Consider the following 45,273-nt stretch of genomic DNA (forward strand, 5'->3'; position numbering starts at 1 on the left):
CCGTAAAGGCTGAACCTTTTTAAAAAAATTATTTGCAGAACTGGGAAATTAAATCTAATAAATCGCTTAAGTTACATGAGCTGAAGTCAAAAAACATGATACGTAACCTCCTTATTATTTTTCGCTTTCTTGAAACAACTTTATTGTAACACTTATGTAACAGAATTGTAATATATAAAAAGCGGAATGCAAAGAAGTAATTGGCAAAGACGGATCATAATGGTACCAAGTCTCCAGGCCCCGGGCCTATGGAATATGATCCGATTTTCACATCTTGTCTCTTTTTTTCCATAAGGTATAATATCATTGTTTGAAAGGAGGGTAATACATGTGCTGTTTTAACAGATGCTGCCGAAGAAATTGCAGATGCAACTTTTGTAATAACTGCTGGTTCTGTAATAATAGATGTAACTGGTGGTGGTAAAGACCGCTCCAGATGATAGCCGAAGAGTGTAGAATCCGGGGCTGTCAGCGCAAAGATAGAGGTGGGGATCCGGGATTCCGGTCCCACCTTTTTAATTATCATAACCCATTTACAGGCTTCCATATAAAAGATCAGCTTAAATCCTGTTTTCAGCCCCCAATGATTGCATCACATTGAAAATCCTTTGATGGGGTTCCGTCATAATTTTTGCTTTCTGACTGGGACCTGCCGGCATCTTTAAGTAAAATTTATAATATTTGAATATGGAAAGCATCAGCCAGATGCGGGAAAACCTCAGTTTGGATATCGGAATGAGTCACGTTTACTAATAAACCAGGGCGAAGCAAAAGAAAAGGAACCGGGTAGCCATCTTTACCGCGGACAGTAGCCATATTACTAACACTAAATTCTATTTGATTTTCTGGATTATCAGGATCATTAGTATAGAGAAGAAGATTATCGATATCTACTTTTGTGATACGAGCCGTAGTAGAGCTCAATGGCGGCTGGCCGTATTCTCTTACAACAATTAAATAAGCATTAGCTTGTGGCGGAATGCGCCTTTCCATAATTGGTGAAAATAAGGAGTCTGCCAGCATGCCTTCCTGGATGTCACATAAGCACATATGTTGACCGAATGAATTAATAATGTCAGTGTAAATGCCTGCATTAAGTCTTAAGGGTTCGGCTATAATTTCATTTCGTTCAGGCCTGGCGTAAATAATGTCAATATATCCGGTAGTTCTGCTGCGGGTAAAAACCTCTGTAACCACTGCATTATTAACCTGCAGTATTTGTCCCATTTGTGTGAGTGTACCTGAAACATTCCTGTGCATTTGTGGCCGCCTCTTAGAGATTTTATATAATCTCTATATTATATGTAGGAATTTGAGATATTGCCATGATTGTGCCCGGCAAATTAATTAACACAAGCCAGGCGAAAGCAGATGTAACGTGCTTATTGATGAGAAAATTCCGCTTATGGAAACAAGAATTCTCTCTTAGCTATGCGTTTGGTTTAATTATAGCATGATCAAATTTTCCGGACAGCCATTCCAGTGCGTATGTGGCATATAAGCGGCTTCCGTTTACCAGTACGGATTCATCCAGGTCAAAGCATTCATGATGAAGCGGCCATGAGGTTCGTTTAGTTCCATCACTTGTTCCTAAGAATACCACGACGCCAGGAACTGCGTTCAGGTAGCGTGAAAAGTCTTCGGAGGTCATGCTGGCAGGCCGCTCCATAAGATTCTCTTTTCCCCATACCCCTAGTGCTGCGGCCTTTGCAATGTTGCAGCAGTCTGGGGCGTTAACCGTTGGGAGCAGGGAAGGCCTATAGGTGACAGCGGAAGAACAACGGAACATGGTGGCCGTGTGATCGCTGTATCGTGTGATCGCTTCACAGAAATAACTGCTGAGCTCTTTTTTTGAAGAAACGGATATTTCCTGACAAAACTGCCTCCTGTGCCAGCAGGTTAATCTTTGTACCAGACTGAAAGATGCCAATGGTCAGCACGGCTGGTTCCTGGGGATCAATTTCCCGGCTGATGATCTGCTGGAGATTGACGGCCAGATGGGCACCGGCAAGAAGTGCATCCGATCCCAGCTGGGGTGTCGCTCCGTGGCTTCCTGTACCTGTAATTCGGATGGAAAAATCATCAACACCTGCCATGCAGGGGCCGGGCAGGATGCTGATTTTACCTGATGGAATATCAGGCGCCACATGAATGGCAAAAACCGTATTTACACCGTCTAACATACCGTTTTCAATCAGCCTTTGGGTCTCGCCGCCGGTTTCCTCGGCAGGCTGGAAAACGAGACGTATGGTACCGGAAAAGATATCATGGCACTCAGAAAGAAGCTTTGCCGCACCCAGCAGCATGGCCGTATGAGAATCGTGTCCGCAGGCATGCATGACACCGGGACACTCAGAGGCATACTCGGTGCTGTTTTTTTCCGTAAGAGGAAGGGCATCCATATCGGCACGAAGAAGAACTGTTTGATTAAGTCCATTTGTCTTGGTACCGGTAATCTCCGCAATGACGTCGGTCTCATGAAGTGTGCGGTAAGGAATCTTCATCTGTTCAAGCTCCTTTTTTTACAAGGGTTTGAGTCAGGAATTCTTTTCCGCTCAGTTCTGGGTGCTTGTGTATTGTTCGCCGTATGCGGATAATGTAGTCAGATAATGTTGAAAAATCTGCCATATTAAAAATCCTCCCGTTGTTGTATCTCTTCTTTATATTGAGCAGGTGTCATGTTGGTACATTTTTTTAAACAATTTTGAAAAGTAGTTTGGATCACTGATTCCGACCGCTTCTGCGATTTCATAAATCCGCATGCAGCTGTTTTGCAGCAGCCGTTTTGCTTTTTCAATTCGAATGGAAGTTAAATAATCTATAAAATTCATTTGTGTGACTTCTTTGAAAATCCGGCTTAAATAAGAGGGATTGACGTAATTCATTTCGGCGATCTTCTTGAGTGTCAGGGTTGACTGAGCTAAATTTTCATTGATATATTGCAGGATAGTATGAATGAGCTTGTTTCCTTTTGCATCGGTATATAAATTAATTTGGTGAAGAGTGAAACCTACCATTTGGATGACGTATTGCCTGATATCCTTTTCATCTGTCAGCTTCAGTATATGAGTATAAGGCAAATGATCTGTGTTATAGATCTCACTGTATGCAATTCCCTTATCTCTGAGTGTAGCGAGCACAATGTTGACAATGGAAAGAGACAGCACCATTACGTCGGAAAGGCCGTGGCCGGGAATGAATTCCAGCGAGTCATAGGCTTTTTTTACGCGTTGCAAGGCAGTATCTTCCTGAGGAATCTGCATGAACAAGGAGAGTTCCTCGGTAACCGTGTTAATAAGATTCTGCAGCGCCTGCTGGTTTCGTTCCAACGGTGGATTGGCGAGAAAAGATTTGTTATGGCTGTATTTGGCGACCTGGGCGTTTTGGTAGGCCTGGCGGTAGGAACTGGGGATGTCTTCCAGATGCTCCACGGGTGTTCCGACTCCTACATAAGAATTTATACCAAGCCGGTCTCTGATCAATGTAGAGAAATGAAACCCATAATTGTATAAGTTAATTTTTCGGTTCTCGATTAAAAGGATCAAATTCATGTGAATATCCTGAAAAACCAAAACGCCGCTGATGCGTGTGACAGCGGAAAGGATAATTTCCTTGCACTGGAATTGCTGCAAGATGCTTTCTTCGATATCCTGGCTGACATTCAGAGTTAAAAGAAGAACATTGAAAAAAACCTGAATCCTGGTGCAGCGGAATTTGATAATAGGCAAGGTTTTCCCATAGATAATCAGAGGGGAGGCTGCTTACCATCATGTTGCTGAGAAAGTTCTGTATAATAAAGCTGCGGTTTTCGTTTAGCTTTCTCTGCAGCAATTCATGCTGGTAAAGCTTTTTCTGTTCTTCTCTGATGGTACTCTGTATATCGGTCATAACCCGGATCAGTTCTTCTTTTTTTAATAGGCTTTAACAGGAAGTTTGATATTCCGATTTCTAAGCCCTGTTTGGCATAATCAAATTCATCATGAGCGGTCAGAGCAACGATCTTGATATGGGGATATTCCTCGAGAACCATTTCAGCAAAATCCAGACCATTAATAAAAGGCATTTCAATATCGGTGATGATGACATCCGGCTTATCACAGGCAATCAGTTCCAGTGCCTGATTTGCGCTGGACACATCATTCACGATTTCGTAATCCAGTTCTTCCCAAGGGATGAAGATTCGGAGCAGCCCTCTCATCTTATCCTCGTCATCTACGAACATCACTTTTATTGGCCGTGGCTGATACATGTCAGTACACCTCCTAAAACGGTATTTTTATCATGACAGAAGTTCCCATTCCCTTTTTGCTGCAGATTTCTACGGAACCTTTTTCCGGGTAGGAAATATAGACCCGCTCAATCGTACCAGCCAATCCAAAGCTTTCTTTTGCAGAAGGACTGGCAGAGGAAAGAAGACTTTTTATCAGATTCTCTTCCATGCCGATTCCATTGTCGGAGACTGTAATGCATATAAGATCAGACTGGCGTCTGACAGAAATATGGATTATGCCAGGTTCTCCAAGTGGTTTAATTCCGTGGTAGATGGAATTTTCGACCAGTGGTTGAAGGAGAAGTTTGATAATTTCATGTTGGTACAGAGCTTCGTCCACCTCATATGTGGCAGTGAAAAGCTCTTCGTAGCGCAGGGACAGCAGGGCGGTGTAATCTTTCACTATCTGTATTTCCTGCTCAATCGTGATAAATGGTCTTCCTTTACTCAGACTTTGACGATAAAAGCTCCCAAGAGCAGTGATGGCGCCATAGGCCTGATTCAAGTCTCCGGTAAGCATGATGTAACCAATGGTATCCAGGGTGTTATAAAGAAAATGAGGCTTCATTTGTTCCTGCAATGCGCGGAGTTCCATTTTCCTTTTCAGTTTTTGTTCCTTTATCAGCCGATCCATGAGAAACTGGATATGTTCTATTAAATGGTTGTAATGAATTTCCAGAAGCCCCAGCTCGCTGGCGGGATGGCGTACCGTGACTGGTTTAAAGTTACCGCTTTCCGCATGGCTCATGGCTTGAATCATTTGAGAGACCGGCGTCTGAATGGATTTGGCTAAGATAATGACGCAGATCAGCATAAGTACTATATTAATAAAGAAGATCCAAAAGGAAATACGGAGCAGAGAAGTACTGAGCGCAGTCTCATACTTTAAAGGAAACGTGGCGGTCAGTATCCAATCATATTCTGGTATATAGATTCCGGCCGATAGGTATTCCCTGCCGTTTGAACTGTAGTAAGGGGAATCAGGACCGACAAAATGGCGGATATTATGGTGGACGTCTCCCCCATTTATGGTGCCGTAAGTACTGATGATCTTTCCGGAATCATCATACAGGGTGATTTCTATATCAGATGGATTAAAAACATGCTCAAAAGTCTGATTAATGGAACGCGTCGGAATGTTCATAATAGAAAAGCCGATAGGTTTCTGGGTCTCCAGATCATTAATTACTCGGATTGCTGACAGGAAATCCTCCGAATAATCAGGAACAAAAATATTGCCGGCGCGAAGAGAGAGAATGCAGCTTCCTTTTGCAGCCATAGCCCTTTGATACCAGGGTGCTTCTGTGACAGAATCAATAACCAGTGTTTTTATGCTGAATTTGTCGACTCCATAGATTTGTCCTTTCAAATTTATGACATAAATGGAATCCAGATGATTATAGCTGTCAATGACTGTAAAAAGATAGTTGTCATAATACTTCCGTTCTGTTGGTGACAACGGAAGCTTTGTCAGATCGGATATACCGCTTTTTAACAGAAGATTGTAGCTATTGTTGGTGTTTTCTACCATTTCCACTATGTTTGAACGGATAGAGGTCAGAGTTTGTCTGGAGTGCTGTTCCATGTTAGACAGAACATACTCTCTGGACACATAACGGTATGAAAAGTAGGTCAGAATGATGCTGAGAAACAGAAACAGGAAAAAGACCGTGCTAATTTTTCTGGATATTTTACTGTGGAATGCCCAATTCCATAGATTTGAAATGATATGACTACGTTTCCCCATATATACCTTCCCTCCTACTTAGTCATCATATCATGGGACAATTTAAATGTAAATAAAGCGGAAAATAAGGTAAAAAATCTACTAAAAAAAGTAATCGATTTGCTATAAGGGAGAATGGTGAGGAGTAAAAAAAGTAAGAGAATCACCAGAAATAGTAAACTCTCTCTCTTTTATGAAACCACCGGAATGTGTACAATAGAATCACATTCATAAAGGCGCGCTTTTGAAACAGGCAGTAGCAAATCGTATTATAAAATTGGAGGAGCGGAAACATGAAGAAAAGAATAATGAAAACAATCATGGCATTGACACTTACGGGGACCATGGCCATGGGACTTGCAGCCTGCAATTCGGGTTCAGGAAGCAGCACGGCAGGAGAAGATACCACGGTGGCGGAGCAGGCGAAAGAGAGCAAAGATATGGCTAAGGACGTAGCAGAAGGCGTACCTGTAATAAAACTTTGGCATATATTTGGCGGAGACACTGATCCAAATAAGGCACTTATCGATCAGGTAGTAAAGGAGGCGGAAGAAAAGTTTCATGTAAAAATAGAGTCTGATACGGCTGAAAATGAAGCTTATAAGATGAAGCTGAAGGCGGCGATAGCGGCCAATGAAACACCGGACATCCTTTATACGTGGGGACATGGTTTTATGAAGCCATTTGTTGAGGCGGGGAAGATAATGGCATTGGATGATTATCTGACAGATGATTTTAAATCACATCTGGGATCCTCCACGCTGACTGGTTTCCAGTTTGATGGAAAAACCTATGGGCTGACCACGGATCAGTCGGTGGCATGTATGTTCTATAATAAAGAAATGTTCGAAAAACTAAATCTGAAGGTTCCGGAAACGTTTGATGATTTTCTGGATGTATGTCAGACCTTTATTGATAATGGAATCACTCCACTGACTGTGGGAGGAAAAGAACCGTGGACCATCGCCATGTATCATGACCTTCTGGCTTTGCGAGCCGTTGGAAGCGAGGGAGTGAAGGCCGCCACAGGAAAAGAAACGGGCTATGATGATCCGGGCTTTTTAGAAGCGGCAGAGTCTCTGAAAAAGTTGGTAGATATGGGAGCATTTCCAGAAGGCTCTGCAGGTATTTCCAGAGAGGAATCAGAGGTGTCATTCCTCCAGGGGCAGACTCCGATGTATTTGAACGGAAGCTGGACAGCAACGAGAGTGTATAAGGATTCTTCCCATGTACAGGGAAAAATCGGAGTATTCCCATTCCCGGTATTAAAAGATGGGAAATCTGGAGTAACCGATTTCACGGGTGGACCTGATACAGCATTTGCAGTCAGCGCTACGACGAATGATCCGGCACTTACGACTGAGGTTGCCCAGTATATTGCATATGAACTGGCAATTGGAAAGTATAAAATTGGTTCCAGTATTCTTCCATATGTAAACGTAGATGTGGACGAGTCAGAAATCAATCCTCTTTTAATGGAAATCTATGATTTCACGAAGGATGCTGCCAGCTACACGATCTGGTGGGATAACCTGCTGGAGGGCAAGGATGCCACGGTATATTTGAATAAGCTTCAGGAGCTTTTTGTTGGAGACATCACGCCGGAACAGTATGTGGCCGAGCTGCAGAAATTGAATCAGTAAATGCGCAGGAAGGGGGCTGGAGACAGCCCTCTTCATTAAAAAAAGAATGGAGGGATTTTGTGAACCGTGTGCTGTCAAATAAAAAAGCCGTACTGATTTTTCTGTTTCCGGTGCTGTTTTTGTTTTTTATAATCATTGTGGTGCCGATTTTCATGTCAGTATTTTACAGTCTTACAGAGTGGGATGGAATTGGAAAACAGATGTTTACAGGATTGGATAACTACAGGAAATTATTTCACAATAACGGCGATGGATTCTGGAGAGCAGTTAAAAATTCACTGATTTTTGCCGTGGGGTCTGTTTTTATACAGCTGCCGATTTCCCTTATACTGGCGTTGCTTCTGGCGCGGGGAGTAAAGGGAGAACAGTTTTATGTCAGGGTATATTTTATTCCGGTATTGATTTCGACAGTAGTCATAGGACAGCTCTGGCTGAAAATCTACAATCCACAGTATGGCCTGCTCAATACGATTTTGAACTCCATAGGACTGGGACGTTTTACTGGAAACTGGCTGGGTGATACAAAAAAAGTGATTTTTGCAGTTATCGTACCGGTACTGTGGCAGTATATCGGTTATCATATGCTGCTGATGTACGCTTCCGCCCGATCCATATCAGAGGAGGTTTTCGAGGCGGCCCGTATTGATGGAGCCAATGGAATTCAAATGGCCTTCCGGATAACTATTCCATTGATGAAACCGATCCTGAAAGTATGCGCTACTTTTGCAGTGGTCGGTTCTTTGAAAAATTTCGATCTCGTTTATGTTATGACGGGAGGCGGACCGGCCGGAGCCAGCCAGCTTCCAAGTACTTTGATGGTTGAAACCATTTTTTCCAGAAATATGTATGGGTATGGAAGTTCAATGGCTATCTTCATTATTTTGGAATGTTATATTTTTGCATGGTTGATCCGCAAGGCATTTCGTGACAATGATTGAGGGAGGGACTTATGAAAAAAAATAAAATTATCTCAGGTTGTGATTCAGGCGGGCCTGATATTTTGGGCAGTGCTTCAGATATTCCCCTTATTCTGGCTTCTGACCTTTTCTCTCAAAGACAATACAGATATTTTTCAGGGTAATATGATTGGTCTTCCCAAAATCTGGCATTTTGAAAACTATGCCCATGCTTTTATGGGCGGCAATGTGGGGAGGTATCTGGTGAACAGTATCATCGTCACAACGGCAACAATTATGATTGTATGCATGGCATCTCTAATGGCATCCTATGCGCTGATCAGAATGAAATGGAGGCTTCGGAAACTATTCCAGATGATGTTTATTATGGGGATTACGATTCCAATCCACGCGGCCCTTCTCCCTGTATTTATTATGATGCGGCAAGCTCATTTAATTAATACTTACTGGAGCCTGATCATTCCGTATTCAGCGTTTGCAGTGCCGATGGCTATCATGATCAGTTCAGGTTTTATCACCTCGATTCCGGTGGAATTGGAGGAGGCTGCGTGTATTGACGGCTGTAGCATCTACAAGATATTCATAAGGATTATTCTTCCGTTAATGAAGCCATCATTGTCTACGATTGCTATATTTACATTTCTCCAGTCATGGAACGAATTGATGTTTGCGGTTGTATTTATCAGCAAGCCGGTATACCGGACGCTGACGGTTGGGATTCAGTCGCTGGTGGGTCAGTATACCACAGACTGGGGGCCGATCGGAGCCGGGCTGGTGGTTGCAACGTTTCCGATTATTATTATTTATGTTATTTTGAGTAAGCAGGTTCAGCAGAGCCTGATTGCCGGATCTGTAAAAGGTTAGGTGATATATGATGGAGAGATTTTTTGATGAAGTAATAAGCCGGAGAGGAACGAACTGCGCAAAATACGATGAAATGGATGCAAAATATGGGGAAGATGTCCTTCACTGTGGTGTGGCTGATATGGATTTCCGGGCGCCGGAGCCTATAAGAGAGGCATGTAAAAAATTGGTGGAACACGGAATTTTTGGTTATACCAACCTTCCGTCCTGCTATCCTGGAGTTGTCGGAGAGTGGATTCGAAGGGAATACGGCTGTGAAGTTGAAGATGAATGGATTTTATTTTCGCCGAGAATCAACATAGGGCTTAACATGGCCGTAGAGACATTTACAAAGCCGGGGGATAAAATTATCGTTCATATGCCAGCGTATCCTGCACTTACGGAGGCGGTGGAAAAGCATAACAGAATCATATTGGAAAGCCCCCTGAAATGGGATGGAGTACGGTGGAACATGAACTTTAGCGAATTGGAAGGCCAGATGGATGGTTCGGTAAAAATGATGATTTTATGCAATCCCCAGAATCCAACGGGGCGGGTGTGGGAGGCGGGGGAGCTAAAGGTGGTAGAACGCTTTTGCATAGAATACGATCTGCTTTTACTTTCTGACGAAATACATGCCGATATTGTAAGAGAGGGAAAAAAAATTCAACAGTGTCCTTTCACTTTCAGAGCAGATGAAAAAGAGGATGGTTGTCTATCAATCCATTACAAAAACGTTTAATATTCCCGGAATTATTTTTTCCAATATGATCATACCGGATCGTGAAATGCGTCAGGCCATGAAGGCTGCTGTTGATTGTGAGGGATTTCACAATCCTAATGTTTTTGCGGCTGCAGTCATCGAACCTGCATACCGGGAATGCGGAGCGTGGAAGAGAGAGATGAATACATATCTGGATGAGAACCTAAGATATCTTGCCGGATATCTGAAGGAGAAAATGCCATTGTTTGAGCTGAAAGCGCCGGAAGGAACTTTTCTGGCATGGATCAGCTATGAGAAAACCGGGCTGACAGAAGAGGAGATATGCAATTTTTTTCTGAAGGAGGCGAAGGTTTCTGTTTACGAAGGCAGCCATTTTGGAGTACAGGGACGAGGGTATATACGGTTTAACGCGGCAGTTTCCAGAAGGGTACTGGAAGAAATTCTGGACAGGATAGAAAGGGCATATTGTAAGGTGTTTAAATAAGATAGAATATTCCTTTAACTATGTGCCTGCTTGATTATGCCATATCCAAGAGTTGCTTTCCCGATTATTATATTATATAATTAAATAAAGATTACATATAATGCAGATGGTATTTTGCAGCGCACTGCTTTAGTATACAAAAGAGTGAGAATACATCGTATGCAATATCCAACAGTGATGATGATCGGATGCCTATGTGGACATATAAGCTGGAAGATATAGAGTTAAATGAAGAAAATCCCTGAAGAATATGGCTTGTCAGGGATTTTTGTTTAACAGAAAAAAACGTTATGTAAACTAATATAAAATGAAAGCCCATAAAATAAAAAATCAGGAAGGTCTTGTTTATGGATAAAATTAAGCTCATAAAACCAGCGGCAGAATATGCAGATGATATTATGAAGTATCGCCAGGATTTTATCGATTCCGGTGACAGCATGGATGGCTGCGGAAATTTAAGAGAGTGTTCCTCAGCAGAAGAATGGATTCAGGGCATTGAAATGCTTAAGCATGAATAGACCTGTCCAAAAGACAAGGTTCCTTCCGACACCTGCCTTGCTGTCCGTCTGGCCGACAATAAAATTGTGGGAATCATTGATTTCAGGCATCACATCGATCACCCTGTCTTAAGTGTCTGGGGCGGCCATATCGGGTATTCTGTCCGGCCATCTGAAAGAAAACGGGGCTATGCGACAGCAATGCTTAAGCAAAACCTGGAAACCTGTAAAAGCTATGGGCTGGAAAAGGTGCTGATTACCTGCAGCCACGATAATCTGCCAAGTGAAAAGACAATTATTGCAAATGGCGGAATATTTGAAAAAGAAATAAGTGTGGATGATAAAAGAATAAAGCGGTACTGGATACAATTGTGATTTGATTCATTTTCAAAGAACAACCATGGGGTACTTACTACTAAGGAATTGGACCAAATAAGGATAAAAGGTTTGTACAGACGCTGATTTTCAGTCAGCGTGGTGTATGAGGAGGATCAATCGAGACTACTGGCTATGGTGTTTTAGCCGGTAGTTTTCTTATTTGTGAGATCAAATCAAGGGAAGCATTGGAACTATGGAAGCCGCCTTGTTAAAAAGGGTTTTAAATTGATATCTTTTATGATACTATAACTCTATAAAGATGCAGTATCGCTTCAGGGAGAAGGGGAGGTATTATGAGAAGTCTGGCGTATCTGAAACTGATGGCAAGGGAGTATCCGACAATTAAAGCTGCTTCCAGCGAGATCATCAACCTTACGGCCATTCAGGGCTTACCAAAGGGAACGGAATATTTTTTTCAGTGACCTGCATGGCGAGTACGAGGCATTTGTCCATTTGTTAAAAAGTGCCTCAGGCGTTATCCGTGAAAAAATCACGGAAACATTCAGCCACATCATACCAGAGAAAGAAGAAGTGGAGTTAGCGAACTTAATTTACTATCCGGAGCGGGTCATGAATCAGCTGGAGCTTAAGGGCCTGGCAGACGGTGACTGGCAGAGAGTGACCATTTACCGGCTGGTACAGATCTGTAAAATGGTTTCATCAAAGTACACCAGATCCAAGGTAAGGAAGAAAATGCCGCCGGAGTTTGCCTACATCATTGATGAGCTGATTCATGTGGATTATAATGATGACAATAAACGTGTATACTATAATGAAATCATACGATCCATCATTGACATCCGGGTCGGAGATAAGTTTATCATAGCCTTATGCGAGCTGATCCAGAATCTGACCATTGACAGCCTGCATATTATCGGGGATATTTTTGACCGTGGCCCAAGGGCGGATATCATTATGAATGAACTGCTGCAATTTCATGACGTTGATATACAGTGGGGCAATCATGACATCTCCTGGATGGGAGCAGCCACCGGGAATCTGGCATGTATCTGCAACGTACTGCGTATTGCCATCAGCTATAACAGCTTTGATGTGCTGGAGGACGGTTATGGCATAAACCTGCGTCCTTTATCCATGTTTGCAGCCAGGGTTTACCGGGAAGATCCCTGCGACCAGTTCATTCCCCAGATTCTTGATGAAAACATCTATGACGCGGTGGACCCGGGACTGGCGGCCAAGATGCATAAGGCCATTGCAATCATTCAGTTCAAGGTAGAAGGACAGATTATAAAACGCCATCCCGAATATGAAATGAGCGACCGGATCCTGATTGAGGCCATTGACTTTAAACGGGGCGTTGTGACCGTGGAGGGTAAAGAATATCCAATGCTTGATAAGTTCTTCCCAACGGTGGACCCCAAGGAACCGTTAAAGCTGAGCAAAGAGGAGGGAGAGCTTCTCCATACCCTTCAGCTTTCCTTCATGCATAACGAGCTTCTTCATAAGCATGTTCGTTTTCTGTATTCTCATGGAAGCATGTACAAATGCTACAATTCAAACCTTTTGTATCATGGCTGCATTCCTATGAGGGAGGATGGCTCCTTTGAAGAGATTGTGGTGGATCACCATGCTTATTCAGGAAAGGCACTGATGGATTACGTGGACCGGAAGGTTCAAAATGCATATTTTATGCCGGAAGGTTCCGCGGAAAGTGAGGATGCCAGGGATTTCATGTGGTATCTATGGTGCGGAGCCAAGTCCCCGGTCTACGGTAAGGGGAAGATGACGACCTTTGAGCATTATTTTATTGAAGATACTTCCGCCCGCAAGGAGCCTATGAACCCTTATTACAGGCTTAGCATGAAGGAAGAATACTGTGATAAGATATTGGAAGAGTTCGGTCTTCCTAAAAAAAGGGTCCCACATCATCAACGGCCATGTTCCGGTGAAGATAAAGGAAGGGGAATCTCCGGTAAAGGCGGGCGGCAAGCTGTTTCTCATAGATGGAGGGCTGTCAAAGGCTTACCAGTCCAAGACCGGAATCGCAGGCTATACGCTGATTTATAATTCCAACCATCTGGCTCTTGCGGAGCACAAGCCCTTTGATCCCAATAAGGAAAGCACGCCAAAGGTTTCGGTTGTCGAGAATATGAAGAACCGGGTCATGGTGGCGGATACGGATAAGGGTGCTGAGCTGGCGGAACGGATTGCGGACTTAAAGGAGCTGGTGGCGGCATACCGATGGTGTAATTAAGGAAAAGGTAGAGTAGTCCGGCCGCCTTTTATCAGAAATCAGAAAAAATGATTTCTAATAAGCTATATTATGAAAACAAAAAGGATGTTTTCATAATCGGATGGACGGCAGTAAAAGCACTGCCTTTTATCAGAAATCAGAAAAAGTGATTTCTGATAAGTTATATTATGAAATTTTAAGAATTTATTCAGAGAAGGTTTCTTTACGAAATCCCTGTCAGATGATACAATGATCAAAGCTATTTACTTAATTGAAGGAGGCTCAGATGAGCAGACAGGAGTTTTTACAGCGCTTAAGGGAGGCTTTATCAGGTGAAGTCCCTGGAAGTGTGATCGAAGAAAATATCAGGTACTATGAAGAATATATCAGCACGGAAGTGAGCAATGGATCTACGGAAGAGGCGGTGATAGCTTCCATCGGCGATCCAAGGCTGATTGCCAGGACAATTTTTGAGGCCAACGAGAATGCAAAGGGCAGCGGATCCGGAAGAACTTACTATGAATCCTATTCCGGCGCGGATCGGAATGTGTATGAGGAGCCGGGAAATTTCGGACGTCATATGCATTACATTGACTTGAGTAAATGGTACTGGAAGCTTTTGGGAGTTGTGGTGTTTATCCTGTTTTTCTTTCTGATTGCCAGCATTGTTACAGGGATTTTCAGCCTTCTGATGCCTATTATGGGCCCCTTGCTTTTGATATTTCTCATTGTCTGGTTTGTAAGAGGTTCGAAACGATAAAGTCAAATATATTTAATAAATTCAAATAAATATTACAAATGTATGACGGCAGTCATGACGCATAAAGCGCCATGACTGCCGTTTTTGCTTGACAAATACGAGGAATAAGTATATAATTCGAAATGTAACAATTATGTAACAACTTAAAGAAGTTTTGCGGAAACGACAGAAAAACGTAAAAACAGGAGATTTAATATGAAGAATAAAATGTGGAAGGCGATGGGGCTTTTAGGGCTTTTAGCAAGCTTAAGCGGAATTCCCCAGGTAGAGGCGAAAGCAGCGGAGATTGCTGTGGAAACCAGCACAACACTTTATGCGAAGATGGATATGCCTGTGTCTGTCAGAGAAGCTGCCGATACAGCGGGAACGGCTCTTTCCCTGGCTGGGGAAGGCCAGACTTATGAAGTGGTTGAATCCCCAAAGGATGGATGGCTTAAAATAAAAACTCCTGAAGGAGAAGGTTACATAGAAAGCGGTGCTGTGACCCTGATTGAGAAAACTCAGGAAAAGGTGGACAAGTCTGTTCTGCAGCGCCAGAAAATCGTAGATTATGCGCTTCAGTTTGTGGGTGGACGCTATGTCTACGGAGGAGTCAATCCCAAAACAGGAGTGGACTGTTCCGGGTTTACCAGCTATGTGTTAAGGAATGCGGCCGGAGTCAATTTAAGCCATAGCTCTAAGTCTCAGTCAAGGGAAGGACGCAGTGTCAGCTACGAGGAAGCCCGCGCAGGAGATTTGGTATTTTATGGAAAAAATGGTTCTATTAACCATGTGGCCTTATACATGGGAGACGGCCGGGTAGTCCATGCTTCCACAGAAAAGACCGGAATTATCGTAACAAACGTCATGTATCGCAAGCCTGTGAAATTTGTCAGGGTTTTAAACTAAAATATTTCGAAATTCGTGCACTTTTAAATAATACTTGACGAAAAGATAAAATAATTGTATAATAACCGTAATGAATTTAATATTTACGTAACATTTGAAAATCAAAAAGTAAAAATAGGAGCAGATTTCCCGATGATAAATAAAGCATGGAAAACGTTAGGACTTATGGCTTTTTGCGGAGCAATGGTAGTGGCAGTTCCTTCAGATGTAAGAGCAGATGAAATTTCCGGTCCAGGACTCACTTATGGGAATTATATGGTGACCGTTGATGCAGATAATGTAACGATCAGCAAGGATGAAGCTGGTCAGGAAGCGCTCATGACCGCTTCTAAAGGATCTTCCTTTGAAGTTATACAGGATATGGGCGATGGATACATGAAAGTTAAGATTAATGATACATATGGATATATGCCGGTAGAGGGCAATGCAACCGTATCCTCAACTGATGAGGAAACACTGGCTGCATTGGATGTAAAGGTTCAGGCAGAGGAAGCCGTTAATTTCAGACAGAGCATTGTTAATTACGCACTTCAGTTCGTAGGCGGACGTTACGCTTATGGCGGCAGCGATCCACGCACCGGAGTAGACTGTTCCGGATTTACCAGATATGTGATGCAGCACGCAGCCGGCCTTACCTTAAACCGTTCCTCAGGTGGACAGGCTTCCCAGGGAAGAGCAGTCAGCGTAGATCAGATGCGCCCAGGCGATTTGATTTTTTTATGGAAAAGGATCATCCATAAACCATGTTGCCATGTTTATCGGTAATGGACAGGTAGTACATTCATCAACTTATAGTACAGGTATTAAGACTTCTCCGTGGAATTATCGGACACCTGTAAAAATTGTCAATGTTCTTGGCGATTAATGAATTAGCGGACAACCGGATTTTGGAAAGGGATATAAGACCCTCGGCATTTTATGCGGGGGTCTTTTGATGGTGCCATCAGTTATGTATCCTGCTTTTACCATAGTCAAGTGGATATTCGCAATCCGCGGCCTTGCTTGCTCACAGCGTGCCCCGATTCACCGGGCATAACCGAATAGCAGCTATCGCTGCTTGATTCGGTTAAAAAAGAGAAACAGCCGGAATAGGGGAGCTATCTCGGCTGCTTCTGAGGGGAGTATAAATAATTAATAAGGATGAGGGGAAAACCCCTCATTTTGATTATAATATAGCTGTGATAAAAATGCAAAGTATTTTTACAAAATACAGCCGCATTTTCGAATAATATGCCATTTATTCTTTAATTTTAAAATAAAAAAACAATTGTATAATATTTTTGAATCACGCCATACTAACGATGTAACGAAAAACGCCGACAGGAGGTATTTATTATGTCCAAGAATAACTACAATGATATGGAAAATTCCAGAAACTCCCAGAACAACAATCAGAACAACAACCAGAACAACAACCAGAACAACAACCAGAACAACAATCAGAACAATAGCCGTAACTCCAGCAAGGATAACAGCCGTAACTCCAGCAAGGATTGCTGCCGCGATTCCAGCAGGGACAGCAGCCGTGATTCCAGCAGAGACAGCAGCCGTGATTCCAGCAAAGACAACAACCGCAACAGATTCAACTAATAACGGAAGCTGATCCAATTGTTCTTGAGAAAAGGCGTGGGAAAGTGACAAAGAGGTCCTTTCCCGCGTTTTTTTGTTGAAATCTTCCTGATTCTAAATGATTTTCGCAAACCTGAAAATATGGAATATATTATTACTAGAAAGGACAGGTGATAGTATGTTTAAGACCATACCGATTTGGGAAGTCGATCATTATATCAATTATTACAGTGATATTATGATTATAGATCTTCGCAGTCAATCGTCCTACAGGCAATCCCATATTCAGGGAGCGGTAAATCTGCCATATGAAGATATGGATCGTTGGGTGAGCAGCTTGCCAAAGGATAAACTTTTGATATTTTACTGTTCCCGGGGCGGACAAAGCATGATGGCCTGCAGGAAATTGGAGCAGTCCGGATATAATGTGGTCAATATAGCCAATGGAATCGCATATTACAGAGGAAAATATATGGTTCGCGGATAGGTAAATTCATTGACAGAAATACCCCGCTAGCCTTAAAATATACCTATTAAATACAAAAGGAGAAAATAACTTATGAAATATATGATTGCTTCCGACATTCATGGCTCTGCCTATTTTTGCAGGAAGCTGTTAGATGTATATAAAACTTCCGGAGCAGGCAGGCTGATCCTGTTAGGTGACATTCTTTACCATGGTCCCAGAAATGATCTTCCAAGGGAGTATGCTCCAAAAGAGGTGATTTCCATGTTAAATGGCTGCAAGGACCAGATCTATAGTGTACGGGGAAACTGTGACACAGAAGTGGATCAGATGGTGCTGGAATTTCCGATTCTCGGGGACTATGCCCTGCTTGCTGCCCCCGGCCTGACAATCTATGCCACTCACGGACACATTTATAATAAGGAAAACCTGCCTCCGCTACAGAAGGGAGATATTCTGCTTCATGGACACACTCATATCCTGACCGCAGAGCGTTTTGGCGATATTACCATATTAAATCCAGGCTCCGTGTCCATTCCAAAGAGCGGCAATCCTCCTACTTACGGAATGCTGGAGGATAAGGTGTTCCGTATCATGGATTTTGACGGGAATGTTATAAAAGAAATGAACTTAGGAGAATAAAGTGAAAAAAAACATTTGAACTGATCGCACCCTGTCATTTTGGCATGGAAGCGGTTTTAAAAAGAGAAATCACGGATCTGGGTTATGACATTGCATCAGTAGAAGACGGAAGAGTCACCTTTATTGGAGATGATGAGGCTATCTGCCGTGCCAATGTATTTCTGCGTACTGCAGAAAGAGTTTTACTAAAAGTGGGAAGCTTTCATGCGGAATCTTTTGAAGAGCTTTTTCAGGGGACCAGGGCAATTTGCTGGGAGGATTTTATTCCTCAGGAAGGTAAATTCTGGGTCGCTAAGGCTTCCTCTATTAAAAGTAAATTATTCAGCCCCTCAGATATCCAGTCCATCATGAAGAAAGCCATGGTGGAGCGGTTAAAGGGGGCTTATGGCGTTCAATGGTTTCCGGAGAGCGGAAGCAGCTACCCTCTGCGTGTATTCCTTCATAAGGATGAGGTGACCATTGGTATTGATACCACGGGAGATTCCCTCCATAGGAGGGGATACCGTACATTAACCAGCAAGGCTCCTATTACGGAGACCCTTGCTGCTGCCCTTATTATGCTGACTCCATGGAACAAGGACCGGATCCTGGTAGACCCTTTCTGCGGAAGCGGAACCTTTGTGATCGAAGCGGCCATGATGGCGGCCAACATGGCACCCGGCATGAACCGTTCCTTTCTTGCCGAGGACTGGAAAAACCTGATTCCAAGAAAATGCTGGTATGAGACAATGGATGAGGCAAACGACCTTTTTGATTCCGATGTCAAGGTGGATATACAGGGCTATGACATAGACGGTGAGATTGTAAAGGCTGCCAGAGCCAATGCAGAATCAGCCGGAGTGGACCATATGATTCACTTTCAGCAAAGACCTCTGGCTTCCTTAAGCCATCCAAAAAAATATGGTTTTATCATTACGAATCCGCCTTACGGGGAACGAATTGAGGAAAAAAAGAATTTACCGGAGCTGTACCGGCAGATCGGGGACCGGTATAAGGCTCTTGACGCCTGGTCCTTATACATGATCACTGCCTATGAGGATGCTGAGAAATACATCGGCAAAAAGGCGGATAAAAACCGGAAAATTTATAATGGTATGATGAAAACTTATTTCTATCAGTTTATGGGGCCAAAGCCCCCAAAAAGAAAAGTGGGAGATTCGGTTGAAGAATAAAAAAATGGTTTTTCCTCCTTCTGATGATCCTCTGTTTTTCCGCAGGCTTCCGGATCTCTGGTCCGGAGCCTGATCCTGCGGACAAAGCAGGCCGGGATTATTTAAAAGAGTCGGGAAGCGTAGAGGCATACAGCCGGATGCCGTCATCGAAAACGGAAGTTTTAAACGAACAGCTCCCGGCCTTCTATGATGGGAGAAAGGAAGGCCGGGTTCCCTCTGTGAAAAACCAGGGTACTATTGGAACCTGCTGGGCCTTTGCCTCGCTCCAGGCTTTGGAAGCAGCGCTGCTGCCAGATGAAAGCTATGATTTTTCGGAAGACCATATGTCTTTAAACAATGGATTTTGCATCCCCCAGGAAGAAGGCGGGGAATATACCATGTCAATGGCCTATCTGCTGTCATGGAGAGGGCCGGTATTGGAAGCAGATGACCCATACGGCGACGGCATTTCGCCTGACGGCTTAAAAGCGGAGAAACATGTCCAGGAGATCCAGATTCTTCCGGATAAGGATTATGAGAAGATCAAACGGGCTGTTCTTGCGTATGGCGGTGTCCAAAGCTCCCTTTACACTTCCATGGAGGCTGGGGACAGCCGGTTTGAATCCTACAATGATGAGCCTTCGCCTATTGCTATACAGGCCCTGAGCCGCCCAACCATGATTCTGTGATCATTGGCTGGGATGATGCTTATCCTAAGGAGAACTTTCAAGGGGAAGTCCAGGGAGACGGGGCATTTATCTGTATGAACAGCTGGGGGGATGGATTCGGAGACCAGGGATATTTTTATGTATCCTATTATGATTCCAATATTGGAATTAGTAACATTGTTTATACGGTTGTGGAAGACACGGATAATTATGATCATATTTATCAGACGGATCTCCGGGGCTGGGTCGGCCAGCTGGGATATGGGCAAGATACCGTGTGGTTTTCCAATGTATATGAAGCAGGAGCTTCCCAGCGCCTTGAAGCGGCAGGCTTCTATGCCACAGGTCCCGGCACCTCCTATGAGGTTTACGTGGTGCATCATGCGGGGAAAGAATCCGATATTTTGGAAGAACGGGATTTTAACCGGAAGGTTCTTCTTTCTAAGGGAAGCTTTGACTATGGGGGATATTATACGGTGCCTCTTAAGGGAAATCAGCCGGAAGGCTTAGAGCTTTCTGAAGGGGAGCGGTTTGCGGTAATCGTAAAAATCACCACGCCTGATGCAGTCCATCCTGCGGCCATTGAGTATGATGCGGGAGATGGACGTACCTTTGTCAACGTCTCAGACGGGGAAGGTTACATCAGTGCTGATGGCATAACGTGGGAACGGGCCGAAGAAAAGAACTGTAACCTGTGTTTAAAGGCGTACACAAAAGACCGGTGAAAATGTTTATGGAGGACGGAAGAGATGAGCGACAAAAAGATCGTATTTGCCACAGGGAATGAAGGGAAAATGAGAGAGATCAGGGAGATCCTAAAGGACCTGGGAATGGAGATTCTCTCCATGAAAGAGGCCGGTGCAAGCCTGGATATTGTGGAGAATGGAGCTACATTTGGGGAAAACGCTGAGATAAAGGCCAGGGAAGTGTGGAAAGTGACCGGAGGAATCGTGCTTGCAGATGATTCCGGCCTGGTGGTAGACTGCTTAAACGGAGAACCTGGAATCCTTTCTGCCAGATATATGGGAGAAGACACTTCCTATGAGATCAAAAACCAGAATATCCTTGACCGGGCTGCCCATGCAAAGGGCGGGGAACGAAGCGCCCGTTTTGTATGCAATATCGCCGCAGTACTGCCAGATGGACAGGTGATCCATACGGAAGAGTCCATGGAAGGTCTTCTTGCTGACCGGCCCGCCGGAGAAGGCGGCTTTGGCTATGATCCCATCCTCTATATACCGGAATTCGGAGTGACCAGTGCCCAGCTTACCCTGGAACAGAAGAATAAAATCAGCCATCGTGGAAAGGCCCTGGAAGCCATGAAAGGTCAGCTTATGGATGTTTTTACAGGAGGGGAGAATAATGAAGATACTGATTGTCAGTGATACGCACCGCAAAGATGAGAGTTTACATAAGATCATTACAGAAATCGGGCCGCTGGACATGCTGATCCACCTGGGGGATTCGGAAGGCAGCGAAGATAAAATAGCCGGCTGGATTCCCGCTGGCTGTGAGCTTCAGATGGTTCTTGGCAACAATGATTTTTTCTCAGATCTGGAACGGGAGAGGGAAGTGAAAATAGGAAAGTACCGGGCTTTGCTTACCCATGGTCATTATTATAACGTATCCCTTGGAGTTGAGCGCCTGGAGCAGGAGGCGGCGGAAAGAGGCCTTGATATCGCCATGTATGGTCATACCCACAGACCTTATTATGAGGTACATAATGGGATTACGATCTTAAATCCGGGCAGCCTTTCCTATCCTCGGCAGGAAGGGAGAAAGCCATCTTACATGATAATGGAGATTAATGAACAGGGGGAGGCACATTTTACCCTGAAATTTCTGGAGAAATAAACACTTAAGGAGCTACTGCAAAAAAAAGCCAATCCATACTTTTTGCAGTAACTCCATATTTTTTATAGTTCTATTTCCAGCCATCCGGCAGATAAGCCAGAGTGTTTTCGATCATGTCGTCTGCCAGTTTTTTGATTTCTTCTTCCCCGGCCCGGCCTTTTACCAGAGGATCGTTTAAGAAGGCCTCATACACCAGGGAGCGGTCATAAGTGAGAGCGGCTTCCAGAATGAGCTGATGGTTGGCAGCATGGGGCCTGATCAGTTCAAGGACATTTTCCGGTATGGAGCCAGCTGCCACCGGTTTAATGCTGTCCCGGCTGAACAGGGCGTTGGTTTCAACAACGGCTTCTGCCGGCAGGTTTGGAATCTGTAAGAAAGAATTGGGAATATTGACATTGCTCACGGTTTTTTTCAAGGCCGCACAGGGCTTTGATCAGAAGGATTCCTTCTTCTCCCGATGCTTTCAGTTCAATGTCCTCTTCTCCCCCTGCAAGGCGGTGGCTCTTGGCCAAACGGTTTTTTTAAATCCTCTTTTCTCCAGGCAACAGCAGTGAGTCCGAATTTCCAGCTCTTTACGGTTTCCGGATCCCTTAAGTAATTGCTTCCCGGCATGAATTCTGCAAGGTGGCGGTCACCGGCAGCAGCGATCAGGCCATAGCGGCGGAAGAGATCAAATTTCACTCTGTGAGCGCACTCAAAGCTGTTATTTGCCCAGTTCTTATCCGGCTCATTGTAGCCCTCCTCATAGTGGGCGTCAATATAATCACGGTAAACAGGGAATAAGTCGATTCCCTTGTAGGAGGCCTGGTCAAACCAGGTAAAATGATTGATTCCCAGAACGTTTACATTGATGTCCCGGCGGTCAATGTTTTCAAAGCCAAAGGTTTCTTCACAGATTCCCTTTAAAACCTTCTGGGTACCGAACACTTCATGGCAGCAGCCGAAAGCCTTGATCTGGGGAAATACGTGGTAAAGAGTCTTTACGCACAGGGACATTGGATTTGTGTAGTTGATGATCCAGGCATTTGGCGAATATTCTTTTACTGCCTCTGCAATGGTTACAAACATGGGGATGGTACGGAGAGCACGGACCATTCCTCCAGGGCCTGCGGTATCACCAACGGACTGGTAGATGCCAAGCCTTTCAGGAAGATGGACGTCAGAATCCATCTCATCAAAGGTTCCCGGGAGAATGGAGATGACTGCAAAGTCACATCCGGTCAGAGCTTCCTTTAAGGAGGCTGCTGTGACGTAATTCCATTTTCCGGTAGTATCCTTTCTGTTTGTCAGCTTGTTGCCGATTGTTTCATTATTTTTTGCGGCTGACTCATCGATGTCATATAAACGGATGGTTCCGCTTAAAGAGTCGTCCATGGAAAGATCCGTCATAAAGGTCCAGGCCCAGCCTCTGGAGCCGCCGCCGATATAGGCGATATTAATATCGCTTACTTTATTGTCTGCATATTTCATAAGGGTTTCCTCCTGTTAAAAGAATTCGTTTCATAATAGGTTTCTTACAAAGTGGTATTTCATTTTACTATTGGGCTGAAAAGCAGCCCTTTTTTTCTTCACTTGCGTTGCAAGTTCAGATAAGCTATATTATGAAAACAAAAGATGTTTTCATAATCGGATGGACGGGGCAAAGTACGCCCCTTTTATCCTCACTTGCGTTGCAAGTTCGGATAAACTATATTATAATGGATTATAGTATTATAAATCTTATATAATTGGGACCTTTTTTAATAAAATCATACTTTTGGCTACTATTTCGGAGGCTGGAATGGAAAAAACCATATTTTCGGAGAGCATGGAGGGACTCACCATTGATGAGGTGGTCCGGGACCAGGAATATTCCATGACCATGAAGCATTTTCATGATACCTATGAGCTTTATTTTCTTCTGGAAGGAGAACGTTACTATTTCATAGAAAAAGAGACCTATTATGTGAAAACAGGGGATGTAGTTTTGGTAAACCGGGAACAGGTACATAAGACAAGCCAGGCGGGAAGCAAGAGGCATGACAGGATTCTTCTCCAGCTAAGCGGGAGGGTTTTGGAACCATGGCTTAAGCTGGCAGGGGTATCTTCCCTTGAGAAGCTGTTCGGAGATTATTATGGAGTGGCCAGGCTGTCCCAGGGAGAATGGGAAGAAATGAAAGAACTCTTGCTTGGAATCTCCGAGGAACTGATCCACAGGAGAGAACGGTATGAGACAATGGTAAGGCTTAAGCTTTCCCAGATTTTAGTAATGGTCTACCGAAACAGGAAGAAAACCTTACTTAAGGAGATGCCACCGACAGTACAGACTGCAAAGCATGGAAAGGTGCATGAGGTGGCGGAATATTTAACACTTCACTGCGAGACAGGAGAGAGCTTAGAAGAGCTGGCAGAGGCTTTTTTTATCAGCAAATCCTATTTAAGCAGAATCTTCCGGGAGGTGACCGGATTTTCCGTAAATGAATACCGGAACTTAGCAAGAGTGAGAAAAGCCAAAGAGCTTCTGGCAAACAGCGGGTATTCCATTACGGAAATATCGGAAATTCTTGGATTTGAAAGTATTACCTATTTTGAACGGGTATTTAAAAAGCATACGGATGTGACGCCTTTAAAATACAGAAAGGCTGGGGGAGGGGCCTAGTGACATAAGAGGCAGCAGATAGGGGGTATGAGGCATAAAAGGAAGGAACATGGCAAGAGTACAGCCATGTTCCTTTTTTCCTTTCCAGCAGTATTGCCGGAAGGTTATTCCTTATCCAGGGCCTCGTACAAAGCGGTCAGGGTAAGGGCCTGCCCATAAGCCATGGGCATGAGTGCAATGTTCTTATAATGGCTGGAATCCATGCCGATTCCGGTTCCGGCCGATACGTTTAACACCGTTCCATCTTCAGAAATATTGGCGCAAATGGCTTCAATGGCCCGGTCAGCAGAAGCCTTGTAGGAATCGTCAAGGATTCCTGCCTTTACACCCCTTAAAAGCCCGGCGGCAATGGCTGCAGAGCCTGAGACTTCACCGTAGCTGGAATCGTCGGTGAGAACGGTGTTCCACAGTCCTGAGGTCGACTGAAGGCGTAAAAGGCAAAAGCCTGGGATTTGAAGGTGTCGGTCAGAAAAGCCTTCACTCCTTTGTCTAAGCCTTCCCCGCAGGTATCTAAGTATTCCATGATCCCGTAGGTAAACCAGGAGTTTCCTCTGCACCAGAAGATGCCCCCGAAATTATCCATGCGCTCAAAGCTGAAGCCGTGATGGAAGAGGCCGGTCTGTTTGTCAAAGAGATATTTGATATGGACCAGGAACTGATGAAGGGCTTCGTCTTTCCAAAGGGCGTTCCCGGATATGTATCCCATTCGATTTAAGAAAAGCACGGACATGAATAAAGTGTCCACCCAGATCTGTCCATCATTTAAACTTACGCCATCCCGGTTTCCGATGGCACTGGTCACATGCTGGAATCCGTTGTCAGGGGTCTTTGGCAGGTCATTGATGAGCCAGTCCGCCCTCTGAGCGCACAGGTTGTAAAATTCCTCCGGATTGCCAAGGCTTTCGTATAAAAAGGACAGGGGAAGAAATGGAGCGGTGGTATTGATGTTTTTGGAAGGAAGTCCCTTCTTTAGATGGCCTCTGTACCACTTTTCAAAGAATGGGAGATACCGGCCGTCTCCGTAAAATTCCTGGAGCTTGTATAAGCCATACAGTCCGACTCCCTGGGGCCAGTCCCATTCCTCTATGCCGAAATCTCTTTGGATGAGTCCTTTTTTTGTGTCAGTGCTGCTGACGTTTTTGTCCTTGTCATAGTCATATCCTCCAAGATTCATCAGTTTATCCACAACCAAATGGATTTTTTTCAAGCAGCTGCTCATTTGTCATCATTGTTCTTTCTCCTTTTCCGTGTTTGATTAAAGTTTGTTTTTCAGCTTTTCTATATATTCGGTCGGCGGAAAGCCGGTATACCGCTTAAATACCTGACTGAAGTATTGGGGATTGCTGCCGAATCCTACCTGGCGGGCAATGTGCTTTATGTTATCGCTGTGGTAATAAGTCATCAGCCGGATTGCTTCCTCCATCCGCTCTTTATTTAAGTAGTCGGAAAAATGCATCCCCTCTTCCTTTACGAACTGCTTGCTTAAGTAGCCTACGCTTACGAAAAGATAATTCTCAGCCAGCCACTTTAAAGAAAGATTTTCAGAATATAAATGTTCCCTGATGTAGGCTTTTAAAAGGGCGATGTTGGAGCTTGCCTTATGAGCTCCGCATACGGTGTCTTTCCGGACCAGCACCACACGAAGAAGCTCCCGGATTCCGGACACAGTATCACAGGAGTAGAGACGCCGGAAAAAGTCACAGGCAGCGTCCACAGGAAGCTTTTCCCGTTCCGGCCCTGTCTGAAGGAATAAACCTAATGCAAGGTTTCTTGCAGTGGATAAGGGGATGGAGTCCATAAAAACAGAATCAAGGAGTTCCCCGGCCTGTATGGTATCCACGGCAGAGGTTATGGAGTCCTCAAGCCGGCTGATCATCCAGGGGGAAGCAATGTGGTTTCTGATTTCATGGGCATCTTCGCCCTCGCCGATGAGAAGGATCCGTTCAAAGCGGGAAACCTTCTGAATGATTTCCTGAAAAAGCTTTTCGGCTGAATCCCTGTGAAGGAATTTCGCCTCAAAGGTGACGGACTGGCCGGGATACCGGAGACTGGTTATGGCACTTTCCATCCGTTCCTGGATTGCCAGGGTAAAGGCCGGGAATATAAGGATGGCAGTGTTTTTTTACATAAAGTATGGAAAACTGCAGGGGGACCTTGGAATCCTCTAAAAGCTTTCTGACGTCACAAATAAAGCTTTTTAAATAGCTTTCCTCCACAAAGGAACAGATGCAGGCATAAATGCAGTTCTTTGGAAGGGATAAAAGGCCCTGGTATTTACGGAATACGGCTGAAAAGGAATCCTGGTGCTCCAGTGCTTCCATAATAAAGCTCTGTTCCAGGGGAAAATGCAGGCCTATTAAAAAAATCCTGCTGCTGCATCTTCCTGCTTTCTTCTTCCTCATGGCGTTCCTTTCTTATAGAGACCAGAGATTCGACCAGCTCATTTTTATCTGTTGGTTTTAAAAGATAATACCGGACCCCGTATTTCATGGCCTGTTTGGCATATTCAAAATCATTGTAGCCGGAAAGAAGGATAAAGGTGATATGGGAATCTGATTTTATGGAACGTTCAATTAAGTCCAGGCCGTTTAGGATGGGCATCCGGATGTCCGTAATCACCACATCTGGATAATCGTCACAGATGATATCGTAGGCCTCCATCCCATTTTTCGCAGTGGCGATGAGCTTATAGCCGATGGACTCATAGTCGATCATTTGGGAAAGAGCCTCTCTTATAATCTGTTCATCATCTACAATCATCAGTCTCAGCATCTCAAATCTCTCCTTCCTTAGGAATGGACAGCATTACCACTGCCATTTCTTTTTCATTATAAAATTTCAGGCCATAATGTTCTCCATAAAGCAGCTTTAGCCGGGAATGAATGTTGGTCAGGCCTACACCGGAGCCTTGTGGCTTGATCTCCTTGTGCCGGATCTTTTCTAAAAGATCCGGTTCAAACCGGGAGCCGGTGTTGGATACCCGGATCTCATAGTCTTTCTCCATTTCCTCAATGACGACCCGTATCATGCACATCTCATCAGTATCCTCCATGGCGTGCTTTAAGGCATTTTCAACCAGGGGCTGAATACAGAGCTTGGGAATGAAAATATGGGAAATGTTTTCCGGTATCTTAAGCTCAAAGTGAAGCCTGTCCTTAAAACGTATTTCCTGAATGCGGATGTAATTATCCAGCACCTCCAGTTCATCTTCAAGAGGTATGATGTCTTTTTGTCCGGCAATGGAGGCCCGGAACAGGTTCCCAAGGGAACGTACCATAACAGAGATGTCTTCGGCCCCGTATTTCTGCGCCATCCAGTTGATGGTATCCAGAGTATTATATAAAAAGTGTGGATTGATCTGCTGCTGGAGCATCTTAATGGTGGAGTCCCTAAGAAGAAGCTGCTTGTCATAATTTTCATCCCGCAGGACCTTGACGCTGTGGGTCATTTCATCAAAGCTTCGGTGAAGCTGTCCGATTTCATCCTGGCGGTTTTCATAGTCATAGCATTCTACATTACAGGCAGGGGATTCCCCGCTTCCGAACTTCTGGATCTTTTCAATCAGATAATCCAGGTGGTGGAATATATGGCGGAAAATCAGGTTCACATAAGTTGCAGTTATGAAAATAATAAAGACAGTAAATACAAGGATCTGAAGGTTCATAAGCTGAATCCTGTAAAACAGGGGATCGTAATCCCTGAAATAGATATAGTTCCAGTTCACATAGGGAACATGGCCGATAATGATAAATTCCTTTTTATTGTCCAGTGTGGAAATGCGGTAGGTGTTCTCCTGCTGTTTGTTGCCTGCAATGATTTCCGCGCAGTATGCATCGTGAAAGGCAGCTGCGGGGTAAATCCTCTTTTCTCCTGACATCAGGATGAAATTGGAGTTTTCCACAAGGATGCCGGCACTTCTTAAGCCGTCCTCAATCATTCGTTCCATGTCCACCGTAATGTAGAGCCCGGCCAGCTTTTTTTAAGTTTAAATATTTAAGCTTTAATATCTGCCTGGCGCATACTGTATCGTCTCCCGGTTCCATGGCAGGAGCCCAGACTGCTTTTCCCTTTAGGATGCTGGTTATTTCGTTGAGCTCCTTTTGATTGAATTTAAGGATCTCGTCAGAACTTCCCATACAGATATTGGTTCCGTCAGCCAGGATAATGTTAATGGACTTTATATATTTGCTGCGGTAAACATAGGAGTAAAGCTGCTGGTAAATATCCCGGCGCGCCAGGGACCGGCGGTTGTTGTAAGGATTATCAGCTAAAAACACCAGATTATCCTGAAGAATGGGGTCCCCGATCATGCTGTATGATATGCTTTGGATCAACTGCATTTCCGATTCCAGATAAGTGGTTACATGATTTAAGGAATTGGCATTGGTGCGGTACAGCTCCTCATTATAGCGTAAGGTGAGAATCCTGATGCTTATAAGGAAGGTAATACAAAGCGCCAGCAGGGCCAGCAAGAAAATGGTCAGTATTTTTTTGTATAAGGACAGGTTGTTAAACCATACAGTACATCGTTTCATAATCACATATCCTTTCCCGAGTAATCGTATTATATAGTAAAAAAAAGTAAAAAAAGAAATTGTAAAACCGCTTAATATTACATAAAGCTGTTTTTTTAATCATAAAAAGCCGAATTTTAACTTTACCGTTGTGCATATTTGCCATAAAATATGGATAACACAAATAATTTAAAGGGAGGTTTTACAAGTGAGAAAGAGATTATTAGCAACATCACTTGCTGCATTGCTTGCAGCGACATCTTTGACCGCCTGTGGTTCCAAGACAGAAAACGTGGATACAGCAACGACTGAGGCAGCAGCAGGGGCGTCAACCACAAAGACAGATGACGGAACACAGACAGCATCAGGGGATAAGGTGACCTTAAACATTTGCTGGTGGGGCAATCAGACCAGAAATGACGTAACAAAAAAAAGCTGCGGATTTATACATGAGTAAAAATCCAAATGTGGAGATCAAGGTTGAGTTTACCGACTGGGGCGGTTACTGGGACAAGCTTTCTGCTATGGCAGCCGGCGGCAATTTACCGGATATCATCCAGATGGACTATTCCTACTTAAACCAGTACCAGAAGAGCGGACAGCTGGCTGATTTGTCCGAATTTATGTCCTCAGGCGTCATTGATACTTCAAAGATTCCGGCAAGCATCATTGAGAGCGGTTCAATCGATGGAAAATGCTATGCTTTAAGCCTTGGAAGCAATGCTCCTTTAATGGTTTATGATAAGGCCATTGTAGAAAAAGCCGGAGTGACCATTCCTGAGCAGATGACCTTTGATGAATTATATGATATTTCCAAAACCATTTACGAGAAAACAGGTGTTAAGACCGTTTATGACGGCTGGATCAACATGCTGCAGATGACGGCAAGAACCAATGGTTCCCATATCTTTGATGAGTTGATTGAGGGCAAAGAAGATTCTACGATGATACATTTCGCCAATGTGGAGAAATTCCAGAAAGCAGAATTTTCCATTGCACCAGATATTCTGGTTGAAAAGAACCCGGATAACATTGAAACAAAGCCGATTGTAGATGAAACCACATGGAATGACTTCCCATATTCCAATCAGTTTATCAGTCTTTCAAACGCAGCCGGAAGAGAGTTAGAAGTAACGATGAACCCGATTCTGACAAACGGTACACAGAATATGTATTTAAAGCCAAGCCAGTTCTTCTCCATTGCTGAAACTTCGGGGAACAAAGAGGAAGCTGCAAAATTCATTGACTGGTTCACCAACAGCGTGGAATGTAATGAAATCCTTATGGCAGAAAGAGGAATCCCGATTAATACTGAGGTAGCGGATGCGATTAAACCAAAGGTAGATGCTGTTGCGCAGAAGGTATTTGACTATGTTGCAAAGGTTTCAGAGATTGCGGTTCCCATCGATGCTCCAGATCCGGCCGGCAAGGGAGAGGTGGAGGCATTGACCAAGAGTGTGGTAGAAGCAATCCGCTATGGTGATACAACCGCTGAGGAAGCGGCAGCCAGTTTTGTGCCTGAAGCGAAAAAGATTTTGGAAGAAGCAGCGAAATAGTGACAGAAAAGTCTGGAGGGAATAAGATGAAGAACAATCAAATGATCCCCAAAAGAAAAAAATCATTTTCTCAGGTAATGAACACACCGAAGGTTGCAGGATATGTATTTATCCTGCCCTTCATCATAGGCTTTCTTGCCTTTCTGGCCGTTCCGATGATTTTTTCTTTAGGGTTTTCGTTTACCAGATACAATATTTTAAAATCACCGGTTTTTATAGGCCTGGAAAATTACAAAACCATGTTTACAGCGGATCAAAATTTTGGAAGGTATTTGGCGTGACCATGTACTATGTTCTGTTTTCGGTTCCCCTCCGGCTTCTCATGGCTTTACTTGTAGCCATGCTGCTTGTAAAAAGCACCAGATTGTCCGGTTTTTACAGGGCTGTTTATTATCTTCCTTCTATCATTGGCTCCAGCGTGGCTGTTGCCATTCTCTGGAAGCGGATGTTTGCCAGTGACGGTGTAATTAATGCAATTTTAAAGATCTTTGGACTGCCCTCTGACATTGCATGGCTGGGAAGAGCGGATACTGCGATCTGGACCCTGATTATTCTTGCTGTCTGGCAGTTCGGTTCTTCCATGCTCATATTTTTATCCGGTTTAAAGCAGATTCCCATAAGTCTTTATGAGGCGGCTACCGTAGATGGCGCAAACAGTATTCAGCGTTTTTTTTAAGATCACGATTCCAATGCTGACGCCGACGATATTCTTTAACCTCATTAACCAGCTGATCAACGGCTTTATGGCATTTACCCAAAGCTATATTATTACCCAGGGAAAACCCAAGGATACCACACTGTTTTATACAGTATATATGTACCAGAATTCCTTTACGTATAATAAGCTGGGCTACGGCTGTGCAATGGCATGGTTCATGGTGTTCGTTGTTGGGCTTTTGACCTTTATACTTTTCAAGACACAGAAGAAATGGGTATATTATGAATCAGAAGGGTGATAAGATATGAAAACAGGATATAAAGAAAGAAGAATAGCCACCACAGTGGTTTATCATATGTTCACCTTTTTGCTGGCATGTGTTATGATATATCCCCTTGTGTGGATGGTGATGAGTTCCTTTAAGAATTCCAATGAAATATTCCGGACTGCTGCCAAACTGCTGCCTGATAAATTTTCCTTTGAAAACTATCGCATAGGCTGGCAGGGGTTTGCCGGCTACCGCTTTGGTACATTTTTTTAAAAATTCCTTTATCATTGCAGGCCTTTCCACTGTTGGGGCGGTCGTTTCTTCCGCCATTGTAGGCTATGGATTTGCCCGTATTGATTTCAAGTTTAAAAATTTCTGGTTCGCATGTATGCTGCTTGCATGATGCTTCCGTTCCAGATCATTATGATTCCCCAGTATATCATTTTTAACAAAATGGGATGGGTGGGAAGCTATCTTCCCATCATTGTACCTCAGTTTTTTTGGCCAGGGCTTTTTCATTTTCTTAAATGTACAGTTTATAAAGGGAATCCCCATTGATTTAGATGAGGCTGCCAGAATGGATGGATGCACCATATACACCATATTCATAAGGATCATCCTTCCTCTCGTTAAGCCGTCTCTGGTGACCAGTGCCATTTTCTCCTTTATGTGGAGATGGGATGATTTCATGACGGCTCTCCTTTTCTTAAGCGACCCTCTGAAATATCCGGTCAGCTATGCGCTTAAAATGTTTTCCGACCCAACAGCCGGTTCTGACTGGGGCGCAATGTTTGCAATGGCAACCTTTTCCCTGGTTCCTATTTTTATAATTTTCTTAACCATGCAGAAATATCTGGTGGAAGGAATTGCTTCCACAGGAATTAAAGGTTAAAATTGATTTTCAGGCAGGAAAGCCCCTAAGCGTTTTCCTGCTTTTTTTAATGGTGATAAATTATCACTGGATATCAGTTGAAGATTTTTCTCGTTTAGCCGCTTGCCCAATGATTGGGAATATTTTATAATTCATTGGTTAGTCAAAACTAACCTCGATTATATGCAAGGAGGAATCTATGAGAAATAGAAATAAGGTTAAATTACTGGCGGCTCTGACTGCCATGAACCTGGTATTTACAATCCAGCCGTCTGCGGGGGAGTGGAGGCAAAATGAAGACCAGTGGCGCTATATTCTGGAAGATGGCCGGGAACAGAGGAATTCGTGGCTGAAAGCAGATGACGGCAAATGGTATCATTTTGATGAGAACGGAATCATGAGAACGGGTTGGTACCAGGACGCGGACCAGAAGTGGTATTATCTGGCGTCAGACGGTTCCATGGCTTCCGGCTGGAAGGAGATCAATGGGAAGTGGTATTATCTTGACAAACAGTCAGGAGAAGCTCTGGTAAATGGTTTCACGCCTGATGGATACTATGTGAACGCCAGCGGGGCCTGGAACGGAAAGTCATCCCGGAATTCCTACGATGACAGAAGCTCTGACGGCAAAACCTCCTGGAATAACAATACAGAGGAGAACGGAAACAATCAAACGGGGGGAGGAAACAATCAACCAGGAGGAGAAGACAGCGGAAATGGGAATTCGGGAAATAATGGAGCAGAGGGCGGTGAAAATCCCTGGAAAAATAAAAGTCCTGTTATCCTGGAACAAACCGGGATCGTATCTGTTCAGGGGCTTCCCTATGCCGTAATATCCTTCTCCGATCAGGCAGAGGGACTGGAGAAGTTCCGTTATTCCATAGCAGGAAAGGATGCCACATCGTCCGTTACCCCTGTGACGGCTTCCGGCAGAACGGTGAAAATACCTTTGCCGGATGAAAATACCCATACACTGGCCATAACCTCCGGGAAATGGACCGTATCCGTTGTTGCGCTGAGAGAACCGGGAAAGAGTACCGTGGCGGAGAAAGAGCTCATTGAGACGAATCTTTTCCTTCCATCGGATATTCCTATGTTGTGCTTACAAAGGCAACCATTCCCTTGACCCAGTATGTAAAATTTATCCGGCAGGGTGATTCCCTCTTCATAAAACCCACGGCAACCACAGTAGATACCGTGTCAACCCAAGGTCTGGAGGAGGTGCAGAGCCAAAGCACGGAAAAGGAAGACAGCTATATCCTGATAGAAGAAGATAACCGGACCGCGGCCGGTCTTAAGAGCTTTGCTTCGGATGCAGTCGCAAGTGCTACTGCTGCACCTCCTGCCAGCCTGGAGGGAAAGGAAGAGACGGCCGCAATTGCTGTATTGTTTGATCTGGCAGCTAATAATATCATTGCAGATCATCTGGGAATTAAAACTTCGTCTGTAGAGGCCTTTCTGTCCAAATGGGACCCCTCGGAGAAATTAACTGCGTTAAATGGGGATTTGACCCTGAGTACAGAGGCGAAAGACCTTAAAACCAGAGATTGGAAGAAAGCCGGGGAACTGCCCAGGTATGTGAAGTATTTAACTGACAAAGGCGGCTACGGAACAAAAGTAGAGCTTTTAACAGGAAAAACAGACAATACCAATCCGCCTGAGCTGACCATTGCTCCATCATTGAAAGGAAAAAGCGCAGTCATACAGCTCAGTGAGGAAAATGAATCGTGGTACCGTTCCATTACTGAAATTGAGATTCCTTACAGTGGAACCAAAACCCATTACTATCAGGAAAATAACACCTTGTCCGAAGATGGGAAAGCAATGACCCTGGGAGTAGAGGCGATCAGCGGCCCCATGAATTACACCGGGACTTATGAAGTTACGATTCATTCCTTTGGGTTCGACGATGTGAAAGGCACTCTTTCTGTGGTAGAACAGGCTCCAAGCTTTACGCCCACATGGGATGACAGCAACAGCCGGTTAAAATTAAAAGCAGAGTTTGCTTACTATGCAGATAGAGTAAAAGCAGTCACCGTTAATGGAAACCGGCTGGAATCCGGCAGTTTTTCACATGATATCAATAATCTTTATATTTCCTACCGCTATCTGGTAAACGGGAAAAATACCTTTGAAATCCAGGCAGACGGATATGTAAATACCAGCTTTGAGATCGAGTCTCCGGCAGCGTTTGTCACGCCTAAGAAAGCACCATCTGTTAAGGTGAAAGAAGTTATAGACGGCTCTTCCTCCATGGTATTTGATATCGGCTCCTGCCAGGAAGAAAGCGAAGAGATGGAATGGTTCCAGGCTTTGGAGGCCGGCCATCTTAAGCTGTCATATTCATCATATGGAAGCGTATCAGATCTTTCTATTACAAAAGAAGGAAGCAGCTTTACGGTTACTTCGAAAAAGACCGCAATGTCTTCCTACAACAATTATACCATGCAGATCAATGTACCGGGGTATGACATAGTAACGATAACCTTTACTCCTGTAAAAGCGCCGCCTGCTGTAACGCAGCAATGGAACTTGGAAAATTACAGCCTGAATCTTACCAGTTCTTCTGGTGCGGCTTACTTAAGTTCCTATGTGACAAAGGTGATTTTAAATGGAACGGAGTTAAAAAAAGGGAGACAGCGCCGATTATACGGTTTCCTATGACCAAGGGATTGAACTTTTTGCCCATAACTTTATTGCAGGAATGCCATATAAAATCCAACTTTATGCCTCCTCCTATGCTTTAAACGTATTGGAAGGAGCAGCTCCTGCAGATCTGGCAGCTCCTTTGGAAGCCCCCGCACTGAAGGCGGAACCAGTTCCAAAGGGAAGCGAGGTAAGAGTACAGGTATCAGGAGAAGCAGGCAAATGGCTGGAAAAGATCCGTTCAGTAACTGTGGCAAGCTCCTCAGGCTCTTCCGGAAGCGCGGCTAATTATACGAAGACCGCAAATGAACTAATTTTAAATTCCGCTAATTTTTCCTATACCGGAACTTATATGATCACGGTAAAAGCCGATGGCTACGGGACGGTTCAGGCGGAAGTGAAGATCCTGAATACAGCTGCGGTTATGGGAACGGTAAATTATGACGAGGGGCGCCTGGAACTGTCAGCCGGCGATTCCTATTTTTATGACAAGATAACTGTATCCTTAAATGGAACCGAACTGGCGAAAGGCACAGGATATACGGCAAGCGGAAGCAAAATGATTTATATTCCCGCTGTGTTGCTTACGGAGGAAGAAAACCGTCTGGTTTTGTATAATGAGGCATATCAAAAGGTGGAAATGAGCTTTGGCCGGTATATTGCCGCTAAAATGGCACCAAATCTGGAAATAGAAACAGGAAGTTCCTTAGATAAAGATAATGCGATTGTTCTGAATGTAACGGATGAAGACCAGGAGTGGTGGAATTCTCTGGACCAGTCCCACATAAGTGTAAAGCGTTCTTCCTCCGGTCAGACGATTACAGGATTTACCAGAAACTCTGCACATCAACTGACGATTAAGTTAAAGGATTCATTGTCATATTCCTATAGCTATACCGTAACAATTTCAGTACCGGGATACCGTTCCTGCAGCCTCATCTTCAGTCCATACCAGAAATCACCGGAAATAGAAGAAGAGTGGCTGGAAAATGGGGATCTGCAGCTTTCCACTGATACATTCGGCTATTTCTACAGCTCCTACAACACGGTTTATCTGGATGGCGAGAAGCTGGTCCGTGATACGGATTATAGTTTGAGTACGTATAGTTCGCCCTACAGCCTGACTATTTTAGCAAAGAAATTTACTTCAGGGGAACATTCGGTAAGGATACTCCATACAGGATATTCCAATTATGCGCCGTATGAAATCACTGTAACAGTTCCGGAAATTCCTGATCATATGGATATGGAAGCAATGGAATTAATCCTGGAAAAACCAGTTGCAGAAGCAGCAGAGAATCATGGGATAGAAGAAGGAAATAATCCTTCAGAAGAAAATGCGGAAAAAGAAAATATGACAGAGGAAAATGCGGAAAAAGAAAGCATGACAAAGGAAAATCCGGAAGAAGAAAACATGACAGAGGAAAACCCGGAAAAAGAAAACCCGGAAAGGGAAAACCCGGCAGAGGAAAGTCTGGAAGAGAGGGATCCGGAGAAAAGAGATCCAGAAGAAAGAGATCCGGAAGAAAGTTTGACAGAAGAAGCCCTGGAAGAGAAAACGGAGCCGAATGGTGACCGGGATCAAAATAGAGAGGAGGAATTCGAGGAAATTTTGACGGGAGGAGAAGACTACGGATCCTCGGAAGATGGCCAAAAGGAATCCGGTGGTTTAATAGAATAATCAGGTTTTATATATAGAAAAATGGAGGAAGCCGGCAGGAGGGGGGATCCTGCCGGCTAAGTATGAAAAAAATGTATATAAAAGGTCTCTCTGGCCTGTTTACAGGTATTAATATACGGTGGAAATGTGTTAAGAGTTTGATGGAAATGTGAAGAAAGTGTGAAAGAATAAAAAAATGGAGCACCGCAGGATTGGGGAAATACGGCACTCCTAAGAAGAGTTATATAAATTATAGCGCAAGTAATCGATTAAGTAAAGAGAAATAAGTAACTTTTTATAGATTATATGTTAATTTTTTTGTGAATATATCATAATTCACAATATAAAATATAAATACCCAGGTTAATTCTCTATTGCCATTTTATTCCCCGCATTGTGGCAGATTCTTCTGCTCATATTGGAAGCTCTTCTGCATAAAATATATCATATGCTTCATTTGAAACAGGCAGGAGGCCGCAAAATGGAAAAAAATACTGGATAATCGGTATTATGATCTGATCATAAGTAATGCCATGGTTCCAACCTATAATACTGGCGATAATATTACTATGCTGAATGAAATGAATTCCCTGCTGCATATAACAAAGGATCAGATGGATGCCTGTGATCTTGGTACAAATCCCTATCATACCTTTCCGGCTTTATATACCCTGGAATCATCAGTCAGCATTGAGAAATCCGGTGTTGGAGCGGTTCAGAGAACGCCTGGCCTTGGTCTGATTGGGCGAGGGGTAATCATCGGTATTGTGGATACCGGTATTGATTACCGCCATCCGGCATTTAAGTATAATGACAGAACAACCAGAATTCTATCCATATGGGATCAGACCCAGGTGGGAAGTACACCTCCAAGGGGATTCACCTTTGGAGCTGAATATACCAGAGAGCTGATTAATTTTGCATTGATATCTGAAAATCCTTATGCAATAGTTCCCACGGTTGATACTGTACGTCACGGAACCGCTATTGCAAGCATCATTGCCGGACGGCCTAATGATGCTTATAATTTCAGCGGTGTTGTTCCTGATGCGGATCTTTTAGTTGTAAAGCTAAAAACGGCAAAAGAAAACTTGAAAAATCTGTTCTTTGTCCCGGAAAATGCTTTGTGTTATCAGGAATCCGACATCATCCTTGGAATCCGGTATCTGGTTACTACCGCCCAAAGGCTGAACCGGCCTTTAGTCATATGCATTGCCCTTGGAAGCAGTCAGGGAGGGCACGACGGAAGGGGAGCCTCCAGCATCTATCTGGATTATTTGGTGCAGCAGCCTAAAATCGGAGTGACTGTTGCTGCCGGAAATGAAGGAGACAGCAGAAGGCACTATTTTAACAGTACGAAGTCGGCGCCTTATGTAAACGGATTCCGGTTAAACGTAGGAACCAATGATAAGGGACTTTCTATGGAAATATGGCCGTACATACCTTCCCGGCTTTTTATTGAGATTACCGCTCCCACCTGGGAGTCATCACAGATCATTTACCCGACCTTTGGAGAGTGCAGCAAAATTGATTTTCAATCCGTAGGAACCACTGTCTGGGTGAATAATATTATTTTTGAGGAGGAAACCGGAGATCAGCTGATCCTGGTGCGCTTTCAAAATATAGCCAGCGGAACCTGGTATTTTAGAGTTGGCAGCACTGAGAATGAAGCTTTTTCATTTCATGCCTGGCTGCCTTCTGGAAATCTAATATCAAATGAGACTTTTTTCCTGGATTCCAATCCGGATACGACCATAACCGCCCAGGGAGATGCCATACATCCTCTGACTGTTACGGCTTATAATTCTATGGATGAAAATATTCTTGATGAATCAAGCAGAGGATTTACCAGAATGGGACTGGTAAAACCTGATGTTGGGGCTCCCGGCTACCAACTTCCTTGTGCGCTTCCTGACTTTCAATATGGAACCGCTACCGGTACCGGAGCTGCGGCTGCCCATGCGGCGGGGATCGCGGCCATGGTAATGGAATGGTCTTACAATAAAGGAAACTATACGGCTGTTACCGGATATCAGGTCAATCGCCTGATGATACGCGGAGCAAAGCGGGATCCAACCTATACTTATCCCAACAATGTATGGGGGTACGGGCGGCTGGATGCGGAAAATATATTCAGGCAGCTGACAACAATTTAAGATCAGGACCTTCAGACTGGGCGGGGGATTTTCTCAGGCAGTCTGAAGGTCCTTTCTGTGATGGCTGGACATGTATCCGGTGGGAGAACAGGAACGTTTGAGGAAAAGAAAGCATCAATTAAATTAGGTGATTATCACCGGGCTAAAGGGGTCAGGCTGAATTTCTGAATGGGGAAAGGATTATTATGGAAGAAATTATAAAATATGTGAAACCAGAACTGGTTGTAGTAGCGGTGGTCCTTTACCTGCTGGGACAGTGGATCAAGCAAAGCCAGACGATTAAAGATAAATATATCCCGATGATTAACGGAGCAGTAGGCATTGTTTTATGCGGTGTTTACGTAATGTCCATGTGTGAGGTTCACACCATCCAGCAGATCGCTATGGCAGCATTTACAGCAATCACCCAGGGAATTCTGGCTGCGGGGCTGAGCACGTACGTTAATCAGCTGATTAAGCAATCTGGTAAAACAGAATAAGGAATGCCGCTTGTGACAGGGGGCTGGGATTTTCCTGGGCCCTTATCATATGACGCATAGATCAAAAATGGCGGGTTTTTGAAAAACGGCCCGCCTATTTCCTTTTTTTTCAGTTCTTTTCTGATCCTGGGTTCTATTCCTCTGCGTTCCATTTCGGCCATGATGTTCTCGAATTCACCGGGAGGAGCAGAAGGGGGGATTACCTCCCTGCTGGCAGCCTCTAACCGGTTGAATTCTTTCTCCAAGCTTTTTTTCGTATTTCTTATTCCAGTGTCTCATAGTATCACCTCCCAGAAAATTATATAACAGTTGTAAAGCTACTTTTATGTAATGTTCTGGATATATGGAAGAAGTTGGTTTTAGAGACAATTATAGCTTCCATTCCATTAAATACTGGTAAGCTGCCTGAATAAATCAGTCACATTCACCTGGCCGTATCCCCATATGTTATTGGGATAGGTGTATGAGCTGGCCCGTGTGGCTCCTCTCATCATCAGCCGGCTTACATCAAGCCATTTATCGTCGTATAATGTTCCCTGACAATGGCCCACTCAAAACCATGGCAATGATGCCGGCTGCATGGGCAGCAGCAGCACCTGTCCCTGTTACAGAACCGTATCCACCTCCGGGAACCGCACAAGTAAGCTGGTAACCGGGAGCAGCAATATCCGGTTTAACAAGGCCGATTCTTGTATAGCCCCTGCTTGATTCTCCAAGAATTGAATTATTAATCTGGTTATATGCAGTAACAGTCAGCTGGCGCCTGCCGTTTCCAGGTGCTGTGATGGTGGTATCCGGAGAGGAATTAAGAAAAAAAGGTCTGGTCGGATATGAGATTGTCTGCAGGAAGCCAGGCATGAAAGGACAAAGGTTCATTATCAACACTCCTTATCCGTATACGCCAGATTCCGGGAGTGGTGTTCTGAAAGCGCACCAGGATCATCTGGTCTCCGGTTTCCTCCTCAAACATATAATTGTTGACATAAAGTGTAGTAGGGGAGAATACAAAGTTGAATGTTCTGCAATCGCCGATCGCAGGATAAACCTGCTGGGTGGATTCCCTGTTTGGAGAGGAAATGTCAATAGAAAGCCGAGCAAGAGAATATGACCAGATTTCCAGGCCAAACATTTTATCATTTTCCCCTATTCTCAATTCGAAATCATTGTAATAAGGCTCTAATAGGGTGGAATTAAAATAATGTCTTTGGCTGTTTCCCTCGTTACCGGCAGAGACGGATATGCCGATACCGGGCTGCAGTGACAGGTCATTTAGGTATCCGCTTAAAGCGCCCCTCCCATCATGGCCTCCCTGGCTGCTGCCAACGGCAAAGCAGGTGACCACAGGACGGTTAAATCTTTCCTGAATGGTAAGAGAATATCGGAAGCCAAGCATAAGATCAGATTCCTGAAAGCATAAAGCATCATCAGGAATAAAATAAAATTTTTTTTAGATTCTGCTTTGCTTCTTTCAGCTTTACAATCACCAGATCAGATTGAGGGACTACTCCGCTAAAGGTTTCCAGTATATTGGGAGTACCGGCGATAACGCTTGCAATGGCCGTTCCATGTCCGTTGGTGTCTGTTGTTGGCACAATGGATAAGGGGTCTTCAGAATTCAATGCAGTATTGATTGTTTCCCGGCTGTATTCCGTACCAAAAGTAAACGTATCAGGTGGAGTTCCCTCCTGCTGAGTCTGGTCCCATATGGTGAGGATACGGGTCGAACCATGCTGTTGCGGAAAGCAGGATGCTGGTAATCAATCCCTGTGTCAATGACTACAACAATTACGCCTGTCCGAACAGGGCTAAGGCAGGATTTCGCTGCACCTCCCCAACACCGGTCTGTTCAAGACTGACCGTAGAAGTGAGGGTAAATATATCCGGAAAGGTGTGATAGGGATAATTTACCAAATCACAAGTGTTTATGTCGGCAGTCGGAATATGCAGCAAGGAATGCCGGTTATTTAAATAGGTAATGCTATCATCGCTGGGAGCTGAAACCACTGGATTGGTAATGATTAAATCATAATAATTGTTATCCAAAATTTTTTTCACAGTTAAATCTCCTTGCTGTTACTGACAGCAGCAATCATGCAATAAGCAAAATGAGAGAGGCTGTCTAAAATTGGGATGTCCGGACAGTGATGCCGGGCTGATATGCATGTTAAATGATATGGCAGCAGACGAAAAAATATGAGAGATGGATTGGCAGATCTTCTGCAAAAGGAAAAAAACACCGGGAAGACTTGTATTTACAAGAAATCTAAGTTTTTTTACCAGGTCGGGAACAAAAGAAGAGGAATATGGAAGCCTGCCTTTTGAAGGCTTATTCCCGCAGCTTATGTTCGCTTATTATAATTGATTTCTCCAACGTTCCTATCATTTCTACGGAAATTGTGTTTATCACGGCCCTAAATGTCTCATTGCACTTAGAAACATCGAGATAAGCCCTTTCCAGCTTTTCTGTGGTATCCAGCTTTCCAAGAGTTAAATGGGGGCAATAAGGCTGTCCTTTGTTATACTCCTTCAATACATCGGAATATAGCTTTTCATGAATTTCAAGAATATGTTCCTTTCCTTCTATAATATTTAAAAATAAATAATTCCCCAATTCATCAAGCTGCTTCGAAACTCCATGGAGAGTAATTTCAAAGGGTCTGATATTCATAAGCTTTTCATTTAAATACCTGTTTAAGCTATCATTACTAATGTCGCTTTGGAACGGAAAAACTAAAGTGATATGCGGTTTAACAAGAGCGGATAATGGATCGTATTGATCCCTATAGAAATGAATCACATCCATGTTATGAAACTCTGGAAATATCATGATTGTCCTTGTATCCATATTGACGCCCCTTTCTAGATCCTCATTGCATGCTTCCTTTTATTCTGCCGCAGGTATGGTATGCTTGGGTTAATCATCGGCTGATCGCTGAAAAAGTTAATAGGGCCGGTAATAACAGCCATTTTTGCGGTTTTTCCGATTGCTTTACCGGCCATGGCCGCGGAGCGCCTGAAAAATAATCTTGATAGTTATGAGTATGTAAGATAATATATTATTTATGAAGGACTGGGAAAGGAATGCATTATGGAAGATAAAAAGTGGCTTGAATGGGTGGTTGAATTGCAGGCAATCGCACAGGCCGGGCTGTATTATACGAAGGATTGCTTTGACCTGGAACGGTATGAGCGGATCCGGGAGATTTCGGCTGAAATAATCAGCAGGCAATCAGAAATGCCTGTTAAAAAAGTCAAAGATTTATTTTGCTGTGAAACAGGATATCAGACTCCCAAGATAGATTCCAGAGCCGCTATTTTTAAGGACAACAGGATTCTCCTGGTAAAAGAAGCCGATGGAAAATGGTCATTGCCAGGAGGCTGGTCGATGTGAATTTATCGGTAAAAGAAAATATTATAAAAGAAGTCATGGAAGAAGCCGGCCTTAAAGTCAAGATCGAAAAAGTCATTGCCGTGCAGGACAGAGAAAAACATAATCTTCCTGTCTATGCCTATAAGGTTTGCAAAATTTTTATACAGTGCTCCGTTCTTGGCGGTTCATTTAAAGCAAATAATGAGACTACAGACAGCGGGTATTTTTTATTGGAAGAATTGCCGCCTCTTGCTGCGGAGAAGAACAATGCAGAACAGATAAAAATGTGTTTTCAGGCTTTTTCGGAACAAGACTGGAAAACAATCCTGGATTAGGTATCCGGCAGGTAGCTGCACTGAAATTATTAGGCTGCTGACCATAATATCAGGTCAGCAGCCTTTTCCATCCCAAATCAATTTCTTTCTTTTCCCGTTGCTTTCGCTCTGACAATTCTTATAATCCTCAATGTGCAGCATTTTTCACATTAGAGATATATTCAACCATGTTTTCATCGTCCTGCTTGCAGTAGCTATAACCCAAATGGCAGGAAATTTTTTTGTGCAAGAAAACGAAACAGATCACAGGCTGCAAAAACAGCATTCCAGAGATTTTCAGGATTGCCGTCAGAGTAGGTCTTCAAGTATTTTTCATATAGCTCCTGAGGCAGGTATTTTTTATAATATTTCCCCCACATTCCGGTTGAAACCGAAAAATCATGGTTCATGGCGATGTACCACTCTACCATTTTATCCAGCTGAACGTGTATGATCTCCGTGTACATTCTCATTGCATATGGAATCTGATCTCTTTTAATACCCTTTGCAACGTTGTTTAAACACCACCAAAATTCATTGCAGCATCCGTCATACATCTGTTTTGTGGGAGTTTTAATCCAGTAGCCGGTATCGCTTGACTGAGGTGTCTGGGGCAAGATATGATTTTTATCCAGAAAAGGCACTGTAAGGCTGTCGGAAAGATAATGCTCAATGGCCGTTTCTTCAGTCATAATGCGCAGATCAAGCCTATTTCCGTCTTTAAATAAAATGAGCCAGCCATATGATTTGGTAATGTCACAGCTGCTGCCCCAGCCGAAATCATTGGAATCCGGTTCCTGCATGACGGCAATCTCTCCAAAAACATTTACCCATGATTTATCCGATAAAAATGATAGTGTTTCCGTGACGACAAAAACAATGTCATAATCCTGATAAATATCTTTTTCAATAAGAGGATTTGCACGGGAACCATTCATGTATGCCGCTCTGATGCGTTCATCTGCTTGTGCAACTTTCAAGATCAAATCAAACATTTCCTTTTCACTGCGCATGGTAAGTTACCTCGTAAGATATAAATAATATGAATCTTTTGTATGGTTATTCTACCACGGTGCATTATGGAAGTAAATAAATGGCCTGATGAAAGAACTGCCGGATGAAGATGTTAACTGCGTTTCAAATTACCCAGTGTTACATCATGTGGTCATTGACTTTGGTTTGCACAGGTTTATCTGCCATAATTTGCAGACGGTTTTTTAATTATAATTTATCCGTCCAAAAGAAGGAGGATTTGTATAAGTCAATCTTTGAGTAAAAAGAATTTGATCAAATATGATATTATTAAAGGCGCTGGGATAATTGGTGAGGGATAGGAAGGAGACTTATTATAGAAGATATACGTTTAAAATGTTTGTGTTGATTGTTTTAAGTGAGCCTGGAATAGTGAGTCTGTGGCGGTAGATCTTATGAGAGTGGAGCCTGACCAAGAAAATTTTATGGAATCTCTTTCCATGAGCTTTTGTTTTATATTTGTCTTGGAAAAATGCCTCCTTTTTCTTGACAATTTTACAGTCAAATGGTATCATCTATGTTGTTGTCAGCGGGTATGGCGGAATTGGCAGACGCGCCAGATTTAGGTTCTGGTGGGAGACCGTGCAGGTTCAAGTCCTGTTACCCGCATGATTCATACTTTGATGAAAATACCGGAGTTCCTTGTAAATACAGGGAGATCCGGTATTTTATTTTTATCGGTAATACTTCTAATCCCTTGCCGTGTTACATTTTCAAGAATCATGATTATGAATTTAAATAATATTAATCGCAATGAACTCAAATTTATCCTCAATGTAACTTTAATATCAGCCGGAGAAAACTTTTTGACATATGCGGCTATAGACCGATATACCTGGCAGTCTTTGACGAGTATAATGCGGTCTTCCATCTTTCAAGCTTGCCCGTGGAGTGAGTAGCATCAGTCCCGGCATCAAAAGTTAGGCCAATGCGATAGATGTTTAACAGATATTCAAAGAACTTATATTGATTTAAAGTTATGGCTGAGGAATGAGCATGAAGAATTAGACTTCATAGTCTTTCATAGCTTGGCAAACTATAAAAAAAACGATTAATATAAGGAAGATTCTCAGGAACACAAACAAATGGCGCAGGTATAATGCTGAAAATGATTTATTTAATGGACGATATTAAATACGCAAAGATGAATATACAGGTATTTAAACTCTGTAATTATAGAAGAAAAAAACATTGATATGTACCATATTGTATTATATTTCGACCTTGCAATATAATGTTTAAAATATTAATTTGAAAAATTTCAAATTAAATGTTGACTTTTGTCAAATGCTTTGGTATGATATAACTCGCCGCTGAGAACGGCGGTAAATTTCTTCTAAAACACATCGATGAACGATGAAAAAAAGTTTTGAAGAAAATTCAAAAAAAGATTGACAGAAACAACCAGTTATGATATCCTATAAAAGTTGCTGCTAA

General features: G+C 43.5%; 50 protein-coding genes, 1 tRNA gene and 4 pseudogenes. 33 read left to right on the forward strand and 22 right to left on the reverse strand.

Annotated elements, in window-relative coordinates:
- Positions 1-214 precede the first annotated feature (214 nt).
- The 7 genes from JCM10519_RS23495 to JCM10519_RS23515 form a co-directional block, all read right to left on the reverse strand.
- Positions 215-547: a hypothetical protein gene (locus JCM10519_RS23495; protein ID WP_054742285.1), complete on the reverse strand. Its 333-nt coding sequence runs from the start codon at positions 545-547 to the stop codon at positions 215-217.
- A gap of 125 nt (positions 548-672) precedes the next feature.
- Positions 673-1,260 (reverse strand): hypothetical protein, encoded by a 588-nt coding sequence (locus JCM10519_RS23500; RefSeq protein WP_054742287.1) that lies wholly within the window; start codon positions 1,258-1,260, stop codon positions 673-675.
- A gap of 169 nt (positions 1,261-1,429) precedes the next feature.
- The gene (locus JCM10519_RS33410; protein ID WP_347845280.1) at positions 1,430-1,789 is read right to left on the reverse strand and encodes a M20/M25/M40 family metallo-hydrolase; all 360 of its coding nucleotides are present in this window, start codon (positions 1,787-1,789) and stop codon (positions 1,430-1,432) included.
- Positions 1,790-1,823: 34 nt separating this feature from the next.
- A complete protein-coding gene (locus JCM10519_RS33415; RefSeq protein ID WP_347845281.1) occupies positions 1,824-2,504 on the reverse strand; it encodes an amidohydrolase in 681 nt (226 codons plus the stop codon).
- A gap of 156 nt (positions 2,505-2,660) precedes the next feature.
- Positions 2,661-3,728 (reverse strand): helix-turn-helix domain-containing protein, encoded by a 1,068-nt coding sequence (locus tag JCM10519_RS23510; protein ID WP_347845282.1) that lies wholly within the window; start codon positions 3,726-3,728, stop codon positions 2,661-2,663.
- Positions 3,729-3,832: 104 nt separating this feature from the next.
- Entirely contained in the window at positions 3,833-4,249 is a 417-nt protein-coding gene (locus JCM10519_RS33420; protein ID WP_347845283.1) for a response regulator, read from the reverse strand.
- Between the two features lie 13 nt (positions 4,250-4,262).
- The gene (locus JCM10519_RS23515; protein WP_054742289.1) at positions 4,263-6,017 is read right to left on the reverse strand and encodes a histidine kinase; all 1,755 of its coding nucleotides are present in this window, start codon (positions 6,015-6,017) and stop codon (positions 4,263-4,265) included.
- 272 nt (positions 6,018-6,289) lie between these two features.
- On the opposite strand from JCM10519_RS23515, the gene JCM10519_RS23520 reads away from it, so the two are divergent.
- From JCM10519_RS23520 to JCM10519_RS23595, 20 genes and pseudogenes are all read left to right on the forward strand, one after another.
- A complete protein-coding gene (locus JCM10519_RS23520) occupies positions 6,290-7,639 on the forward strand; it encodes an extracellular solute-binding protein (protein ID WP_054742291.1) in 1,350 nt (449 codons plus the stop codon).
- Positions 7,640-7,698: 59 nt separating this feature from the next.
- A complete protein-coding gene (locus JCM10519_RS23525) occupies positions 7,699-8,577 on the forward strand; it encodes an ABC transporter permease subunit (RefSeq protein ID WP_054742292.1) in 879 nt (292 codons plus the stop codon).
- Between the two features lie 21 nt (positions 8,578-8,598).
- Complete coding sequence (locus JCM10519_RS23530) at positions 8,599-9,420, forward strand: ABC transporter permease subunit (RefSeq protein WP_054742293.1); 822 nt, start codon at positions 8,599-8,601, stop codon at positions 9,418-9,420.
- 7 nt (positions 9,421-9,427) lie between these two features.
- Positions 9,428-10,141: an aminotransferase class I/II-fold pyridoxal phosphate-dependent enzyme gene (locus JCM10519_RS33425; protein WP_347845284.1), complete on the forward strand. Its 714-nt coding sequence runs from the start codon at positions 9,428-9,430 to the stop codon at positions 10,139-10,141.
- Complete coding sequence (locus tag JCM10519_RS33430) at positions 10,107-10,607, forward strand: aminotransferase class I/II-fold pyridoxal phosphate-dependent enzyme (protein WP_347845285.1); 501 nt, start codon at positions 10,107-10,109, stop codon at positions 10,605-10,607. The genes JCM10519_RS33425 and JCM10519_RS33430 overlap by 35 nt, the downstream gene beginning before the upstream one ends.
- A 347-nt stretch (positions 10,608-10,954) precedes the next feature.
- Positions 10,955-11,125 carry a hypothetical protein gene (locus JCM10519_RS33435; protein ID WP_347845286.1) on the forward strand — a complete coding sequence of 57 codons (171 nt, stop codon included), beginning with the start codon at positions 10,955-10,957 and terminating at the stop codon, positions 11,123-11,125.
- Positions 11,126-11,161: 36 nt separating this feature from the next.
- A pseudogene (locus JCM10519_RS23540) lies at positions 11,162-11,479 on the forward strand (GNAT family N-acetyltransferase); the annotation flags it as partial.
- A 296-nt stretch (positions 11,480-11,775) separates the two neighbouring features.
- A pseudogene (locus JCM10519_RS23545) lies at positions 11,776-13,713 on the forward strand (fructose-1,6-bisphosphatase).
- A gap of 249 nt (positions 13,714-13,962) precedes the next feature.
- Complete coding sequence (locus JCM10519_RS23550) at positions 13,963-14,436, forward strand: DUF1700 domain-containing protein (RefSeq protein ID WP_054742295.1); 474 nt, start codon at positions 13,963-13,965, stop codon at positions 14,434-14,436.
- Between the two features lie 195 nt (positions 14,437-14,631).
- Positions 14,632-15,324, forward strand: a complete 693-nt coding sequence (locus JCM10519_RS23555) for an NlpC/P60 family protein (RefSeq protein WP_054742298.1) — start codon at positions 14,632-14,634, stop codon at positions 15,322-15,324.
- A gap of 132 nt (positions 15,325-15,456) precedes the next feature.
- The gene (locus JCM10519_RS23560) at positions 15,457-16,089 is read left to right on the forward strand and encodes an NlpC/P60 family protein (protein ID WP_347845287.1); all 633 of its coding nucleotides are present in this window, start codon (positions 15,457-15,459) and stop codon (positions 16,087-16,089) included.
- Positions 16,076-16,189: a hypothetical protein gene (locus JCM10519_RS33440; protein WP_347845288.1), complete on the forward strand. Its 114-nt coding sequence runs from the start codon at positions 16,076-16,078 to the stop codon at positions 16,187-16,189. Before JCM10519_RS23560 ends, JCM10519_RS33440 begins: the two co-directional genes overlap by 14 nt.
- 470 nt (positions 16,190-16,659) lie before the next feature.
- The gene (locus JCM10519_RS23565) at positions 16,660-16,914 is read left to right on the forward strand and encodes a hypothetical protein (protein WP_347845289.1); all 255 of its coding nucleotides are present in this window, start codon (positions 16,660-16,662) and stop codon (positions 16,912-16,914) included.
- A 157-nt stretch (positions 16,915-17,071) separates the two neighbouring features.
- The gene (locus JCM10519_RS23570) at positions 17,072-17,380 is read left to right on the forward strand and encodes a rhodanese-like domain-containing protein (protein ID WP_054742302.1); all 309 of its coding nucleotides are present in this window, start codon (positions 17,072-17,074) and stop codon (positions 17,378-17,380) included.
- Positions 17,381-17,452: 72 nt separating this feature from the next.
- A complete protein-coding gene (gene yfcE / locus JCM10519_RS23575; RefSeq protein WP_054742304.1) occupies positions 17,453-18,001 on the forward strand; it encodes a phosphodiesterase in 549 nt (182 codons plus the stop codon).
- Positions 18,002-18,045: 44 nt separating this feature from the next.
- A complete protein-coding gene (locus JCM10519_RS23580) occupies positions 18,046-19,173 on the forward strand; it encodes an RNA methyltransferase (protein WP_054742305.1) in 1,128 nt (375 codons plus the stop codon).
- A gap of 23 nt (positions 19,174-19,196) precedes the next feature.
- On the forward strand, positions 19,197-19,841 hold the full coding sequence (locus JCM10519_RS33445; RefSeq protein ID WP_347845290.1) for a C1 family peptidase: 645 nt from the start codon (positions 19,197-19,199) through the stop codon (positions 19,839-19,841).
- Positions 19,838-20,545, forward strand: coding sequence for a lectin like domain-containing protein (locus tag JCM10519_RS33450; protein ID WP_347845291.1), 708 nt, complete (start codon positions 19,838-19,840; stop codon positions 20,543-20,545). Before JCM10519_RS33445 ends, JCM10519_RS33450 begins: the two co-directional genes overlap by 4 nt.
- Positions 20,546-20,569: 24 nt before the next feature.
- Entirely contained in the window at positions 20,570-21,205 is a 636-nt protein-coding gene (gene rdgB, locus JCM10519_RS23590; RefSeq protein WP_054742307.1) for an RdgB/HAM1 family non-canonical purine NTP pyrophosphatase, read from the forward strand.
- Positions 21,183-21,674, forward strand: coding sequence for a YfcE family phosphodiesterase (locus tag JCM10519_RS23595; protein WP_054742309.1), 492 nt, complete (start codon positions 21,183-21,185; stop codon positions 21,672-21,674). Before rdgB ends, JCM10519_RS23595 begins: the two co-directional genes overlap by 23 nt.
- 70 nt (positions 21,675-21,744) lie before the next feature.
- On the opposite strand, the gene JCM10519_RS33455 is transcribed toward JCM10519_RS23595, so the two are convergent.
- Both JCM10519_RS33455 and JCM10519_RS23600 read right to left on the reverse strand, forming a co-directional pair.
- Positions 21,745-22,089, reverse strand: a complete 345-nt coding sequence (locus tag JCM10519_RS33455) for a hypothetical protein (protein ID WP_347845292.1) — start codon at positions 22,087-22,089, stop codon at positions 21,745-21,747.
- Between the two features lie 53 nt (positions 22,090-22,142).
- Positions 22,143-23,144, reverse strand: a complete 1,002-nt coding sequence (locus JCM10519_RS23600) for a hypothetical protein (protein ID WP_347845293.1) — start codon at positions 23,142-23,144, stop codon at positions 22,143-22,145.
- 310 nt (positions 23,145-23,454) lie between these two features.
- Between JCM10519_RS23600 and JCM10519_RS23605 the strand changes: the two genes are divergently transcribed.
- Complete coding sequence (locus JCM10519_RS23605; protein WP_054742311.1) at positions 23,455-24,312, forward strand: helix-turn-helix domain-containing protein; 858 nt, start codon at positions 23,455-23,457, stop codon at positions 24,310-24,312.
- A gap of 104 nt (positions 24,313-24,416) precedes the next feature.
- Here JCM10519_RS23605 and JCM10519_RS33460 read toward each other — a convergent pair whose 3' ends face one another.
- Genes JCM10519_RS33460 through JCM10519_RS23630 form a run of 7 tightly spaced genes read right to left on the reverse strand, consistent with a single transcriptional unit; the run spans position 24,417 to position 28,847 of the window.
- On the reverse strand, positions 24,417-24,722 hold the full coding sequence (locus tag JCM10519_RS33460; protein WP_347845309.1) for a glycoside hydrolase family 88 protein: 306 nt from the start codon (positions 24,720-24,722) through the stop codon (positions 24,417-24,419).
- On the reverse strand, positions 24,644-25,519 hold the full coding sequence (locus JCM10519_RS23610; RefSeq protein ID WP_347845294.1) for a glycoside hydrolase family 88 protein: 876 nt from the start codon (positions 25,517-25,519) through the stop codon (positions 24,644-24,646). The genes JCM10519_RS33460 and JCM10519_RS23610 overlap by 79 nt, the downstream gene beginning before the upstream one ends.
- A 48-nt stretch (positions 25,520-25,567) precedes the next feature.
- Positions 25,568-26,380, reverse strand: a complete 813-nt coding sequence (locus JCM10519_RS23615) for a helix-turn-helix domain-containing protein (RefSeq protein WP_054742313.1) — start codon at positions 26,378-26,380, stop codon at positions 25,568-25,570.
- Entirely contained in the window at positions 26,328-26,633 is a 306-nt protein-coding gene (locus tag JCM10519_RS33465) for a hypothetical protein (RefSeq protein WP_347845295.1), read from the reverse strand. The genes JCM10519_RS23615 and JCM10519_RS33465 overlap by 53 nt, the downstream gene beginning before the upstream one ends.
- A complete protein-coding gene (locus JCM10519_RS23620; protein WP_054742315.1) occupies positions 26,587-27,084 on the reverse strand; it encodes a response regulator in 498 nt (165 codons plus the stop codon). The genes JCM10519_RS33465 and JCM10519_RS23620 overlap by 47 nt, the downstream gene beginning before the upstream one ends.
- Before the next feature lies 1 nt (position 27,085).
- Positions 27,086-28,258: a sensor histidine kinase gene (locus JCM10519_RS23625; protein WP_347845296.1), complete on the reverse strand. Its 1,173-nt coding sequence runs from the start codon at positions 28,256-28,258 to the stop codon at positions 27,086-27,088.
- Entirely contained in the window at positions 28,242-28,847 is a 606-nt protein-coding gene (locus tag JCM10519_RS23630; RefSeq protein ID WP_054742317.1) for a hypothetical protein, read from the reverse strand. The genes JCM10519_RS23625 and JCM10519_RS23630 overlap by 17 nt, the downstream gene beginning before the upstream one ends.
- A 187-nt stretch (positions 28,848-29,034) precedes the next feature.
- On the opposite strand from JCM10519_RS23630, the gene JCM10519_RS33470 reads away from it, so the two are divergent.
- The 9 genes and pseudogenes from JCM10519_RS33470 to JCM10519_RS23670 all read left to right on the forward strand — a co-directional run bounded on the left by JCM10519_RS33470 (position 29,035) and on the right by JCM10519_RS23670 (position 39,120).
- Positions 29,035-29,283 (forward strand): hypothetical protein, encoded by a 249-nt coding sequence (locus JCM10519_RS33470; RefSeq protein ID WP_347845297.1) that lies wholly within the window; start codon positions 29,035-29,037, stop codon positions 29,281-29,283.
- Positions 29,276-30,382 carry an ABC transporter substrate-binding protein gene (locus tag JCM10519_RS23635; RefSeq protein WP_347845298.1) on the forward strand — a complete coding sequence of 369 codons (1,107 nt, stop codon included), beginning with the start codon at positions 29,276-29,278 and terminating at the stop codon, positions 30,380-30,382. The genes JCM10519_RS33470 and JCM10519_RS23635 overlap by 8 nt, the downstream gene beginning before the upstream one ends.
- A 41-nt stretch (positions 30,383-30,423) precedes the next feature.
- Positions 30,424-31,338: pseudogene (locus JCM10519_RS23640) on the forward strand (sugar ABC transporter permease).
- A gap of 6 nt (positions 31,339-31,344) precedes the next feature.
- Positions 31,345-32,200: pseudogene (locus JCM10519_RS23645) on the forward strand (carbohydrate ABC transporter permease).
- A 178-nt stretch (positions 32,201-32,378) separates the two neighbouring features.
- A complete protein-coding gene (locus tag JCM10519_RS23650; RefSeq protein ID WP_054742323.1) occupies positions 32,379-33,305 on the forward strand; it encodes a hypothetical protein in 927 nt (308 codons plus the stop codon).
- Entirely contained in the window at positions 33,278-34,843 is a 1,566-nt protein-coding gene (locus JCM10519_RS23655) for a hemoblobin-interacting domain-containing protein (protein ID WP_347845299.1), read from the forward strand. The genes JCM10519_RS23650 and JCM10519_RS23655 overlap by 28 nt, the downstream gene beginning before the upstream one ends.
- A gap of 40 nt (positions 34,844-34,883) precedes the next feature.
- The gene (locus JCM10519_RS23660) at positions 34,884-36,506 is read left to right on the forward strand and encodes a hemoblobin-interacting domain-containing protein (protein WP_054742330.1); all 1,623 of its coding nucleotides are present in this window, start codon (positions 34,884-34,886) and stop codon (positions 36,504-36,506) included.
- 548 nt (positions 36,507-37,054) lie between these two features.
- Complete coding sequence (locus tag JCM10519_RS23665) at positions 37,055-38,641, forward strand: S8 family peptidase (protein ID WP_347845300.1); 1,587 nt, start codon at positions 37,055-37,057, stop codon at positions 38,639-38,641.
- Between the two features lie 185 nt (positions 38,642-38,826).
- On the forward strand, positions 38,827-39,120 hold the full coding sequence (locus JCM10519_RS23670) for a phage holin family protein (protein WP_347845301.1): 294 nt from the start codon (positions 38,827-38,829) through the stop codon (positions 39,118-39,120).
- Positions 39,121-39,636: 516 nt separating this feature from the next.
- Here JCM10519_RS23670 and JCM10519_RS33475 read toward each other — a convergent pair.
- The 5 genes from JCM10519_RS33475 to JCM10519_RS23685 form a co-directional block, all read right to left on the reverse strand.
- Positions 39,637-39,996: a S8 family serine peptidase gene (locus tag JCM10519_RS33475; protein WP_347845302.1), complete on the reverse strand. Its 360-nt coding sequence runs from the start codon at positions 39,994-39,996 to the stop codon at positions 39,637-39,639.
- Complete coding sequence (locus tag JCM10519_RS33480; protein ID WP_347845303.1) at positions 39,926-40,513, reverse strand: hypothetical protein; 588 nt, start codon at positions 40,511-40,513, stop codon at positions 39,926-39,928. Before JCM10519_RS33480 ends, JCM10519_RS33475 begins: the two co-directional genes overlap by 71 nt.
- A 31-nt stretch (positions 40,514-40,544) precedes the next feature.
- Complete coding sequence (locus JCM10519_RS33485) at positions 40,545-40,739, reverse strand: S8 family serine peptidase (protein ID WP_347845304.1); 195 nt, start codon at positions 40,737-40,739, stop codon at positions 40,545-40,547.
- Between the two features lie 166 nt (positions 40,740-40,905).
- Positions 40,906-41,175, reverse strand: a complete 270-nt coding sequence (locus JCM10519_RS33490; protein ID WP_347845305.1) for a hypothetical protein — start codon at positions 41,173-41,175, stop codon at positions 40,906-40,908.
- A 271-nt stretch (positions 41,176-41,446) separates the two neighbouring features.
- Positions 41,447-41,965 (reverse strand): 2'-5' RNA ligase family protein, encoded by a 519-nt coding sequence (locus JCM10519_RS23685; RefSeq protein WP_054742338.1) that lies wholly within the window; start codon positions 41,963-41,965, stop codon positions 41,447-41,449.
- A 243-nt stretch (positions 41,966-42,208) separates the two neighbouring features.
- Between JCM10519_RS23685 and JCM10519_RS33495 the strand changes: the two genes are divergently transcribed.
- Entirely contained in the window at positions 42,209-42,511 is a 303-nt protein-coding gene (locus JCM10519_RS33495) for an NUDIX hydrolase N-terminal domain-containing protein (RefSeq protein ID WP_347845306.1), read from the forward strand.
- Positions 42,508-42,825 (forward strand): hypothetical protein, encoded by a 318-nt coding sequence (locus tag JCM10519_RS33500; protein WP_347845307.1) that lies wholly within the window; start codon positions 42,508-42,510, stop codon positions 42,823-42,825. Before JCM10519_RS33495 ends, JCM10519_RS33500 begins: the two co-directional genes overlap by 4 nt.
- Positions 42,826-43,019: 194 nt before the next feature.
- Here JCM10519_RS33500 and JCM10519_RS23695 read toward each other — a convergent pair whose 3' ends face one another.
- Positions 43,020-43,817, reverse strand: a complete 798-nt coding sequence (locus JCM10519_RS23695; protein ID WP_347845308.1) for an aminoglycoside 6-adenylyltransferase — start codon at positions 43,815-43,817, stop codon at positions 43,020-43,022.
- A gap of 548 nt (positions 43,818-44,365) precedes the next feature.
- Between JCM10519_RS23695 and JCM10519_RS23700 the strand changes: the two genes are divergently transcribed.
- Positions 44,366-44,445: transfer RNA gene (locus JCM10519_RS23700), tRNA-Leu, on the forward strand.
- The last annotated feature ends 828 nt before the right edge of the window (positions 44,446-45,273 follow it).

The sequence above is a fragment of the Clostridium sp. NkU-1 genome, assembly GCA_001312405.1.

What these genes read in the sequence shown, in the direction of transcription:
- JCM10519_RS23595 (WP_054742309.1), top strand. Translation starts at nt 21,183, where the DNA reads ATGAAGATACTGATTGTCAGTGATACGCACCGCAAAGATGAGAGTTTA.
- JCM10519_RS23635 (WP_347845298.1), top strand. Translation starts at nt 29,276, where the DNA reads ATGAGTAAAAATCCAAATGTGGAGATCAAGGTTGAGTTTACCGACTGG.
- JCM10519_RS23500 (WP_054742287.1), bottom strand. Translation starts at nt 1,260, where the DNA reads ATGCACAGGAATGTTTCAGGTACACTCACACAAATGGGACAAATACTG.
- JCM10519_RS23685 (WP_054742338.1), bottom strand. Translation starts at nt 41,965, where the DNA reads ATGGATACAAGGACAATCATGATATTTCCAGAGTTTCATAACATGGAT.
- JCM10519_RS33440 (WP_347845288.1), top strand. Translation starts at nt 16,076, where the DNA reads ATGTTTATCGGTAATGGACAGGTAGTACATTCATCAACTTATAGTACA.
- JCM10519_RS33475 (WP_347845302.1), bottom strand. Translation starts at nt 39,996, where the DNA reads ATGAACCTTTGTCCTTTCATGCCTGGCTTCCTGCAGACAATCTCATAT.
- JCM10519_RS33425 (WP_347845284.1), top strand. Translation starts at nt 9,428, where the DNA reads ATGATGGAGAGATTTTTTGATGAAGTAATAAGCCGGAGAGGAACGAAC.
- JCM10519_RS33420 (WP_347845283.1), bottom strand. Translation starts at nt 4,249, where the DNA reads ATGTATCAGCCACGGCCAATAAAAGTGATGTTCGTAGATGACGAGGAT.
- JCM10519_RS23550 (WP_054742295.1), top strand. Translation starts at nt 13,963, where the DNA reads ATGAGCAGACAGGAGTTTTTACAGCGCTTAAGGGAGGCTTTATCAGGT.
- JCM10519_RS23570 (WP_054742302.1), top strand. Translation starts at nt 17,072, where the DNA reads ATGTTTAAGACCATACCGATTTGGGAAGTCGATCATTATATCAATTAT.
- JCM10519_RS23695 (WP_347845308.1), bottom strand. Translation starts at nt 43,817, where the DNA reads ATGCGCAGTGAAAAGGAAATGTTTGATTTGATCTTGAAAGTTGCACAA.
- JCM10519_RS23515 (WP_054742289.1), bottom strand. Translation starts at nt 6,017, where the DNA reads ATGGGGAAACGTAGTCATATCATTTCAAATCTATGGAATTGGGCATTC.
- JCM10519_RS23625 (WP_347845296.1), bottom strand. Translation starts at nt 28,258, where the DNA reads ATGGAACGAATGATTGAGGACGGCTTAAGAAGTGCCGGCATCCTTGTG.
- JCM10519_RS23615 (WP_054742313.1), bottom strand. Translation starts at nt 26,380, where the DNA reads ATGGAAAGTGCCATAACCAGTCTCCGGTATCCCGGCCAGTCCGTCACC.
- rdgB (WP_054742307.1), top strand. Translation starts at nt 20,570, where the DNA reads ATGAGCGACAAAAAGATCGTATTTGCCACAGGGAATGAAGGGAAAATG.
- JCM10519_RS23620 (WP_054742315.1), bottom strand. Translation starts at nt 27,084, where the DNA reads ATGCTGAGACTGATGATTGTAGATGATGAACAGATTATAAGAGAGGCT.
- JCM10519_RS33480 (WP_347845303.1), bottom strand. Translation starts at nt 40,513, where the DNA reads ATGCTTGGCTTCCGATATTCTCTTACCATTCAGGAAAGATTTAACCGT.
- JCM10519_RS23560 (WP_347845287.1), top strand. Translation starts at nt 15,457, where the DNA reads ATGATAAATAAAGCATGGAAAACGTTAGGACTTATGGCTTTTTGCGGA.
- JCM10519_RS33430 (WP_347845285.1), top strand. Translation starts at nt 10,107, where the DNA reads ATGGTTGTCTATCAATCCATTACAAAAACGTTTAATATTCCCGGAATT.
- JCM10519_RS33415 (WP_347845281.1), bottom strand. Translation starts at nt 2,504, where the DNA reads ATGAAGATTCCTTACCGCACACTTCATGAGACCGACGTCATTGCGGAG.
- JCM10519_RS23660 (WP_054742330.1), top strand. Translation starts at nt 34,884, where the DNA reads ATGCCATATAAAATCCAACTTTATGCCTCCTCCTATGCTTTAAACGTA.
- JCM10519_RS33445 (WP_347845290.1), top strand. Translation starts at nt 19,197, where the DNA reads ATGATCCTCTGTTTTTCCGCAGGCTTCCGGATCTCTGGTCCGGAGCCT.
- JCM10519_RS23605 (WP_054742311.1), top strand. Translation starts at nt 23,455, where the DNA reads ATGGAAAAAACCATATTTTCGGAGAGCATGGAGGGACTCACCATTGAT.
- JCM10519_RS23580 (WP_054742305.1), top strand. Translation starts at nt 18,046, where the DNA reads ATGGAAGCGGTTTTAAAAAGAGAAATCACGGATCTGGGTTATGACATT.
- JCM10519_RS33435 (WP_347845286.1), top strand. Translation starts at nt 10,955, where the DNA reads ATGGATAAAATTAAGCTCATAAAACCAGCGGCAGAATATGCAGATGAT.
- JCM10519_RS33465 (WP_347845295.1), bottom strand. Translation starts at nt 26,633, where the DNA reads ATGGAAGCACTGGAGCACCAGGATTCCTTTTCAGCCGTATTCCGTAAA.
- yfcE (WP_054742304.1), top strand. Translation starts at nt 17,453, where the DNA reads ATGAAATATATGATTGCTTCCGACATTCATGGCTCTGCCTATTTTTGC.
- JCM10519_RS23665 (WP_347845300.1), top strand. Translation starts at nt 37,055, where the DNA reads ATGCTGAATGAAATGAATTCCCTGCTGCATATAACAAAGGATCAGATG.
- JCM10519_RS33410 (WP_347845280.1), bottom strand. Translation starts at nt 1,789, where the DNA reads ATGTTCCGTTGTTCTTCCGCTGTCACCTATAGGCCTTCCCTGCTCCCA.
- JCM10519_RS23520 (WP_054742291.1), top strand. Translation starts at nt 6,290, where the DNA reads ATGAAGAAAAGAATAATGAAAACAATCATGGCATTGACACTTACGGGG.
- JCM10519_RS33495 (WP_347845306.1), top strand. Translation starts at nt 42,209, where the DNA reads ATGGAAGATAAAAAGTGGCTTGAATGGGTGGTTGAATTGCAGGCAATC.
- JCM10519_RS23650 (WP_054742323.1), top strand. Translation starts at nt 32,379, where the DNA reads ATGAGAAATAGAAATAAGGTTAAATTACTGGCGGCTCTGACTGCCATG.
- JCM10519_RS23600 (WP_347845293.1), bottom strand. Translation starts at nt 23,144, where the DNA reads ATGAAATATGCAGACAATAAAGTAAGCGATATTAATATCGCCTATATC.
- JCM10519_RS23630 (WP_054742317.1), bottom strand. Translation starts at nt 28,847, where the DNA reads ATGAAACGATGTACTGTATGGTTTAACAACCTGTCCTTATACAAAAAA.
- JCM10519_RS23565 (WP_347845289.1), top strand. Translation starts at nt 16,660, where the DNA reads ATGTCCAAGAATAACTACAATGATATGGAAAATTCCAGAAACTCCCAG.
- JCM10519_RS23555 (WP_054742298.1), top strand. Translation starts at nt 14,632, where the DNA reads ATGAAGAATAAAATGTGGAAGGCGATGGGGCTTTTAGGGCTTTTAGCA.
- JCM10519_RS23495 (WP_054742285.1), bottom strand. Translation starts at nt 547, where the DNA reads ATGGAAGCCTGTAAATGGGTTATGATAATTAAAAAGGTGGGACCGGAA.
- JCM10519_RS23670 (WP_347845301.1), top strand. Translation starts at nt 38,827, where the DNA reads ATGGAAGAAATTATAAAATATGTGAAACCAGAACTGGTTGTAGTAGCG.